The 54,904-nt window shown below is 64.6% G+C and carries 60 protein-coding genes and 1 tRNA gene (1 of these 61 only partly in view); 35 read left to right on the forward strand and 26 right to left on the reverse strand.

Annotated elements, in window-relative coordinates; all coding sequences use genetic code 11:
* Positions 1-206: 206 nt before the first annotated feature.
* Both NMB41_RS00790 and NMB41_RS00795 read right to left on the reverse strand, forming a co-directional pair.
* Positions 207-3,764: an indolepyruvate ferredoxin oxidoreductase family protein gene (locus tag NMB41_RS00790; RefSeq protein WP_494380600.1), complete on the reverse strand. Its 3,558-nt coding sequence runs from the start codon at positions 3,762-3,764 to the stop codon at positions 207-209.
* A gap of 199 nt (positions 3,765-3,963) precedes the next feature.
* Positions 3,964-4,896, reverse strand: a complete 933-nt coding sequence (locus NMB41_RS00795; protein WP_494380601.1) for a LysR substrate-binding domain-containing protein — start codon at positions 4,894-4,896, stop codon at positions 3,964-3,966.
* 123 nt (positions 4,897-5,019) lie between these two features.
* On the opposite strand from NMB41_RS00795, the gene NMB41_RS00800 reads away from it, so the two are divergent.
* Positions 5,020-6,240, forward strand: coding sequence for an HD-GYP domain-containing protein (locus NMB41_RS00800; protein WP_494380602.1), 1,221 nt, complete (start codon positions 5,020-5,022; stop codon positions 6,238-6,240).
* Here NMB41_RS00800 and NMB41_RS00805 read toward each other — a convergent pair.
* On the reverse strand, positions 6,237-7,277 hold the full coding sequence (locus NMB41_RS00805; RefSeq protein WP_494380603.1) for a GGDEF domain-containing protein: 1,041 nt from the start codon (positions 7,275-7,277) through the stop codon (positions 6,237-6,239). The two genes, NMB41_RS00800 and NMB41_RS00805, sit on opposite strands and share 4 nt — an antisense overlap.
* A gap of 348 nt (positions 7,278-7,625) precedes the next feature.
* Between NMB41_RS00805 and NMB41_RS00810 the strand changes: the two genes are divergently transcribed.
* The 13 genes from NMB41_RS00810 (at position 7,626) to NMB41_RS00870 (ending at position 19,000) form a co-directional block, all read left to right on the forward strand.
* Positions 7,626-7,811: a Flp family type IVb pilin gene (locus NMB41_RS00810; protein WP_494380604.1), complete on the forward strand. Its 186-nt coding sequence runs from the start codon at positions 7,626-7,628 to the stop codon at positions 7,809-7,811.
* Between the two features lie 65 nt (positions 7,812-7,876).
* Positions 7,877-8,062: a Flp family type IVb pilin gene (locus NMB41_RS00815; RefSeq protein WP_494380605.1), complete on the forward strand. Its 186-nt coding sequence runs from the start codon at positions 7,877-7,879 to the stop codon at positions 8,060-8,062.
* Between the two features lie 54 nt (positions 8,063-8,116).
* Positions 8,117-8,650: an A24 family peptidase gene (locus NMB41_RS00820; protein WP_494380606.1), complete on the forward strand. Its 534-nt coding sequence runs from the start codon at positions 8,117-8,119 to the stop codon at positions 8,648-8,650.
* A 102-nt stretch (positions 8,651-8,752) separates the two neighbouring features.
* Positions 8,753-10,192: an ATP-binding protein gene (locus NMB41_RS00825; RefSeq protein WP_494380607.1), complete on the forward strand. Its 1,440-nt coding sequence runs from the start codon at positions 8,753-8,755 to the stop codon at positions 10,190-10,192.
* Positions 10,189-11,049, forward strand: coding sequence for a Flp pilus assembly protein CpaB (gene cpaB, locus NMB41_RS00830; protein ID WP_494380608.1), 861 nt, complete (start codon positions 10,189-10,191; stop codon positions 11,047-11,049). The genes NMB41_RS00825 and cpaB overlap by 4 nt, the downstream gene beginning before the upstream one ends.
* 25 nt (positions 11,050-11,074) lie before the next feature.
* Complete coding sequence (locus NMB41_RS00835) at positions 11,075-12,616, forward strand: type II and III secretion system protein family protein (protein WP_494380609.1); 1,542 nt, start codon at positions 11,075-11,077, stop codon at positions 12,614-12,616.
* A gap of 9 nt (positions 12,617-12,625) precedes the next feature.
* The gene (locus NMB41_RS00840; protein WP_494380610.1) at positions 12,626-12,898 is read left to right on the forward strand and encodes a hypothetical protein; all 273 of its coding nucleotides are present in this window, start codon (positions 12,626-12,628) and stop codon (positions 12,896-12,898) included.
* 64 nt (positions 12,899-12,962) lie between these two features.
* Positions 12,963-14,138 carry a CpaE/TadZ family protein gene (locus NMB41_RS00845; protein ID WP_494380611.1) on the forward strand — a complete coding sequence of 392 codons (1,176 nt, stop codon included), beginning with the start codon at positions 12,963-12,965 and terminating at the stop codon, positions 14,136-14,138.
* A gap of 17 nt (positions 14,139-14,155) precedes the next feature.
* Positions 14,156-15,502 carry a TadA family conjugal transfer-associated ATPase gene (locus NMB41_RS00850; protein ID WP_494380612.1) on the forward strand — a complete coding sequence of 449 codons (1,347 nt, stop codon included), beginning with the start codon at positions 14,156-14,158 and terminating at the stop codon, positions 15,500-15,502.
* 33 nt (positions 15,503-15,535) lie between these two features.
* Complete coding sequence (locus NMB41_RS00855) at positions 15,536-16,513, forward strand: type II secretion system F family protein (protein ID WP_494380613.1); 978 nt, start codon at positions 15,536-15,538, stop codon at positions 16,511-16,513.
* A 9-nt stretch (positions 16,514-16,522) separates the two neighbouring features.
* Entirely contained in the window at positions 16,523-17,458 is a 936-nt protein-coding gene (locus NMB41_RS00860) for a type II secretion system F family protein (protein WP_494380614.1), read from the forward strand.
* A 16-nt stretch (positions 17,459-17,474) separates the two neighbouring features.
* Entirely contained in the window at positions 17,475-18,593 is a 1,119-nt protein-coding gene (locus NMB41_RS00865; protein WP_494380615.1) for a LytR C-terminal domain-containing protein, read from the forward strand.
* Between the two features lie 95 nt (positions 18,594-18,688).
* The gene (locus tag NMB41_RS00870; protein WP_494380616.1) at positions 18,689-19,000 is read left to right on the forward strand and encodes a BON domain-containing protein; all 312 of its coding nucleotides are present in this window, start codon (positions 18,689-18,691) and stop codon (positions 18,998-19,000) included.
* A gap of 7 nt (positions 19,001-19,007) precedes the next feature.
* Here the strand turns inward: NMB41_RS00870 and NMB41_RS00875 are convergent, their stop codons facing one another.
* The 15 genes from NMB41_RS00875 to petA form a co-directional block, all read right to left on the reverse strand.
* Positions 19,008-19,775: a GIN domain-containing protein gene (locus NMB41_RS00875; RefSeq protein ID WP_494380617.1), complete on the reverse strand. Its 768-nt coding sequence runs from the start codon at positions 19,773-19,775 to the stop codon at positions 19,008-19,010.
* A gap of 147 nt (positions 19,776-19,922) precedes the next feature.
* Positions 19,923-20,129 (reverse strand): hypothetical protein, encoded by a 207-nt coding sequence (locus NMB41_RS00880; protein WP_494380618.1) that lies wholly within the window; start codon positions 20,127-20,129, stop codon positions 19,923-19,925.
* Positions 20,130-20,142: 13 nt separating this feature from the next.
* The gene (gene ureG, locus NMB41_RS00885; protein ID WP_494380619.1) at positions 20,143-20,775 is read right to left on the reverse strand and encodes an urease accessory protein UreG; all 633 of its coding nucleotides are present in this window, start codon (positions 20,773-20,775) and stop codon (positions 20,143-20,145) included.
* A 10-nt stretch (positions 20,776-20,785) separates the two neighbouring features.
* Positions 20,786-21,475 (reverse strand): urease accessory protein UreF, encoded by a 690-nt coding sequence (locus NMB41_RS00890; RefSeq protein WP_494382910.1) that lies wholly within the window; start codon positions 21,473-21,475, stop codon positions 20,786-20,788.
* A complete protein-coding gene (gene ureE / locus NMB41_RS00895; RefSeq protein ID WP_494380620.1) occupies positions 21,475-21,972 on the reverse strand; it encodes an urease accessory protein UreE in 498 nt (165 codons plus the stop codon). The genes NMB41_RS00890 and ureE overlap by 1 nt, the downstream gene beginning before the upstream one ends.
* 9 nt (positions 21,973-21,981) lie before the next feature.
* Positions 21,982-23,682, reverse strand: a complete 1,701-nt coding sequence (ureC, locus tag NMB41_RS00900) for an urease subunit alpha (RefSeq protein WP_494380621.1) — start codon at positions 23,680-23,682, stop codon at positions 21,982-21,984.
* Positions 23,679-23,996 carry an urease subunit beta gene (locus NMB41_RS00905; protein WP_494380622.1) on the reverse strand — a complete coding sequence of 106 codons (318 nt, stop codon included), beginning with the start codon at positions 23,994-23,996 and terminating at the stop codon, positions 23,679-23,681. The genes ureC and NMB41_RS00905 overlap by 4 nt, the downstream gene beginning before the upstream one ends.
* A gap of 9 nt (positions 23,997-24,005) precedes the next feature.
* Positions 24,006-24,308: an urease subunit gamma gene (locus tag NMB41_RS00910; RefSeq protein ID WP_494380623.1), complete on the reverse strand. Its 303-nt coding sequence runs from the start codon at positions 24,306-24,308 to the stop codon at positions 24,006-24,008.
* Positions 24,309-24,317: 9 nt separating this feature from the next.
* Positions 24,318-25,181 (reverse strand): urease accessory protein UreD, encoded by an 864-nt coding sequence (locus tag NMB41_RS00915; protein WP_494380624.1) that lies wholly within the window; start codon positions 25,179-25,181, stop codon positions 24,318-24,320.
* Positions 25,182-25,369: 188 nt separating this feature from the next.
* Positions 25,370-25,445: transfer RNA gene (locus tag NMB41_RS00920), tRNA-Thr, on the reverse strand.
* Between the two features lie 27 nt (positions 25,446-25,472).
* Entirely contained in the window at positions 25,473-25,958 is a 486-nt protein-coding gene (locus NMB41_RS00925; RefSeq protein WP_494380625.1) for a ClpXP protease specificity-enhancing factor, read from the reverse strand.
* A gap of 227 nt (positions 25,959-26,185) precedes the next feature.
* Positions 26,186-26,797 (reverse strand): glutathione S-transferase N-terminal domain-containing protein, encoded by a 612-nt coding sequence (locus NMB41_RS00930; RefSeq protein WP_056342583.1) that lies wholly within the window; start codon positions 26,795-26,797, stop codon positions 26,186-26,188.
* A 99-nt stretch (positions 26,798-26,896) separates the two neighbouring features.
* Complete coding sequence (locus tag NMB41_RS00935; protein ID WP_494380626.1) at positions 26,897-27,658, reverse strand: cytochrome c1; 762 nt, start codon at positions 27,656-27,658, stop codon at positions 26,897-26,899.
* 27 nt (positions 27,659-27,685) lie between these two features.
* Positions 27,686-29,104 (reverse strand): cytochrome b, encoded by a 1,419-nt coding sequence (locus tag NMB41_RS00940; protein WP_494380627.1) that lies wholly within the window; start codon positions 29,102-29,104, stop codon positions 27,686-27,688.
* 1 nt (position 29,105) lies between these two features.
* Positions 29,106-29,720, reverse strand: a complete 615-nt coding sequence (petA, locus tag NMB41_RS00945) for a ubiquinol-cytochrome c reductase iron-sulfur subunit (protein WP_494380628.1) — start codon at positions 29,718-29,720, stop codon at positions 29,106-29,108.
* Positions 29,721-29,964: 244 nt separating this feature from the next.
* On the opposite strand from petA, the gene mscL reads away from it, so the two are divergent.
* From mscL to NMB41_RS00965, 4 genes are read left to right on the forward strand one after another with little or no spacing between them, the layout of a single operon-like run.
* Entirely contained in the window at positions 29,965-30,399 is a 435-nt protein-coding gene (gene mscL / locus NMB41_RS00950) for a large conductance mechanosensitive channel protein MscL (protein ID WP_494380629.1), read from the forward strand.
* Positions 30,400-30,434: 35 nt separating this feature from the next.
* Positions 30,435-31,583, forward strand: a complete 1,149-nt coding sequence (locus NMB41_RS00955; RefSeq protein WP_494382911.1) for a Do family serine endopeptidase — start codon at positions 30,435-30,437, stop codon at positions 31,581-31,583.
* Positions 31,584-31,604: 21 nt separating this feature from the next.
* Positions 31,605-32,297 (forward strand): DUF2461 domain-containing protein, encoded by a 693-nt coding sequence (locus tag NMB41_RS00960; protein WP_494380630.1) that lies wholly within the window; start codon positions 31,605-31,607, stop codon positions 32,295-32,297.
* A gap of 9 nt (positions 32,298-32,306) precedes the next feature.
* Entirely contained in the window at positions 32,307-32,675 is a 369-nt protein-coding gene (locus NMB41_RS00965; RefSeq protein ID WP_494380631.1) for a cupin domain-containing protein, read from the forward strand.
* Positions 32,676-32,721: 46 nt separating this feature from the next.
* On the opposite strand, the gene NMB41_RS00970 is transcribed toward NMB41_RS00965, so the two are convergent.
* The 5 genes from NMB41_RS00970 to NMB41_RS00990 form a co-directional block, all read right to left on the reverse strand.
* Complete coding sequence (locus NMB41_RS00970) at positions 32,722-33,735, reverse strand: NAD(P)H-dependent glycerol-3-phosphate dehydrogenase (RefSeq protein WP_494380632.1); 1,014 nt, start codon at positions 33,733-33,735, stop codon at positions 32,722-32,724.
* A gap of 26 nt (positions 33,736-33,761) precedes the next feature.
* The gene (locus NMB41_RS00975) at positions 33,762-34,205 is read right to left on the reverse strand and encodes an SH3 domain-containing protein (RefSeq protein ID WP_494380633.1); all 444 of its coding nucleotides are present in this window, start codon (positions 34,203-34,205) and stop codon (positions 33,762-33,764) included.
* A 152-nt stretch (positions 34,206-34,357) separates the two neighbouring features.
* Entirely contained in the window at positions 34,358-34,819 is a 462-nt protein-coding gene (secB, locus tag NMB41_RS00980; protein ID WP_494380634.1) for a protein-export chaperone SecB, read from the reverse strand.
* A gap of 232 nt (positions 34,820-35,051) precedes the next feature.
* A complete protein-coding gene (gene grxC / locus NMB41_RS00985) occupies positions 35,052-35,315 on the reverse strand; it encodes a glutaredoxin 3 (RefSeq protein WP_494380635.1) in 264 nt (87 codons plus the stop codon).
* 21 nt (positions 35,316-35,336) lie between these two features.
* On the reverse strand, positions 35,337-35,738 hold the full coding sequence (locus NMB41_RS00990) for a rhodanese-like domain-containing protein (protein ID WP_494380636.1): 402 nt from the start codon (positions 35,736-35,738) through the stop codon (positions 35,337-35,339).
* 177 nt (positions 35,739-35,915) lie between these two features.
* Here NMB41_RS00990 and gpmA point away from each other — a divergent pair, with 177 nt between their 5' ends.
* The 16 genes from gpmA (at position 35,916) to NMB41_RS01070 (ending at position 51,751) form a co-directional block, all read left to right on the forward strand.
* The gene (gene gpmA / locus NMB41_RS00995) at positions 35,916-36,662 is read left to right on the forward strand and encodes a 2,3-diphosphoglycerate-dependent phosphoglycerate mutase (protein WP_494380637.1); all 747 of its coding nucleotides are present in this window, start codon (positions 35,916-35,918) and stop codon (positions 36,660-36,662) included.
* 3 nt (positions 36,663-36,665) lie between these two features.
* Positions 36,666-38,093 carry a murein hydrolase activator EnvC family protein gene (locus tag NMB41_RS01000; protein ID WP_494380638.1) on the forward strand — a complete coding sequence of 476 codons (1,428 nt, stop codon included), beginning with the start codon at positions 36,666-36,668 and terminating at the stop codon, positions 38,091-38,093.
* Between the two features lie 8 nt (positions 38,094-38,101).
* The gene (locus tag NMB41_RS01005; protein ID WP_494380639.1) at positions 38,102-39,580 is read left to right on the forward strand and encodes a S41 family peptidase; all 1,479 of its coding nucleotides are present in this window, start codon (positions 38,102-38,104) and stop codon (positions 39,578-39,580) included.
* Between the two features lie 10 nt (positions 39,581-39,590).
* The gene (locus tag NMB41_RS01010; RefSeq protein ID WP_494380640.1) at positions 39,591-40,352 is read left to right on the forward strand and encodes a HesA/MoeB/ThiF family protein; all 762 of its coding nucleotides are present in this window, start codon (positions 39,591-39,593) and stop codon (positions 40,350-40,352) included.
* Positions 40,353-40,465: 113 nt separating this feature from the next.
* Positions 40,466-40,918: a type II secretion system major pseudopilin GspG gene (gspG, locus tag NMB41_RS01015; protein WP_494380641.1), complete on the forward strand. Its 453-nt coding sequence runs from the start codon at positions 40,466-40,468 to the stop codon at positions 40,916-40,918.
* An 8-nt stretch (positions 40,919-40,926) separates the two neighbouring features.
* Positions 40,927-41,436, forward strand: coding sequence for a GspH/FimT family pseudopilin (locus tag NMB41_RS01020; protein WP_494380642.1), 510 nt, complete (start codon positions 40,927-40,929; stop codon positions 41,434-41,436).
* Complete coding sequence (gene gspI, locus NMB41_RS01025) at positions 41,433-41,813, forward strand: type II secretion system minor pseudopilin GspI (RefSeq protein ID WP_494380643.1); 381 nt, start codon at positions 41,433-41,435, stop codon at positions 41,811-41,813. The genes NMB41_RS01020 and gspI overlap by 4 nt, the downstream gene beginning before the upstream one ends.
* Entirely contained in the window at positions 41,810-42,415 is a 606-nt protein-coding gene (locus NMB41_RS01030; RefSeq protein WP_494380644.1) for a PulJ/GspJ family protein, read from the forward strand. Before gspI ends, NMB41_RS01030 begins: the two co-directional genes overlap by 4 nt.
* On the forward strand, positions 42,415-43,578 hold the full coding sequence (gene gspK, locus NMB41_RS01035) for a type II secretion system minor pseudopilin GspK (protein WP_494380645.1): 1,164 nt from the start codon (positions 42,415-42,417) through the stop codon (positions 43,576-43,578). Before NMB41_RS01030 ends, gspK begins: the two co-directional genes overlap by 1 nt.
* 17 nt (positions 43,579-43,595) lie before the next feature.
* Positions 43,596-44,804, forward strand: coding sequence for a type II secretion system protein GspL (gspL, locus tag NMB41_RS01040; protein ID WP_494380646.1), 1,209 nt, complete (start codon positions 43,596-43,598; stop codon positions 44,802-44,804).
* Positions 44,801-45,322 (forward strand): type II secretion system protein M, encoded by a 522-nt coding sequence (locus NMB41_RS01045; RefSeq protein ID WP_494380647.1) that lies wholly within the window; start codon positions 44,801-44,803, stop codon positions 45,320-45,322. The genes gspL and NMB41_RS01045 overlap by 4 nt, the downstream gene beginning before the upstream one ends.
* Entirely contained in the window at positions 45,319-46,092 is a 774-nt protein-coding gene (gene gspN, locus NMB41_RS01050; protein ID WP_494380648.1) for a type II secretion system protein N, read from the forward strand. The genes NMB41_RS01045 and gspN overlap by 4 nt, the downstream gene beginning before the upstream one ends.
* Positions 46,092-48,404, forward strand: coding sequence for a type II secretion system secretin GspD (gene gspD / locus NMB41_RS01055; RefSeq protein WP_494380649.1), 2,313 nt, complete (start codon positions 46,092-46,094; stop codon positions 48,402-48,404). The genes gspN and gspD overlap by 1 nt, the downstream gene beginning before the upstream one ends.
* Positions 48,405-48,411: 7 nt before the next feature.
* A complete protein-coding gene (gene gspE, locus NMB41_RS01060; protein ID WP_494380650.1) occupies positions 48,412-49,833 on the forward strand; it encodes a type II secretion system ATPase GspE in 1,422 nt (473 codons plus the stop codon).
* 2 nt (positions 49,834-49,835) lie between these two features.
* Positions 49,836-51,056 carry a type II secretion system inner membrane protein GspF gene (gene gspF / locus NMB41_RS01065; protein WP_494380651.1) on the forward strand — a complete coding sequence of 407 codons (1,221 nt, stop codon included), beginning with the start codon at positions 49,836-49,838 and terminating at the stop codon, positions 51,054-51,056.
* A gap of 11 nt (positions 51,057-51,067) precedes the next feature.
* Entirely contained in the window at positions 51,068-51,751 is a 684-nt protein-coding gene (locus NMB41_RS01070; protein WP_494380652.1) for a type II secretion system protein N, read from the forward strand.
* Positions 51,752-51,790: 39 nt separating this feature from the next.
* Here the strand turns inward: NMB41_RS01070 and NMB41_RS01075 are convergent, their stop codons facing one another.
* Positions 51,791-52,522, reverse strand: coding sequence for a helix-turn-helix domain-containing protein (locus tag NMB41_RS01075; RefSeq protein WP_494380653.1), 732 nt, complete (start codon positions 52,520-52,522; stop codon positions 51,791-51,793).
* Between the two features lie 228 nt (positions 52,523-52,750).
* Between NMB41_RS01075 and NMB41_RS01080 the strand changes: the two genes are divergently transcribed.
* On the forward strand, positions 52,751-54,391 hold the full coding sequence (locus NMB41_RS01080) for a hypothetical protein (protein WP_494380654.1): 1,641 nt from the start codon (positions 52,751-52,753) through the stop codon (positions 54,389-54,391).
* 70 nt (positions 54,392-54,461) lie between these two features.
* On the opposite strand, the gene NMB41_RS01085 is transcribed toward NMB41_RS01080, so the two are convergent.
* Both NMB41_RS01085 and hslU read right to left on the reverse strand, forming a co-directional pair.
* Complete coding sequence (locus NMB41_RS01085) at positions 54,462-54,662, reverse strand: hypothetical protein (protein ID WP_494380655.1); 201 nt, start codon at positions 54,660-54,662, stop codon at positions 54,462-54,464.
* A gap of 15 nt (positions 54,663-54,677) precedes the next feature.
* Positions 54,678-54,904, reverse strand: the final stretch of a protein-coding gene (gene hslU / locus NMB41_RS01090) for an ATP-dependent protease ATPase subunit HslU (RefSeq protein ID WP_494380656.1). 1,111 nt of this gene lie beyond the right edge of the window; the window shows 227 of its 1,338 coding nt (coding positions 1,112-1,338); its start codon lies off the right edge, out of view; it ends in the stop codon at positions 54,678-54,680.

The following is a 54,904-nucleotide window of genomic DNA, read 5'->3' on the forward strand; positions in this document are numbered from 1 at the left end:
GATTTGTACGGTATATGACGTTAACGTTAACGTCAAGTTCAGGATGTAAGGTAACGCGGTGTTCGGGCTTGACCCGTAGGGTGGGCAGGTTTCCCGCCCACGCGTTCAACGGGCGTTTGATCTTTCGCGAAGTATCTGCGCCCGGTTGAACGCGTGGGCGGGAGACCCGCCCACCCTACGTCCCTACGTATTACGTCACGTGGCGATCAGGCTGCGCGCTTGATGACGTTGCCCGAAAGCAGCTCCGCCTTGCGCACACGGAAGGCTTCGACCGCCTTTTCCTTCACGTGGCCGAAGCCGCGGATCTGTTCGGGCAGGTTCGCCAGCTCGACGGCAGTGGCATACGACGCAGCGTTCAGCGAGGGCAGCAGCGCCTCGATCATCGCACGGTATTCGACGATCAGCGCGCGCTCCATCTTGCGCTCGGCGGTATGGCCGAACACGTCGAAGGCGCCGCCGCGCAGGCCCTTGAATTTCGCCAGCACGCTGAAAGCCTTCAGCATCCACGGACCGAATTCGGCTTTCACCAGCTGGCCCTTGGCATCCTTCTTCGCGAACAGCGGCGGCGCCAGGTTCAGCTTGAACTTGAAGTCGCCTTCGAACTGGGATTTCACCTGCTCGAGGAAGCGGCCGTCGGTGTACAGGCGCGCCACTTCGTATTCGTCCTTGTAGGCCATCAGCTTGAAGTAGTACTTGGCGACCGCCAGCGACAGCTTGTTGCCCAGGCCTGCAGCCGTTTCGGCCGCACGCACGCGCTCGACCAGCTCGGCGTAGACGCCGGCGTAGGCCGCGTCCTGATAGGCGGTCAAGGTGTCGACGCGCTTCTTGATGACGGTCTCCAGGCTTTGCGGCATCTGCACCAGCACGGCCTGGGTTGGCGTGGCGACCTTCTCGACGCGTTTAACGTCGAGCGCGGCGCGGCGGCCCCAGAGGAAGCTCTTCTTGTTCGAGGCAACCGCGACGCCATTGAGTTCGATCGCGCGCATCAGCGAGGCCTCAAGCAGCGGGATGCGGCCCTTCTGCCAGGCGTAACCCATCAGGAACAGATTCGTTGCGATCGAGTCGCCCATCAAGGCAGTGGCCAGCTTGGTCGCATCGACGAAGTCGGCGCCGTCAACGCCGCCGACCGCTTCCACGATCAGGCCGCGCACGTCGTCGGCCGGGAACTGCCAGTCGGCGTTCTGGGCGAAGGTGCCGGTCGGCTGCTCGTGCAGGTTGACGATGGCCAGCGTACGGCCCGGACGCATTTTGGAAATCGCATCGGCCGCGCCGGTGGTCAGCATGTCGCAGCCCAATACAAGATCCGCTTCGCCGGTGGCGATGCGCTGGGCGCGCAGGCGCTCGGGCGTGGCCGCGATTTTCACGTGCGAGGTGACGGAACCGTTCTTCTGGCTCATGCCGGTCATGTCCAGCACCGAGGCGCCCTTGGCTTCCAGGTGCGCGGCCATGCCCATCAGCGCGCCGACGGTGATGACGCCGGTGCCGCCGATACCGTTGATCAGGATGTTGTACGGGTGCTCGATCGACGGCAGCACTGGCTCGGGCAGCGCGCCCCAGCCGTCATCGCTATCGCCTTTCGTGACGCCGGCCTTGCTCTTTTTCAGCGTGCCGCCTTCGACGGTGACGAAGCTCGGGCAGAAGCCCTTGGCGCAGGAGTAATCCTTGTTGCAGGACGACTGGTCGATGGTGCGCTTGCGGCCGAAGTCCGTCTCTTTCGGCAGGATCGAGACGCAGTTCGACTGGATGCCGCAATCGCCGCAGCCTTCGCAGACGGCTTCGTTGATGACCATGCGCTTTGGCAGGTCGGGGAACTCGCCTTTTTTACGGCGGCGGCGCTTTTCGGCGGCGCAGGTCTGGTCGTAGATGATGACGGTCACGCCCGGCAGGTCTCGCAGTTCACGCTGGATGTCGTCCATCTCCTTGCGGTCGTGCAGGGTGACGAGGGCAGGCAGGGACGAACGGTCTGCGTAGCGGGATAAATCTTCGGTCACCAGCGCGATGCGTTTCACGCCTTCGGCCGCCATCTGCTGGGCGATCATCGGCACCGAGGTCTGGCCGTCGACCGGCTGGCCGCCGGTCATCGCGACCGCGTCGTTGTACAGGATTTTATAGGTGATGTTGACCTTGGCCGAGACGGCGGCGCGCACGGCCAGGTAGCCCGAGTGGAAATAGGTGCCGTCGCCCAGGTTCTGGAACACGTGCGGCACTTTCGAGAAGGCGGCCTGGCCGATCCAGGGCGCGCCTTCGCCGCCCATGTGGGTGGTCAGCTTGTTCATCTCCGGGTAGATCGAGGTCGCCATCACGTGGCAGCCGATACCGGCCAGCGCGAAGGAGCCTTCCGGCACCTTGGTCGAGGTATTGTGCGGGCAGCCGGAGCAGTAAAACGCCGGGCGGAAGGGCGTGGTGATCGCCTTTTGCAGCACGGCGTCTTTGGCGTCGAGGAAGGCCAGGCGCGCCTTGATCAAGTCACGCGTCGCTTCGTCGGTGATCAGGCGCGCGATGCGGCCGGCGATCACGCGGGCGACCTGGGCCACCGAGAAATCGGCTTTTGGCGGCAGCAGCCAGTCGCCGCGCGGGGCGACCCACTCGCCCTTGTCGTCGAACTTGCCGATGATGTGCGGGCGCACGTCGTCGCGCCAGTTGTAGAGCTGCTCCTTCAATTGGTATTCGACGACTTGCCGCTTTTCTTCGACTACCAGGATTTCGTCCAGGCCCTGCGCGAATTCGCGCACGCCTTCCGGTTCCAGCGGCCAGATCATCGCGACCTTGAACAGGCGCAGGCCGACCTTCGCGGCCATGGTTTCGTCGATGCCCAGTTCTTCCAGCGCTTCCAGCACGTCGAGATAGGATTTACCCGAGGCGATGATGCCGAGCTTCGCGTTCGGGCTGTCGATGGTGGTGTGATTGAGTTTGTTTTCGCGGGCGTAGGCGAGGGCTGCGTAGATTTTATAGTCCTGCATCAGCGCTTCCTGATTGCGCGCCTGCTGGCCCAGCGGGACCGACGATAAACGCGTATTCAGGCCGCCTTCGGGCATGGCGAAATCCTGCGGCAGCTTCACTTGCACGCGCTGCGGGTTGGCGTCGACCGAGGCGCTCGATTCGACCGTGTCGGCCAGCGCTTTGAAGGCGACGGCGCAGCCGGAGAAACGCGACATGGCCCAGCCGTGCACGCCGAGGTCGAGGTATTCCTGCACGTTGCACGGGTAGAGCACCGGGATCATGCAGGCCGAGAAGATGTGGTCGGACTGGTGCGGCAGGGTCGAGGAATAGGCGCCGTGGTCGTCGCCGGCCACCAGCAGCACGCCGCCGTGTTGCGCGGTGCCGGCATGGTTCATGTGTTTGAAGACGTCGCCGCAGCGGTCGACGCCCGGGCCCTTGCCGTACCACATGGCGAACACGCCGTCGTATTTGGTCGGGCCGATCAGGTCGACCGTTTGCGTGCCCCAGACGGCGGTGGCGGCCAGGTCTTCGTTCACGCCCGGTACGAACTGGACATGGCTCGCTTCCAGATGGGTTTTCGCTTTCCACAGGGTCTCGTCGAGTCCGCCCAGGGGCGAGCCGCGGTAGCCGGACACGAAGCCGGCGGTGTTCAGGCCGGCGGCGGCGTCGCGCTCGCGCTGCATCATCGGCAGGCGCACCAGGGCCTGGATACCCGACAGGAAGATGTTGCCCGATTTCGCGGTGTATTTATCGTCGAGGGTGACGGTGGTGAGGCGGGACGAAATAACATCCTGCGCAGCTTGCGGCGCGACGGTATCGGGCATGACGGACTCCATGGGTATTCGAGAGATCCCGCCGCGTCGAACACACCGGGTAGGCGCGTTATCGACGGCGGGGTGGTATCGCGGTGGGCGATCGCCTGTCCGAACCGGGTCGGTTCAACAGGCGCGTGGAGTGTATGACCTTCCCGCTAGCAGGGGAAATAGGGAATGCGGATAGGGGTATAAGAAAAAATGATAGCAGTTATTCACGAAGTCGCGCACCGGGCCAGCCGCCATTCGCGCACAGCGTTTCGGTAACCTGTCGTACCAGGCGGCTGATGGCCGCGGCCGCATTCGTCAGCGGGATATTGCGCGAGGCGCAGAGGGTGACGCTGCGCCGGATCGGCGGGTGCTCGACCGGGGTCGCGGTCAATAAGCCGCTTTCGATCTCGGCCCGCAGCGGCGCCAGCGGCAGGAGGGTGGCGCCCATGTCGGCCAGCAGGGCCGACTTCAGGATCGCGATCGAGTTGATTTCAATCAGGTTAGTCAGGGCCAGGCCGGCGCTGGACGCCGCCTGCTCGATCAGCGGGCGCACGCCGTGCTGCTGGGCCGGCAGGATCAGGGTCGTGGCGAGCGCCGCACCGAGTGCGATTGCCGGCCCCACCGGCCTGGCCGTGGAATCGGCGCGGCAGATGTACATCAGGTCTTCCTGCACCAGGGGCGTGGTCTCGAAGGCCCCGAGCTGGCCATCGTCGAACAGGACCGCCAGGTTCAGGCGGCCGGATTTCAACTGGTCGGTCAGGCTGCCCGAGATCTCTTCGGTCAGCTGCAGCGTGATTTCGGGATAGGTTGCCCGGGCGGCGGTGAGCAGGGGCAGGGCCAGCGCTCCGGAAATGCTGTGCGGCAGGCCGAGCGAGACGCTGCCCGAGGGACGGGTAGTGGACTGGGTGACCGCCGAGCGGGCGTCGGCCACCTGTTTCAGGATGGCCTGGGCGTGTTCGTAAAAGACTTTGCCCGCATCGGTGCTGAGCACGCCATGCGCGGAACGGTGCAGCAGCTGGGCGCCGAGTTCTTCTTCCAGCTGGCGCAGCTGCTGGGTGAGCGCCGGTTGCGCCACGTGCAGCACGAGGGCAGCGCGCGAGAGCGACCCGTGATCGACGATGGCAACAAAATAACGAAGTTGTCGTAATTCCATGAAGAATCAACTTGTGCCTAGTTGCAACACTTAAATGACGAAAAGTTTATTCTCGGAAACATACTTGCTATACTAGGTAGTCCGTCGCGGTGGCGGAGATTAACATATCGTTGGATTGTAGCAATGCTCAAGAAAATCGATTCCTCCCAGTTGCGCGTGGGCATGGCCATCCACGACCTCGACTGCGGCTGGATGGAACACCCCTTCGTGCGCGCCAAGTTCGTCCTCAGTACCGACGATGAAATCCGCAAGATTACCCGTGCCGGCATCCGCAACGTCGTCATCGACTGCGCCAAGGGCATCGATGTCGAGGCCGCGCCGACGCTTGCAGAAGCCCAGGCCAAGACCGAAGCCGAGGTAACGGCGATTGCTAGCAAACCCGTCAACCTGGTGCGCACTTCGCTGGGCGACGAGATGCAGCGCGCCGTCGGCATCCGGCGCCAGGCAGTGCACCTGGTGCGCACGGTGATGCAGGATGCGCGTCTTGGTAAAGCGGTCGAGATGGAAAATGTCTCGCCGGTCGTGCAGAGCATCACCGAATCGATCCTGCGCAATAACGGCGCCTTGCTCAGCCTGATGCGCATCAAGACCAAGGACGACTATACCTTCCTTCATTCGGTCAGTGTGTGCACCTTGCTGGTGGCCTTCTGCCGCTCGCGCGGCCTGGACGAGGAAACGATTTACCAGGCTGGCGTCGGCGGCTTGCTGCATGACACCGGCAAGGCGCTGGTGCCCGATTCCATCCTGAACAAGCCCGGGCGCCTGACCGACGAGGAATTCGCGATCATCAAGAAGCACCCGCGCGACGGTTACGACATCCTGCGCCAGACGCCGGAAATCGGCGCCATTCCCCTCGACATCACCCTGCACCACCACGAGCGGCGCGATGGCAGCGGGTATCCGGAAATGCAGAACGAGGGCGAGATTTCGGAACTGGCGCAGATGGCGGCGATCGTCGACGTCTACGACGCCATTACCTCGGACCGCAGCTACCACAAGGGCATGTCGGCGGCCGAGGCACTGCGCAAGATTTACGAGTGGAGCAAGTTCCACTTCAATCCGGCGATGGCCCAGGAATTCATGCGCTGCGTCGGCATTTATCCGGTCGGCACGATGGTGATGCTCGAATCGGGGCGCCTGGGGGTGGTGGTGGAGCCGCACGAGAGCAACCTGCTCACGCCGAAGGTGAATGTGTTCTTCAATACCAAGAAGCAGATGTACATTCGCCCGGAGCTGCTCGACCTGTCGCGCGCACTTGGTTTTGGCGGCGGCGACAAGATCGTGAGTCACGAGTCGCCGGATAAATGGCGCGTCGATCCGAACAAGTTCCTGCTGGTGTCTTAAAAGAACTCGGCGGTGTCGTTCGACGTCACCGTCTGCAGCAGCCCGCGCTCGACCAGCTCGTTGTAATGGCAGGCCTGGTTGCGGCCGTGGGTCTTGGCGTAGTACAGGGCCTGGTCGGCATGGCCGAGCGTGACCACGGGAGAATCGTAGGGGTTGATGCTGACAAAGCCGATACTCACCGTGACCTGTCCCACCTGCGGGAACTGGTAGGTTTCGACATTGCCGCGGAAGCGGTCGATGATGCGGCGCGCGTTTTCCAGCGTCGTCGAGCGCAGCAGGACCACGAATTCTTCTCCGCCGAAGCGAAACACCCGGTCCTGGGCGCGAAACGATGCTTGCAGCTGGTTCGCGATCAGGATCAGCACTTCATCCCCATACAAGTGGCCGAAGGTGTCGTTCACCATCTTGAAATGGTCGACATCGACAACGGCCAGCCATCCCTTTTCTTCTTCCTGATTGCAGCGCCGTTCAAGCTGGCCCGGTAGCGGCGGCTCCAGTTCGGCCGGGCATTGCAGCACCCGCGCCAGCTGGTCTTCGAAGGTCTTGCGGTTGAGCAGGCCAGTGAGCGAATCGCGTTCGCTGTAGTCGAGCAGATTCTGGAAATTGCGGTAGACGCCGACGATGCCGGCAATCATGTGGATGGTGTCGGCGGGGAAGGGCGCGTCGCGCACGATTTCGAGGCAGGTGTCGGCCTTGTCGCCGAACCAGATCGGTAGCCACAGGGTGCGCGTACAACCGGGACCGCAGGTTTCGACGCTGGTGTCGTGGCGCGCCAGGCAGGCCGCCAGGTCCGGATAGGCGTCCAGCGGCTGGCCAGGCGCGCCGCTGTCGTGCAGATCCTCGATGCGTGCGGCGCCGCCGCTGCCGATGCTGGCACGCACCCGCACATATTGGCAGGCGCCGACGGTGGTGATGGACAACACCCGCGTGTGCGCGGCGGCGGCCAGCTCCTGCACTGCCGCCACCACGGAGATGTCGAGCATCGCATGGTCGCGGTGGCCGGTCATGTCCACCATGTGTTTCAGAAGGGAATCCATGTCATTCTCAGAAATGTAATCAACACGGCACGGCTCTCCCAGGCCGGCGCGGCCACCGAAATTTCCTAAGAGCAAGCGAAACAGGATAATCCCTTTTTGTTATCCGAGCAATATTTGCGCGCGTCTTTTTGGCGTTTCAGGCGACACATCGCGCCACATGCGCCCCGCATCAATGTTTTATATAGGAAATTAATTCTACTGAGAAAGCTTGCCTTAAATCAACTTGCCGTACGGCATCATATTTTATAGTGAACTCACTGCAACGGAAACGGCGAAGCGCAGTTGGCGACGTCAAGGGAAGTGCTACCGCTGCAGGGTTGTTCTTATAAACCACCATATGGAGTTTTCATGAAAACGATCTCTACCGCTGTGCAAGCTTTCTTCGCTGACGAAGATGGTGTCACTGCCATCGAGTATGCCCTGATCGCTGCGCTGGTTGGTGTCGGTGTGGCGGTTGCCGCAAAAGCCTTGGGTACTGGTATTAGCTCGGCGTTCAATAACATCGTGAACCGTCTGGCTACTGCTGTTGCGTAATTAGGCCCGTTCGCCCTCCGGATTGCGGTCCGGAGGGCTTTTTTTTTTGACCACATGGAGTTTTTATGAAAACGATCTCTACCGCTGTGCAAGCGTTCTTCGCTGACGAAGATGGTGTCACCGCCATCGAGTATGCCCTGATTGCTGCGCTGGTTGGCGTCGGTGTGGCGGTTGCCGCGCAAGCGCTGGGTACCGGTATCAGCTCGGCGTTCAATAACATCGTGAACCGACTGGCTGCTGCTGTCGCGTAATTAGGCCCGTTCGCCCTCGGATTCGGTCCTGAGGGCTTTTTTGGGAGCTTGATCATGCCGATTTCGACCTGGCTCGACTTGCTGTTAATCATTCTCGTTGTCGGTGCGGCTGTAACCGACTTGTCCATCCGCAAAATCCCGAATCTTTTCCTGCTGCTCGCATGGTGCGGCGTGTTCGGCCTGCACCTGTGCGACACCGCTCCCCTCGATGGCCTGGCGCGTGCACTGGGCGGTGCGGCCATCGGTTTCATCCTGTTCCTGCCGCTGTACGTGGTGCGCGGCATGGCAGCCGGCGACGTCAAGCTGATGGCAACCGTCGGCCTCTTCCTTGGGCCTGAAGAAACGGCACTTGCCTGCGTCCTGACCTGGTGCCTGGGTGGGGTGATGGCGGTGGTGATGATCTTGATGACGCGGCGCTGGGGAGATGCCTGCGTCAACTTGCGCACGCTGCTGTTGTCCCAACTGCTACGCCTCGGGCCGCCGACCCCGGACAGCGCGCTGGCCCGCCCGAGCGTGGGCTCGATGCCATATGGACTTGCCATCGCCTTGAGTACGCTCTGGCTGTTAGCACAAAGTCATCTTCCGTAACGGTAACGGCTTGCTGCGGCTCAATGGCTTGGAAGACCTGGTGGCTAGAATGAATTCGATGTCTCGAGGGAATGTGCCCTCGTAAATGCAAGGAGAACTACGATGAGCGAAGCGCTGTCTTTCGCGGCGTCTGCGGCCGTTACCGGTATGGCGCCGGGTGTGCCCGCCCTGCCACCAGGGGAGGTCGAAATCGCCGCGATTTTGCCGCGCCAGCCAAGGACAGTCGCCGATACGGGGCTCGACCTGCGCTTGTTGTCCGGCCTTGTGCTCAAGACCTTGCATGTGACCGGGCGCGCGCCCTTGCCGCTCCTGGCCGGGAAACTGCGCCTGTCGATCAGTGTGTTGCGTGAAGTGCTGGGCGCCATCACGGTCGAGCAGCAAGCCGAAGTCGCCTGGTCGGGCGACTCGGATATCGATGTCCAGTACCAGTTGACGCCGATCGGTCAACGCGCCGCGCTCGATTGCCTGGCCCACTCGCCGTATATCGGCGCCGTTCCGGTAACGCTCGACGCCTATCGCGCGATGGTCGAGCGCCAGTCGCTGCGCCGGCCAGTCCTGCGCCACGCGCAACGGCAAGGCGGCCGGCCCGCGTCTCCTTCATACGCAACGGCACCGGGCGCACTCGCGGCCATGCTGGCCGACGACGGGCTCGATCCGGCCTTGTGCGAGGTGCTGGGGGCGGCGCTGCATGCGCAGCGGCCGCTGTTGCTGCATGGCCCGACCGGTTCCGGCAAGACCACATTGGCGCGCAAGCTGGCGCGCCTGCTGCCAGGGGCGGTCGCCGTGCCGTATGCGATCCTGGTCGGAGAACGGATCGTGCCGTTCCACGATCCGCTGCGTCATCCGGCGCCGCTGCCGCTGGGACGCCAGCAGCAGGAAGAACGGCGCAGCTGCGACGCGCGCTGGGCCATCTGCCAGCGTCCGCTGGTGCATGCCGGCGCTGAACTCGATGCGGCCATGCTCACGCTGCACCCCGATCCCGACAGCGGCATCCATCACGCCCCGCTGCAACTGCAGGCCAACAATGGCATCCTCGTTCTCGACGATATCGGGCGTGGCCGTACGCCGCTGGCCGAACTGCTCGCCACCTGGCTCGGCATGCTCGACGGCGCTCCGGCGCGTCTGGTGGCGGGCGGACATGGGGAGAGCATGCCATTCGACGCGATGCTCGTGCTCGTTACCAACCAGGCACCGGCCAGCGTCTTCGATCCGGCTTTCCTGCGCCGTATCGCTTACCGCATCGGCATGGGGCCGCTGGCCGAGCCAGGCTACCGCGCATTGATGCGCCGTGCCAGCCGCTTGCATGGCCTCGATTGCGACGAGGCCATGCTCGATCACCTGGTCAGGCACCTGCACCGCGCCAACGGCACGCCGCTGCTGGCTTGCTATCCGCACGAGCTGCTCGGCCGCGTGCTCGATTTCGCCGGTTTTGCCGGCACCGAACCCCGCCTGACGATTGCTGCCCTGGAGCAGGCGTGGAACAGTATCTGTACCAGCGGCAGCGCCCCGGCCTCGTGCCCCGTCGCAGGAATCGAACCATGAAAAACAAGCGTGCCCTTGTCGTGATGGCCATTGCCATTCTGTTCGGCCTGACCGCCGTGATCCTCGCTTCACGCTGGCTGCTGCTGCAGCCGACCTCCAGCGCCGGGCACATCGCGGTGGCGGCGACCGATATCAACCTCGGCCAGCGTTTGACGCCGGAGATGGTCAAGCTCGCCGAATGGCCCGCCGACAGCGTGCCCAAGGGTGCATTCACCGATCCGGCGAAGCTGACCGGCCGGGTGCTCAAGAGCAGCTTGCTGGCGGGCGAGCCGGTGAGCGAAGCCAAACTGGCGCCGGCCGGCACGCTCGGTGGACTGTCGGCCTTGATCACCGAAGGCAAGCGCGCGATCACGGTGCGCGTCAACGACGTCATCGGCGTGGCTGGCTTTACGCTGCCGGGAAATTATGTCGACATCATCGTCAGCACCCAGAAGGACCCGAGCCCCGAGACCAACGCACGCGAAGAAAGTATTTCGAAGATCGTCCTCGAACGCATCCTGGTGCTGGCGGTGGCACAGGAAGTCAACCGCGACGAAACCAAGCCGCGTGTGGTGAATGCCGTCACGCTCGAGGTCACGCCGGAACAGGCCGAGAAACTCGACCTGGCGCGCAGTGTGGGCACGCTGTCGCTGGCGCTGCGCAACCAGGTCGATCCGCTATCGGCGCAGACCGAAGGCGCGACCAAGCTGACCTTGCTGCCGGTGGCCGCGCCTATCGTCAAGCCAGTGCCACCGAAGCCGGCCGCTATGCCGCGCCGTCCCGAGAAGCCCACGGTACTGCGGGTCGCCACGCCACCCGTGCGACGCAATTGCGTCTCCGTCATCAACGGCCTGCATTCCTCGCAAGAGTGCCTCTGATCCCTTTACCGTGTCAGGTGAAATCATGAACTCCAGTTCAAAACCGTCCGCCTACTCCATCCGTCCGCGCGTCGGCTTGGGTTTGCTGCTGCGCCAATGTGCGCTTGGCAGCGCAGCGCTGGCGCTGGCCGGGGCCGCGCACGCTGCCCGCGTCACGCCCCAGGCCGATGCTGCACCGGCCGCTGGCGAACGCAACGGTACCGGGCCGCGCTGCAGCGGCGAAGCGGCGCGTCCTGCGCAGGTGGCGCTGCAGATGGGTAAATCGACCCTGATGCGCCTGCCCGAAGCGGTCCAGAACCGCAGCGTCGGCAACCCGGAAGTGGTGCAGGCGATGCTGGTGTCGGCGGACACGATGTACATCGCCGGCATCGATGTCGGCACCACCAATATGATCATCCAGGGCCGTAGCGGCTTGTGCAGCGTGCTCGATATCACGGTGTCGATGGATCCCAGCGCGCTGCAAGCAACGCTGGCCGCGGTCATGCCCGAGGAAAAAGACATCCGCGTCGTGGCGGCGGCCGATTCGCTGGTGCTGACCGGGACCGTCTCGGACTCCGCGGCACTGGCCCACGCCGCCGAACTGGCCAGCGCCTACGTGCGCCGTCCACTACGTCCGCTGGGCGCGGTGCCGAAGGAACTGGCGCCGAACGCGGCGGGCGCGGCGGGCGGCGGCGGTCCCAACCTGCGCCTGGTCAACCTGCTCGGTGTGGCGGCTCCCCAGCAGGTGCAGCTCGAAGTGAAGGTGGCCGAAGTGTCGAAAAACCTGCTCGAAAAGCTCGAGACAGGCGTGAACTGGAAATTTTTCGGTTCGGGCAGTTGGGCAACCGCGCTGGCGACGAACTTCCTGAGTGGCACCTTGAAAACCGGCCTGGTTTCCGGGCGCACGGACGGCAATGGGTATGGCGTCGCCGCCCAGAGGCAGGACAGCCTGGTGCGGGTGCTGGCCGAGCCGAACGTCATGGCCATCAGCGGCCAGGAAGGCAGTTTTCTCGCCGGCGGCAAGTTTTATATTCCGGTCGCACAGGACAACAACAAAATCACGTTGGAAGAAAAGGAATACGGCGTGGGGCTGCGATTTACCCCGACGGTGCTCAGTGGCGGCCGGATCAACCTGCGCGTCGCGCCCGAAGTCTCGGAGCTGTCGCGTGAAGGGATCGGTATCAATGCGTCGGGCATGTCCGCGGGCGCGATCTTGCCGGTCGTGACCACGCGCCGGGCCAGCACCACGGTCCAGCTTTACGACGGGCAAAGCTTCGCCATCGGCGGCCTGATCAAGAATAACCTGGTCACCAGCCTGAAAGGGCTCCCGGGACTGGGCGAGGTTCCGGTGCTTGGCGCGCTGTTTCGCAGCACTGATTTTCAGCAAGACCGTACCGAACTCGTCTTCGTGATCACGGCGCGCCTGGTCAAGCCGCTGACGGCCACCGGCTATGCCTTGCCGACCGACGGCGTCGATGCCCCGTCGCGCGCCGCCCTGATGCTGGGCGGGCGCCTGGAAAGCAAGGCAGAAATGCCCGCGCCAGTCGCGCGTACCGGCCAGAGCGTCGACGGTTTCGAACTCAAATAGGAGGCGGCAATGATCACCAGGACCATCGCAGGAATCGCGGCGCTGATGCTGCTGCAAGGCTGCGCGAGCGCGCCGCGTTTCGACCAGAACTTCGGCACGGCGGTGCGTACCAATCTCGCCGCGCAGACGGTCGATCCGCGCGCCGCGGCCAATACCAACCCCGCCAAGGGTATCGACGGGCCCGCTGCGCTGGCTGCCCAGGAGCGCTACCAGCGTTCCTTTATCCAGCCCGACAGCGCCGCGAGCACGCCGATGCTCAATACCGTCGGCAGCGGGCGCTAAGGCCGCGTCAACCATCGGTCTTGCTCGTTGCCGTCCCGAAAGCCAGTGCCTCACGAGGATTGTCATGAAAGCCCTACTGATCAGCCGCGACAGCCTGCTGTTTGCCGAGCTCGCCTCCCAGGGCGCGGCACGGGTGCCGCCGCTGAACGTGGCCAACAGCCGTGTCTCCATGCGCGAGGCGCTCGATCGGCCGCTGGGCGAGGCGCCGGGCGTGGTGATCGTCGATGCCGGCGACGGCGCGCCCGACGATGCCGACCTGCTCGAACGGATGGCGCGCCAGTATCCGGAAGCGCAATTCATGCTGCTCACCAGCGAGCATCAGCCGGAATTCCTGATTCGGGCAATGCGTGCCGGCGTGCGCGAGGTGCTGCAGCTGCCGCTCGTGCACCGGGCCTTCCATGAGGCGATGGACCGCATCGCCACCGCCGCCGGCGTCGCCCAGCTTCGCGACGGCAAGGTGCTGGCTTTCATCGCCTGCAAGGGCGGCAGTGGCGCGACCTTCATTTCGACCAACTTCGGCTATGCGCTTGCCACGCTGGCCGAAAAGAAGGTGCTGTTGATCGACCTGCACGGCCAGTTCGGGGATGCGGCGCTGTATGTCTCGGACCAGAAGCCGGCCATGACGCTGTCCGATGTATGCAAGCAGATCGCACGCATCGACGGGCCTTTCCTCGATTCCTGCCTGGTGCACGTCACGCGCGGCTTCGGCGTGCTGGCCGCGGCTGACGACCCATCGCAAGCGAAGGAAGCCAAGCCGGAACACATCGACGCCATCCTGCGCGTGGCGCGCCAGCACTACGACTACATCGTGCTCGATGTCGGGCGCCAGATCGACGCCGTCTCGCTGCGCGCGCTCGACAGCACCGATACCATTTATCCGGTGCTGCAGCTGGCGCTGCCCGACATTCGCGACGCACGCCGCCTGCTCGATATCTTCCGGTCGCTCGGCTACCCGCTCGAGACCATCCGCCTGATCGTCAACCGTTACGAAAAAGGGGGACGCCTGCGCCTGCCCGACCTGCACGCGGCACTCGGCTGCGAGGTCGTGCATACCGTGCCAAACGATTACGTCGCCGTTACCGATTCGGTCAACCAGGGTGTCCCGGTCCTCGAATTGTCGCGCGCCAGCGCGGCGGCGCGCAGCCTGGCCGACCTGGTGGAACTGGTCACCGCACGGCGCGCGCCGGAAACCCGTGGCTTGCTCGACCGCCTGTTCGGACGCGGTGAAGCCGAGTATTGATTTGCAAGGAGAATCCCATGTCGCTGCGCGAACGCCTTTCCATTTCGGACGATGACCGCAAGGCCGGCATGCTGCCCGCCGAAGCCGGCAACGGGGCCTACCAGGAACTGAAAAAGATGATGCACCAGATGATCCTCGACCGGATCGACCTGGAACGCCTGAAGCGCCTGACCGCCGAGCAGTTCAAGCACGAACTGGCACTGCTCATCCAGCGCATCATCGAGGAGGAGCGCATCGTCCTCAATCAGCATGAGCGGCACAATCTCGTGCTCGACATCCAGCATGAAATGCTCGGCTTCGGCCCGCTCGAGCCACTGCTGAACGACCCGACCGTCTCCGATATCCTCGTCAACACGTCCAGCCGCGTCTACGTCGAGCGTCGCGGCAAACTGGAAATGACCGACATCACCTTCCACGACAATGCTCACCTGATGAAGATCATCGAGAAGATCGTCTCGCGCGTGGGCCGCCGCGTCGACGAGTCGAGCCCGATGGTCGACGCCCGCCTGCCCGACGGCTCGCGCGTGAATGCCATCATCCCGCCGCTGGCCATCGACGGCCCCATCCTGTCGATCCGGCGCTTCAGCGCCTCGCCCCTCACGGTAGAGAACCTGCTCGACTACAAAAGCATGACGCCGCCGATGGTGAAGGTGCTGCAAGGCCTCGGCATCGCCAAGATCAACATCCTGATTTCGGGCGGTACCGGCAGCGGCAAGACCACGCTGCTCAATCTGCTGTCAGGCTTCATTCCCGCCAACGAGCGCATCGTCACCATCGAAGACGCGGCCGAGCTGCAGCTGCGTCAGCCGCACGTGGTGCGGCTCGAAACGCGGCCGGCGAACATCGAAGGCAAGGGCGAAGTCACGCAGCGCGCGCTGGTCAAGAATGCACTGCGCATGCGCCCGGACCGCATCATCCTCGGCGAGGTGCGCGGCCCCGAGGCGCTCGACATGCTGCAGGCGATGAATACCGGCCACGAAGGCTCGCTTGCGACGATCCACTCGAACACCCCGCGCGACGCCTTGTCTCGCCTGGAGAACATGGTCGGCATGGCCGGTGTGAACCTGACGCCGCGTGCGATCCGCCAGCAGATCTGTTCGGCGGTGACGGTGGTGGTGCAGGCCTCGCGCCTGATCGACGGCGGCCGCAAACTGGTCAGCATCCAGGAAATCACGGGTATGGAAGGCGACATCATCTCGATGCAGGAGATCTTCCATTTCGAGCAGACCGGCGTCGACCGCGACGGCAAGGTGCTCGGACAGTTCTCCGCAACCGGCGTGCGTCCGCGCTTTGCCGACCGCCTGAAGATGTACGGCGTCGAAATCCCCGACGACACCTTCGACCCCGACCGCATCTTCCAATAAACCCGCAGGCAGTACCTGCAGTGGAGCCGCACAATGGACCTGCTTTTCTACAGCTTCACCGTCTTCCTGTTCGCCGCCGTCATCCTGATGATCGAGGGTTTGTATATATGGTGGTCGAGTAACCACGGCAAGGCTGCCAGGCGCGTCGCGCGCCGGCTGCAGGTCATGTCCGGGGAAGCGGGCCGCTCCGGCGAACGCATCTCGATTCTCAAGCAGCGCCGGTTCAGTGCCCACGAAGGCTTCGATCGCCTGCTGCATCGTATCGAGCCCTTGCAACGGCTCGATACCTTGTTGCTGCAAGCCGGCAGCGCGCTGACGGTGGCCCGTTTCCTCGGCTGTTCCGCGGCTGCCTTCCTGCTGGCCATTCTGGTGAGTACGCACTGGCCATTCCCGTTCGCCCTGCGCTTGCTGGCGGTGCTGCCGGCGCTCGGCATCCCTTATTTTATGGTGCGGCGCGCACGTGCGCGGCGCCTGCGCCGCATCGAGCACCAGTTGCCCGATGCGGCCGACTTCATCGCACGTGCCTTGCGTGCCGGGCACTCGTTTACGAATGTGCTGCAGATCGTCGGCAACGAGCTGCCAGAACCGCTGAGCACCGAGTTCCGTATCGCGCGCGAGGAGATCAATTACGGCGTGCCGATGGGCGAAGCCCTGCATAACATGGCGGCCCGCATCCCGCTGACCGACCTGCGCTACATGATCATCGCGGTGCTGATCCAGCGCGAATCGGGCGGCAACCTGGCCGAAATCCTCGGCAACATCAGCACCATCATCCGCAGCCGCCTGAAGCTGCTGGCCCAGGTGCGCGTGCTGTCGGCCGAGGGCCGCATGTCGGCCTGGATTCTCGGCCTGCTGCCCTTCGGCGTCATGCTGACGCTAACCCTGCTCAATCCGGACTACGTCAGCTTGCTGTGGACCGACCCGACCGGGATCCGCCTGCTGTGGTACGCGGGCGGCATGATCCTGCTCGGCGTCCTCTGGCTGCGCAAGCTGATCCGGATCCGTATTTGAGGAGCTGCCATGAATGCCGCACAATTATCGTTCCTGCTGATCGTTTTCGGCATCGTCTGCGCGCTCGCCTGGCTGGCGATGATCCTGTTCGCGCCGGTGGCGCTGCGCACCCGGTTGCGCCGTTTCATCGGCAAGTCCGATACCACCCAGCTCGAATCCGGCGGCTGGGTGGAGCGGGTGGCCAAGATGACGCAGCCGCTGACCAAGCTGTCGATTCCGGAAGAGGGCTGGGAAAAATCGCCGCTGCGCACCCGCTTCATGAACGCAGGCTGGCGCAACCCATTTGCGCCGACCCTGTTTTTTGCCGCGAAAACGGCACTGGCATTGCTGGGACCCGCCATCATCGGGGTGCTGGTCGCGGCCGCCGTCATCCCGTTGGCGGGCGTCGAGCTGCTGTTCCTGCTGCTGCTGGCGGCAGCGGTCGGCTACTACATGCCCAACCTCAGCCTGAACCACATCGCGCGGCGGCGCCAGCGCGAGATCTTCGAGACCCTGCCCGACGCCCTCGACCTGCTCACCGTGTGTGTCGAGGCTGGCCTCAGCCTGGAACGCGCCTTTGTCAAAGTGGCGGGCGAAATCCATATCAAAAGCGTGACGCTGGCGCAGGAACTGCAGCTGGTTCTGATGGAAATGCGCGCCGGCTTCAGCAAGGACAGAGCCTTGCGCAATTTCGCCCTGCGCAGCGGCGTCGACGACGTCGATACCCTGGTGGCCATGCTGATCCAGTCCGAGCGCTTCGGTACCAGCGTCGGCGACTCGCTGCGCGTGTATTCGGAAAACCTGCGCAACAAACGGCGCATGCAGGCCGAGGAATGCGCCGCCAAGATCGGCCTGAAACTGCTCTTTCCGCTCATCTTCTGCATTTTCCCGACGCTGCTGATGGTCCTGATGGGGCCCGCAGGAATCCAATTGACCCGCACACTGGGCAGCATCAACGGCTCTTGAATCAAGGAAAAATCCCATGCAATCCCGCCGCATCCTCCAACAAATCTCGGTGCTGTGCGCCAGTGCGCTGCTGCTCGCCTGCGCCGACGTCGCACGCCAACCTGCCGCGGCGCCTGCCGCCGATGCCGACCGCGCCTACGACCAGGGGCGCCAGCATCACCTGGCTGGCCGCTATGCCGACGCCATTACGGCCTACCGCAGCGTGCTTGCCGCGTCGCCCCGGCACGTGCGCGCGCGCAATGCGCTGGCGGCGGCATTTGCACGCCAGGGGGATTTCACGCAGGCCATTCCCATCTGGCGCGCGCTGACCGAGGAATTGACAGCGGGGAATGGCCCGGATGGCGCCTACCTGTTTGCCAACCTCGGCTATGCCTATCTGCTGGGTGGCGACCTTCAAAAGGCCGTCGCCGCGCTGGAAAAAGCCTGCGTCCTCGATCCGCTCGACCACCGCGCCTGGAACAACCTCGGCGAAAGCCTGCGCCGGCTCGGCCAGGAGGATCGCGCAGCCTTGATGTTTCGTCAGGCCAATACGCTGCGCAACCACGATTTCCGTGGCGATGTCGCAGCGGCGGGCGGCACGGCGGTGGCGGCGATCAAAGCGGCGGTCGCCAGCCCGGCGCGGCCCGACAACGGCTGGACGGCGACCGAAGTGCGCACGGCCGCCGACGGCACCCTCGAGCTGCTGCGTTCGCCGGCGCAAGGCATGCTGGCGCGCGAGGCGCCGCTACCGCAGCCGCTTCCACCTGCGCCGCGCACGCGACTGGATGTCGTGCTGCTTGAAATTCGCAATGGCAATGGCGTCACCGGCATGGCGCGCTCGCTGTCGCGCCAGATGGTCGGCAATGGCCTGCAGGTAACACGGTTGAGCAACGAAAAGGGCTTCCAGGTGCGCCGCACCCGCATCGAGCACCATGCCGATTTTCGCGCCGCGGCCGAGCTGCTCGCGCAACGGCTGGGCGAGCGCGAAACGGGGCGCTTCGATCCCGTCCAGATTGTGCAGGTCGACACGTGCAAGCCGAACGACATGCTCCTGATCCTGGGCCAGGATCTGGCACGCGGGCAACTGGTGCTACGCCCGGCTGTGCCAAGGGATCGCCTGCTGGCAACAGAGGCGTTGCCAAACAAGGCGCCATAAGGCGCGCTGGCCCGGTACTTTTGTTCCGTATCAAACGCTGTCGATACGCGCACCCGAAAATGAAGCGATATTCTTCATCTCACGGGAGCGTCGCCATGAACATTGCACAGCGTTTCGCATCGATGTTCGCCGCCTTCATGGTCGTCCTGCTGGTCGGTTGCGCGCCGACCAGCACGAGCGAAGGCACGGGTGAATACATCGACGACAGCCTCATCACCAGCAAGGTCAAGGCCGCCTTTGCGTCCGATCCCACCGTGAAGGCCACCGAAGTGAATGTGGAAACCTTCAAGGGCACGGTACAGCTGAGCGGCTTTGTCGAATCGCGCGAGAGCGCCCAGAAGGCGGTACAACTCGCGCGTGAGGTCAAGGGTGTGAAGGAGGTACGCAACAACACCGTCATCAAGTAGCCAACCCTCAGCGCCAGCTCACCTTGCCCATGCCGCCGGTCGTGGCATTGCGCTGCGCCGGCTTGCCATAGACGGTGGCCGAGCCCATGCCGCTCAGGTTCAGGCTCGCCGCCGCGCTGGCGTACACGGTTGCGCCGCCGAGACCGCTCAAGTCGAGGTCCACGGTTTCGGCGCGCAGCTTTTCAGCGTCCAGGTTGCCGATGCCTGCCAGGGTTGCGCGCAGTGTGCGGGTCTGGCCGGTCACGGCGAGCTGCCCGGCGCCGCGCAGCGCAAGGTCCATGCGCTCAGCTTTTGCTGCATCGATCGTCAGGCTGCCGACCCCGCCCAGGCGCGCATCGACATTGCGGTAACTGCCATTGAGCGTGACGGCGCCCGCGCCATCGAGGGCGAGCACGATCTTCTCGCCGCCGAAGCCGCTGACCGTGCTGGCGCCCACACCTTCCGACACGAACTCGGCCAGGTTCGGCACCACCAATTCCGCGCGCAGCTTGGGATTGCGGCCGAGGCTGTAGTTGTTGCGGCGTTCGGTGCCGATCTCCAGTGTTTCTCCGTGCTGGTCCGTCGTCACGCGCGCAACATCCGCCCGTTCACCCGAAATGACGAGCGAGGGCGTCACGCCCTGGCGCACGACGAGATCCACCACGCCGTCGAGTTTGACACGGGTGACGCGGGCATCGACCTTGCGCGTTTCACGCACGAGGTCGGCCGCCAGTGCCGCGCCGGCGCTCAGGGTCAGGGCCGAAGCCATCAGGGTAGTGCCGAGCAGTTTGTTCATGGTTGTCTCCGTTGTCGAGTGGATGAGGCCACTATAGGTGCGGAGACTTGCGATGGTGCGGGCTGTGCGACGGGCTGCATAAACAGCGGAATGAAGCGCCGAAACCGCGTCGATGCCGGCGCCAATTGGCCGCGGCTGCGCGATCGCTTACCGGCGCAGCGCCCGCCTGACCAGCAACCCCGCACCCACCAGCGACAGCACCACTACCGCGAGCGCCAGCCAGCCTTCGTATTCGTGGATCAGGTGCGGCATGCCGGTCTCGTGGGCCTGGGCAGGGGCGGCGGTGAATGTGGCGGCAAGGATCGCCAGCAGGAGTGCGGCAATGGGCGCCACGCGGCGCAGGAACGGGGACATGGCAACTCCTTGATCAGATGGAAGCGGGGACGGCATCGAGCAAGCCTTGACGCCGGATGAATGCAACGATCTCGTCGACACCCGCGCCATGGCGCAGGCTGGTAAACACGAAGGGACGGGATCCGCGCATGCGCGCCGCATCGGCACGCATCACCTCCAGATTGGCGCCGACGTGGGGGGCCAGGTCGGTCTTGTTAATGACGAGCAGATCCGAACGCGTGATGCCCGGCCCGCCCTTGCGTGGAATTTTTTCGCCGCCGGCGACGTCGATCACATAAATCGTCAGGTCGCATAATTCGGGACTGAAGGTCGCCGCCAGGTTGTCGCCGCCCGATTCGAGCAGGATCAGGTCGAGCTGCGGAAAGTCCGCACTCATGCGCGCAATCGCTTCCAGGTTGATCGATGCATCCTCGCGAATCGCCGTATGCGGACAGCCGCCGGTCTCCACGCCCATCAGGCGCTCGGCCGGCAATGCTTCGGCGCGCAGCAGGATCTCCATGTCTTCGCGCGTATAGATGTCGTTCGTGATCACCGCCATCTCGTAGTGCGCGCGCATCGCCTTGCACAGCATTTCGCAGAGCGCCGTCTTGCCCGAGCCGACCGGCCCGCCAATCCCGACGCGCAGCGGCGTTTTGATTGCTTCCATCTCCATCTCCTTATGAGCGGTACAGCCGGCTGTATTGCACTTCATGCCGCATCGACAGCAGCGACAAACCCAGGGCCCAGTTCGACAGCGCGCCGTCCGGCAGCGCCTGCGCGTAGCGGGCGGTCTCTTCGACGGCGGGAGCCAGCGCCAGCAGCATCTTTTGTCCGGCCACCTGGCCCAAGGGGACGGTCTTGACGCAGACCAGCACCTGATTTTCGACCCACGAGAACAGCGCGCCGAGCAGGGCGGCGGCCGGCACCACGCCCAGCGCCGCGGCCGCGCAGGCATAGGCCGCCGGCAGCGACAGGGCGGCGGCGTCGAGCAGTGCCAGCATGCGCGCGTCCGCTTCCGGCACATCATCGAGCAGGGCGCCCAGCAGCTGGCGCAGCGAATAACCCATCTGGATGGTTTCGGCGCGCAGCTCGGCGGTGTCGCGGGCAGCGAGCCAGCGCTCGCTCCAGTCGCAGATGGCAACCCCGTCGCGTTCGGCGAAGGCAAGCAGCAACCGCCACTGCACCGGCGCGTCGAAACGGGCCACTACCTCGTTCAAGGCCGCATGGATCCAGGCACGCGCGCTTGCCGCGTCATGCACCATGCCGGCGTCGATCGCGCTTTCCAGGCCTTGCGAATAGCTGTAGGCGCCGATCGGCAGCGAAGGGCTGGCCAGTTGCAGCAGGCGCAGCAGGGCGGTGTCGTTGATCATGGAAGATCCGACGGCCGGTGAATCTTCTGGCGCACCGGTACCGGCGCCAGCGGATGCTCGCCATGATGGTGGCCGCCGCCATATGCGCCTGCTTCCGGCTCGAACGGCGCCAGCTCGGACCTCACCTGTGCACCCAGCCCGGCCAGCATCTCTTTGAGCACCGGGTCGGCGCGGATGCGCAGCCAGCCATTGCCCACCTGCGCCTGCGTGTGCCGGTTCCCGAGATAAAAGGCACAGCGCACCAGCGCGGCCGCATCTGCGTGCGTCACCGTGTACAGGCTTTCCGCTTCGGCGACGATGCGCACGACGCGGTCATCGTCTCCGCGCAGCAGGTCTCCCCCGCGCAGGACCGTGCCGCGCGGGCGCAGCACCGCCACTTCCTCGCCGTTGACGAGCGCTGCGCGCAGGCGGCTTTTTTCGCGCAAATGAAAGGGCAGCACCAGTTCGTCGTCCACCGGCGCCGGGCCCTCGATCAGGGTATGCAGGATCAGCATGCGTGGCCCCTAAAATAAAAAATAGCGCTGCGCCAGCGGCAACTCGGCCGCGGGCTCGCAGTGCAGCAGCACGCCGTCGGCGCGCACTTCATAGGTTTCGGGATCGACCTGCATGTGCGGCGTGGCGTCGTTGTGAATCATGTCGGCTTTGCCCAGGCGGCGCGTGTCGCGCACCGCCAGCAGCGGTTTAATGAGTCCAAGCTGCGCGCCAATGCCGGCGTCCAGCGCCGCCTGCGACACGAAGGTATGGGACTTGGTCAGGGCGCGCCCGAAGGCGCCGAACATCGGCCGCGCATGAACCGGCTGCGGCGTCGGAATCGAAGCGTTCGGATCGCCCATTTGCGCCGCCGCGATCATGCCGCCCTTGATCACCATCGACGGTTTGACGCCGAAGAAGGCCGGCTTCCACAGCACCAGGTCGGCAATTTTTCCCGGTTCGACCGAACCGACTGCATGCGCGATACCGTGCGTGATGGCCGGATTGATCGTGTATTTCGCCACATAGCGCTTTACGCGCGCGTTGTCGTGGCGTGCGGGGTCGCCCGGCAGGGCGCCGCGCTGCAGCTTCATCTTGTGCGCCGTCTGCCAGGTGCGCAGGATGGTTTCGCCGACGCGCCCCATCGCCTGCGAGTCGGACGACATCATCGAAATCGCGCCCAGGTCGTGCAGGATGTCCTCGGCCGCGATCGTTTCTCTCCGGATGCGCGACTCGGCGAAGGCGATGTCCTCGGCGATCGCCGCGTCGAGGTGGTGGCAGACCATCAGCATGTCGAGGTGCTCGTCGAGCGTGTTGACGGTGTAGGGGCGGGTTGGATTGGTCGACGAGGGCAGCACGTTCGATTCGCCGACGGCGGCGATGATGTCCGGCGCATGGCCACCGCCGGCGCCTTCCGTATGAAAGGTGTGGATCGTGCGGCCTTTGAAGGCGGCCAGCGTATGCTCGAGAAAGCCCGCTTCGTTGAGCGTGTCGCTGTGGATCGCGACCTGGATGTCCATGGCATCGGCCACGCCCAGGCAGGTGTCGATCGCGTTGGGTGTCGTGCCCCAGTCTTCATGCAGCTTGAGGCCGATGACGCCGGCCTGCACCTGTTCAACCAGTGGCCCCGGCTGGCTCGCATTGCCCTTGCCGAAAAAGCCCAGGTTCATCGGAAAGGCCTCGGCCGCCATCAGCATCGAGTGGATGTGCCAGGGCCCCGGCGTGCAGGTGGTGGCGGCCGTGCCGACGGCGGGCCCGGTGCCGCCCCCGAGCGTGGTCGTGATCCCGCTAAACAGGGCTTCCTCGATCTGCTGCGGGCAAATGAAGTGAATGTGGCTGTCGACGCCGCCCGCGGTGACGATCATGCCCTCTCCCGCGATGATCTCGGTCGCGGCGCCGATCACGATCGTCACGCCCGGCTGGATATCCGGATTGCCGGCCTTGCCGATGGCCGCGATCATGCCGTCTTTTAATCCGATATCGGCCTTGACGATGCCCCAGTGATCGACGATGACGGCGTTCGTGATCACCGTGTCCGCCACCTGCGCGTGGACCCGCTGCGACTGGCCCATGCCGTCGCGGATCACCTTGCCGCCGCCGAATTTCACCTCTTCGCCATAGACCGCGTAATCGCGCTCGATTTCGATGAACAGGGCGGTATCGGCCAGGCGCAGGCGGTCGCCCACGGTCGGACCATACATCTCGGCGTACGCCTGGCGCCCGATGCGGCTCATGGCGCCTCCTTCAACGGACCGTTCACCACACCGTTGAAACCGAAGACGATCCGGTCGCCGCCGAGCGCGACGAGGGTAACGGTGCGCACCTGTCCCGGCTCGAAGCGCACCGCGGTGCCGGCGGCGATATCGAGGCGCATGCCGTAGGCCAGGCCGCGCTCGAAGCGCAGCGCCGGATTGGTCTCATAAAAGTGGTAGTGCGAGCCGACCTGGATCGGGCGGTCGCCCCCATTGGCCACCTCGAGCGCGATGGCCGGCCTGCCGCTATTGAGTTCCAGCTCGCCCGCCTCGATCAGCATTTCTCCTGGTATCACAGGCGTCTCCTAGATGATCGGATGGTGAATGGTGACGAGCTTGCTGCCGTCGGGGAAAGTGGCCTCGACCTGCACGTCGGGAATCATCTCCGGCACGCCTTCCATGACTTCGCCGCGCGACAGGATGCTTGTTCCCTCGCTCATCAATTGCGCCACGCTCTTGCCGTCGCGCGCGCCTTCCATGATCGCGGCCGAGATATACGCAACCGCCTCCGGATAATTCAGTTTCAGGCCGCGCCCCTTGCGCCGTTCGGCCAGCAGGGCGGCGGTGAAGATCAGGAGCTTGTCTTTTTCACGGGGTGTGAGTTCCATGCTGTCCTCTCAGGTTGACCACAGGCGCGGGATGGCGGCCTCGCGCCCCAGCAGGGCCGGGCGCAGGCGGCGCCAGGCCGCCAGCAGCACCGCGCGCGCTGCTTCGCTCGAGTGGCCCAGATGGCGTACGACGACCATCTTCGGCAGCTGGGTGGCGCCGCTGCGGCCACCGGCGCGATCGAGCTCCTGGCGCAACTGCTGGAGCTGGCTGGCGTCGAGGCTCAGGCCGCAGGCGATGAGGGTCGCGCACACGCTGTTGCCGCCCAGGCCAAACGGGCTGTGCATGCCGGCGCCGGCGCCATCGATCTCGCCTTCTTCATGCCATACCAGTTGTCCATCGCGCCGGATCGTGCTGGTCTGGCGTACTGCGCCTTCGGCAAAGACTTCCCCCGATGCAGTACGGCCGAAGCAGAGGATCTCGCTGCCGAGATAGCGGGCATCCGCGGCAAGCGCGACCTCGTGGGTGAGTGCGACCTGCGCCTCGCGATACAACAGGGTTTCCTGCGGCAGCCATTCGAGCGCCGCGCCGGCGCCGACCGCGATGCGCACATCCTGGCGCGAGACGCGCCCATTGGCCCGGTACCACTTGCCGGCGCCGGGCGTCGTCAGCAGCGCGTGTGAGCCGGCCCCGGCCGAGATATCGATGGCAAGTGCGTCGCCGCCGACCACACCACCGGGCGGATGAATGATGACGGCGTGGCAGACGTCCGGACCTTCGGGATACAGCGCTTTCTGTACGCGCAACGGACCTGCATGCGACCGTTCAGCCAGCCGCGTACCCTGCGCACCGTGGTCGAAGCCGAGGCGCAGCTGCGCCTTCCAGGCGCCGCCGGGCAGGGGTGTATTCGACAGTGAGGGTGGGCAGGCAGTCATTGCTCATAGTTCAGCAAGAACCATGCCGCGCCAAAACGCCAGCGTTTTCCCGGAAGGAGGGCCTGGCTGCACCCGAACGGGGCATTTCGCCAATCACGCGCCAGCATGGCGCAGGCGCGGGCAAAGAAGGGGAGGGCGTCCGCAAAAACAAAAAGCCCAACCGGTGAGGGCTGGGCTTTCGCAGGAAGTGGTGCCGGCTGCCGGTTTCGAACTGGCCACCTGATGATTACAAATCAACTGCTCTACCAAATGAGCTAAGCCGGCGTAATCTGTACGGCAAGAATTATAACGCTATTTAATCCTGGTCAGCGTTGGGCGGCCGCCTTTTTTAGGCGGCTCATCGTCGTCGTCGGGCGAATGCGACACCGGGGCCGTGGACGCTTCGCCGGCGCTGTCGGGAACGGCCGACAGGGTTGGCGCGCTTGTCGGAGGCTCGTCCATGCTTGCCGCGCTTTCGGCGGCGGTGGCGCTGACGTCGAAGGCCATGCCCTGGCCGTTTTCGTTGGCGTAGATCGCCAGCACGTTTTGCACCGGTACATAGATTTCACGCGAGACGCCGGCGAAGCGCGCGCGGAACTGGATCGCGTCGTTGTCCATTTTCAGGCCGGAGGTCGCGCCAAAGGCGATGTTGAGGATGATCTCGCCCTTCTTGACGTATTCCATCGGCACCGTCGTGGCCGCGTCGACCTTGACTGCAAGATAAGGCGTGAAACCGCTGTCGGTGCACCACTCGTAGAGGGCGCGCAGCAGATAAGGCTTGGTGGAGATGTCAGGCATGTGCAGATGAGATAAACAGTGATCCGGCAATGGGGCGGCGAACAGATGCGCCAGCGCAGCTACCAAACGCACCGGTTCAGGGCCGGCGGCGCGTGTGGAAGGTACAAAAAAACGCGAACCGCCAGCTTACTGCGATTTATGAAACGGCGTCGCAAACACGGGCAGGACGGGAATGCGGACCATGGCGCCGGCTGCGGGGCAGGCGGCGCCATGGATCAGGTGCGCGTTTAACGGCGCATGACCTTTTCCGACGGCGTCAGCGCTTCGATGTAGGCAGGGCGCGAGAAGATGCGCTCGGCGTACTTCATCAGCGGTGCGGCGGTCTTCGACAGTTCGATGCCGTAGTGGTCCAGGCGCCACAGCAGCGGCGCGATCGCCACGTCGAGCATCGAGAATTCGTCGCCCAGCATGTATTTGTTCTTCAAGAACAGCGGCGCCAGCGTCGTCAGGCGGTCGCGGATTTCGGCGCGCGCCTTGTCGTGGGCTTTTTCGTTCGTCTTGTTGCGGTCGCTTTCCAGAACGTGCACGTGGACAAACAGTTCCTTTTCGAAATTGAACAGCATCAGGCGGGCACGGGCGCGCATCAGCGGGTCGGCCGGCATCAGCTGCGGATGCGGGAAGCGCTCGTCGATGTACTCGTTGATGATGTTCGATTCGTACAGAATCAGTTCACGCTCGACCAGGATCGGGACCTGGCCGTACGGGTTCATCGTCGAGATATCTTCCGGCTTGTTGAACAGGTCGACGTCGCGCACTTCGAAATCCATGCCTTTTTCGAACAGGACGAGGCGGCAACGTTGCGAGAACGGGCACGTGGTGCCAGAGTAGAGAACCATCATGGTTGGTCGTTCCTTAAGAAACAAAGGGGTGAAGCGCCGAGCGACTCACCCCGAATAAATAATTGCCCGTATTATAGCCAAGCGGGCAATGAAAACGAATTACTTCAGATCTTTCCAGTAGGACGCGTTCAACCGCCAAGCCAGGAAAGCAAATACTGACAGGAAAATCAGCACGATAGCACCAAGTTTCTTGCGTGTTCCTTGCGCTGGCTCAGCCATCCAGCTGAGATAGCCAACCAGGTCGGCCGTCGCGGTGTCGAAGTCAGCCGACGACATCGTTCCCGGCGCCACTTGCTCCCATCCGGCGAAGGTGTGGATCTTCTTGCTGGCATCGTGCGGATCGGTCTGTTCCACCATTTTTGGGGTGCGTACGCCCTGCATCTGCCACATCACGTGCGGCATCGCCACGTTCGGCACCACCATATTGTTCCAGCCGGTCGGACGGGTATCGTCCTTGTAGAAGGAACGCATGTAGGTGTACAGATAGTCGGCGCCACTGCCCGCCGGCGACGATTTTGCACGGGCGATTACCGTCAGGTCCGGCGGTACGGCGCCGAACCATGCCTTCGCATCTTCCGGGCGCATCGCCGTTTTCATCAGCTCGCCCACTTTGTCGGCGGAGAACAACAGGTTGGTCTTGATCTGCTCGTCGGACAGGCCGAGATCGCGCAAACGGTTGTAGCGCATGGCCGAGGCCGAGTGGCAATTCAGGCAATGGTTGACGAACAGCTTGGCGCCGTTTTGCAGCGAGGCCATGTCGCTGCGTTCCGGCGCGCGGTCCAGCGGGAAGCCGCCTTCGCTGGCAAATACCAGTCCCGGCACCAGCGCCAGGACCGCAATCAGTTTCTTCGTGAAGTTCATGTGGTGTCCTTAAGCTTGAGCCTGCAATCAATGCGGATGGAAGGTCACGCGCGTCGGCACCGGCTTGAACCGGCCGGCGGCGCTCCACCACGGCATCAGGAGGAAGAAGCTGAAGTACAACAGCGTGCACACCTGCGAAATGATCGTGTAGGCCGGCGTCGGCAGCTGGGTGCCGAGGTAGCCCAGGGCCACGAACGACAGGCCGAACAGCCAATACACCCACTTGTGCCAGTCCGGGCGATAGCGGATCGAGCGCACCGGCGAATGATCGAGCCATGGCAGCGCGCCGATGATCACGACCGACGAACCGAACAGCACCACACCCCAGAATTTCGCTTCCAGTACCTGCGGCAGCATGCCGATGATCATGATCAGGGCGATCACGGCGATGGCGGCCTTGGCCTTGAAGGACAGGCGCGACTTCATCCAGATGAACACGACGTACAGGGCAATGGCTGCCATCAGCACGTACATGAAATCGGCCGTGGTGGCACGCAGCACCGAATAGAAGGGCGTGAAATACCAGGTCGGGGCGATGTGCGCCGGCGTCTTCATCGAGTCGGCCGGAATGAAGTTGTTGTACTCGAGGAAGTAGCCACCCATTTCCGGAGCGTAGAAGACGACTGCCGAGAAAATCAGCAGGAACATCGAGACGCCGAACAAGTCTTTCGTCGAGTAGTAAGGATGCGACGGAATCGCGTCGAGCGGGTGGCCGTCAGGGCCGATGTGGTCCTTGATCTCGATGCCGTCCGGGTTGTTCGAGCCGACTTCGTGCAGCGCGATCAGGTGCGCCGCAACCAGGCCCAGCAGCACCAGCGGCAGGGCGATGACGTGGAAGGCGAAGAAGCGGTTCAGGGTGGCGTCGGAGACGACGTAGTCGCCGCGGATCCAGAGCGACAGGTCCGGGCCGATCACGGGAATCGCACCGAACAGGTTGACGATCACCTGGGCGCCCCAGTACGACATCTGGCCCCATGGCAGCAGGTAGCCGAAGAAGGCTTCGGCCATCAGGCACAGGAAGATCGCGAAGCCGAAGATCCAGATCAATTCGCGCGGCTTGCGGTAGGAACCGTAGAGCAGGCCACGGGTCATGTGCAGGTAGACGACGATGAAGAAGGCCGAGGCGCCGGTCGAGTGCATGTAGCGCACCAGCCAGCCCCAGGGAACGTCGCGCATGATCGTCAGCTCGACCGAATTGAAGGCCAGGTTGGCGTCCGGCTTGTAGTGCATCGTCAGGAAGATGCCGGTGACGATCTGCAGCACCAGGATCAGCATCGCAAGCGAGCCGAACAGGTACCAGATATTGAAGTTTTTCGGGGCGTAGTACTTGCCCCATTGGTCGTTCCAGAGTTTCGACAGCGGGAAGCGGTCGTCGACCCAGGCCAGGGCCTTGTGGCCGGCCGGCGCGTCGGCCGGCAGTTTCGTTTCCTTGAATGCGGCGCCCATGTTATGCCTCGCCTTTCTCGTCTTTGCCGATCACGATCTTGTTATCGGAGAGGTACATGTAGGGCGGGATGTCCATGTTCGTCGGGGCCGGCTTGTTCTTGAAGACGCGTGCCGACAAATCAAAAGTCGAACCATGGCAAGGGCACAGGAAGCCGCCATGCCAGTCGTCCGGCAGGCTAGGCTGCGCGCCTTCGGCAAAACGCGACGAAGGCGAGCAGCCCAGGTGCGAGCAAATGCCGACCGTTACCAGCACCTCCTTGTGCTCGGGACGCGCGCGGAATTCGTTCTTCGCGTATTCCGGCATGTCGAGCTGGTAAATCTTGTCGGAGTTCGGGTCGGCAACGAGGCTATTGTTCTTGGGAATACTCGCGAGCATTTCCGGCGTCCGGCGCAGGATCCACACCGGCTTGCCGCGCCACTCGACAACCTTCATTTCTCCCGGCTTGACGTCCGAGATATCCACTTCGACCGGAGCGCCGGCAGCCTTGGCCCGCTCGGACGGTTGGAAGGTACTGACCAGTGCACCTGCCGTGGCCACACCGACGACGCCGCCCGCCGCGCATGTCGCAACGAGCAAACCGCGCCGGCCTGAATCGACCTGCTTTTCATTACTCATACCCAACCCCACTCCGTGAAATTACGAATCTTGAGAATCATTTAAGAGCTTGCAGCAACACAAAATTATATGTGAATGGCAATCTTTATTGGAGAAAAAATATTCAGTGTGTGCCGACAGTGGAATAAGCGTCCTATTGTGCGCTGCACCAAGGGTCGGCGGTAGCCGCAAACCGCCGGTGCGCGCGCATCAAAAGCGCTTGCGGTATGATCGCTTGGTCAATTCGATAACCACGGAGAACACGATGTCGATGATGAATGAGTTCAGGCAATTCGCAATGCGCGGCAATGTCGTCGACCTGGCGGTGGGCGTGATCATCGGCGGCGCCTTCGGGCGGATTGTCGATTCGCTGGTCCAGGACGTCATCATGCCACCTATCGGCAAGATTTTCGGCGGCCTCGATTTCGCGAATTACTATATACCCCTGAACAATCAGGCGACAGGCCTGGCATTGGCGGAAGCGAAAAAAGCCGGCGCCGTTATCGCTTATGGCAATTTCCTGACGATCCTGCTGAATTTCATCATCCTCGCCTTCATCATCTTCCAGATGGTGCGCCTGATGAACCGCATGCGCGAACGCATGGTCCCAAGCGAGGCCGCCGCCGCGCCGGCCACGCCCGAAGACGTCCTGCTGCTGCGTGAAATCCGCGACTCCCTGCGCCACAGACCGGAACTGTGAAAGACGATATCCACACGATTCGCCCGGTATCGCCGCTGCGCCGGCTGTGGCTGCTGTTTGCCCAGGTGGTGACGGTCGCGCTCGCCTTGTATTTCGTGGTCGCCACGATGCGCCCCGAGTGGCTGAGCCGCGCCCCGGTCCAGGTGCCGGTCGGCCCTGGTGCGCGCCAGGTGCCGGTGCTGCAAGCCCCGTCCGGTCCGGTGGGCGAGAGCTACCGCGCCGCCGCCGGGCGCGCGATGCCGGCGGTGGTGAACATCTTTACCAGCAAGGCCTCGCGCGAAGCCCATCCGATCCTGAAAGACCCGTTCTTCCGCCGTTTCTTCGGTGACCGCATGCCGCCGCAGGAGCAGCTCTCGAGCCTGGGCTCGGGCGTGATCGTCAGCGCCGAAGGCTATATCATCACCAACTTCCACGTCGTCGACGGGGCCGACCAGATCGAGGTGGGCCTGGCCGACGGCCGCAAGGTAGCCGCGCGCGTGGTCGGCACCGATCCGGAAACCGACCTGGCCGTGATCCGCATCAGCGAGCGTAATTTACCCGTAATGGTGCTGGGCCAGCCCGACGACGCCCACGTCGGCGACGTGGTGCTGGCGATCGGCAATCCCTTCGGCGTCGGCCAGACGGTCACCATGGGCATCATTTCTGCCCTCGGCCGCAATAACCTGCACATCAACCATTTCGAGAATTTCATCCAGACCGATGCCGCGATCAATTTCGGCAACTCGGGTGGCGCGCTGGTCGACACCAACGGCACCTTGCTCGGCATCAATTCCGCGATCTATTCCCAAACTGGCGGCTCGATCGGCATCGGGTTCGCAATTCCCGTCTCGACCGCGCGCAACGTGCTCGAGTCGATCATCAAGCACGGGCAGGTGGTGCGCGGCTGGATCGGCATCGAATCGCAAGACATCACGCCTGAACTTGCCGACAGCTTCGGCCTCGGACGCGAGAGCGGCGCCATCATTGCCGGCGTCGTGCGCAACGGCCCGGCCGACCGCGCCGGCGTGCGCCCGGGCGACATCCTGCTCGCCGTCGAAGGGCAAAGCGTCAAGAATACCGGCGACATGCTGAACCTGATCGCCCAACTGGCGCCCGGCGCCAAGGCGCGTTTGACACTCATGCGCCAGAAGCGCGAGTCGACGGTGGACGTCACCGTCGGCAAGCGTCCCCGTCCTTCCCCATAATTTCTATTTTTTGGATTGTCCATGCACCTGCGTGACTTGACGCAATTTCTTAGCGAGCTAAGCGAAAACAACACCCGCCCCTGGTTCATCATGAACAAACCGCGCTACGACATCCTGCGCGAAGAGTTTCTGGCCGTGGTCACCGAACTGATCCGCGAAGTGACCAAATTCGACCGCCAGGTCGCCGCGGTCGACCCGAAGAAGGCGATGTTCCGCATCAACCGCGACATCCGCTTTTCGAACGACAAGACCCCGTATAAAACGCGCTTTTCGGCCGGCATCACGCCGAACAACAAGCGTCGTCCGAGCGAAGGCGGCGGCTCGACCTATTACTTCCAGATCGATGGCAACGGCACGCTGGGGATCGGCGCCGGCGAATACCTGCCGCCAGCGGCGCGCCTGAAAGCGATCCGCGAGCACGTGGTCAACGATGCGACAGGTTTTGCGAAAATGTTAAAGAATAAACACCTGCGCGCGACCTATGGCGACCTGCTGGACGAAGACAAGCTGCAGCGTCCCCCCAAAGGGTTTGACCCGGCGCACCCGCATATCGAGCACATCAAGCTGAAAAGCTTTTTCGTGTGGACGGAACTGCCACTCAAGGTGAACGATCCGGACGAGCTGGTGCCGCGGCTGGCGCGCGGATTCGAGGATGCCTTTGCGCTGGTGACCTGGCTGCGCGGGGTACCGCATATCCAAGAAGAAACGGAATAAGGAGGCGACATGGCCTTGCAACACGCAGCATCGGGCGAACGGATCGCCTTGCAACGCGGCGAAGACGACATCGCCAATTTCACGTCGATCGCGCTGGCGAAGACCGAGCACATGGAATTGATCCGGCTGATCGTGCCGAAGGACAAGCCGATGCCGGAACACCGGGTCGAGGGCGAAGTAACGCTGCTGTGCCTGGAAGGCGAGGTCGTGGTCGATGCGCACGGCAAAAGTGTCGTGCTGCAGCCAAACGAGATGCTGTACCTGGCCGGCGGCGAGCCGCACGGGATACGCGCCAACGCCGATGGCGTGGTCTTGATGACGATTCTGTTGGGAGCGTTGCGTGGCGGTGGACCGACGCATACGGGACAAGGTAAATAAACGGCAGGAGCGCAACCGCCCGGGCTGAGCCGGGCGGGCATACGACTCAGGTCATTTCATTCCGAGGATCGCGCGCCAGCAACTGCTTCGCCATTTCCGCCGCGTCATACCCGTCAAACAGCACCGCCGCGACCGCATTCGTGATCGGCATGTCCACGCCCAGCTTGGCCGCCAGGTCGCGCACCGCTTTCGAACACGGCACCCCTTCGGCCACGTGACCGAGTTCGGCCACGATGGTGTCGAGCGGTTTACCCTGCGCCAGCGCCAGGCCCACGCGCCGGTTGCGCGACAAGTCGCCGGTGCAGGTCAGGATCAAGTCGCCCATCCCCGTCAGACCCATGAAGGTGCTGGCCTGGCCGCCCAGCGCGGTACCCAGGCGCGTGATTTCGGCCAGCCCGCGCGTGATCAGTGCCGCGCGCGCGTTCAGGCCCAGGCCCAGGCCGTCGGCCGTACCGGTGGCGATCGCCAGCACATTTTTCACGGCGCCGCCGACCTCCACGCCGACCACGTCGTCGCAGGCATACACGCGCAGGTTGCCGCCGTGGACAGTCGTGACGACGCTGTCGCGCAGGGCTTTCGAGGTCGAGGCCACCGCCAGCGCGCAAGGCAGGCCGCGCGCGACTTCCTGCGCGAACGAGGGGCCGGACAGGGCCGCCCCCGGTACCGCGTCGCCCAGCACCTCGCGCACCACCTGGTGCGGCAGCAAACCGGTGCCGTACTCAAAGCCTTTACAGAGCCAGACGACGTTCGGGATCGCCCGCCCTTTCAGTTGTTCCAGCAGGGGACGCAAACCCGCCACCGGGCAGGCTGCAATGAGGAGCGGCGCTTCGTCTGGGCCGGCATTGAGCACGTGCGCGAGGGCCTGCTCGAAATCGGCGGTGACACGCAGGCTGTCGGGCAGCGGCTGGCCCGGCAGATAGGTCGTGTTCTCGCGCGCGGCCTCGGTCGCGGCCATCTGCTCGGCATTGCGGCCCCAGAGCAGCACGTCGTGGCGGGCAGCGACGGCGATGGCAACGGCCGTGCCCCAGGCGCCGGCGCCGAGCACAGTGATCTTGTTCATGGTATTGAGTTCTTGCATGGTTGGATTCAGATGCCCCAGACCTCGGTGGCGCGCACGAAGCCGGCAATCCCGTCCTCGTGCCGCACGCGGACCCAGCCGCTTGCCTGCGGGTCGCTCAGTTCGAGCAGCACGCCCTTGTCGGCCGTCATCAGGACGGCGCCGTTCTCGTCGGGCGTGGCGCGCACCTTGGCCGATAGCGCCTTGACGACGACATTGCGCCGCGCGGACAACCCTTTCGATTCGGTCCAGGCCAGTTCGCCATCGGCGTCGCGCACCTTGACCCAGTCGCCGTAGCGCGCAACGATCTCGACCGGCATGCCGCGTGGGGCGAGATAGCGCTTGGCGCCTTTCAGCGAGGGCGCGTCATACAGCACCACGGAGGGCGCGCCGACGGAACGGAAGTCGGCGCAAGAAGCCTGCGCGCATGCCAGCGTCAGGAGCGCGCCGGCAAATAGTCGGGAAAACATCATGGCAGGGCCCGGGCTCCGTAAAACCAGACGCCAATATGGCAGGAAGGGCATCCGCACCGCGTTTTACTGACAAGTAAAAAGCGCGGCAAGAATGCCCATCACGATTCCGGCCAACCCGGCGCACGCCGGGCCAGCCGCAGGATTACATCAACTTAGTTTGCCGGCGCAGCTGCAGCGGCTTCAGCCATCGCCTGGCGGCGCTGCTGGTAGAACACTTCGAAGTTGATCTCGGCCAGGTGCACTGGCGGGAAGCCGGCACGGGTGATCACGTCGGCGATGTTCGCGCGCAGGTAAGGGTAGACGATGTTCGGGCAACCGATGCCCAGCAGTGGATCCATCTGGTCGGCAGGGATGTTGCGTGCCTCGAAGATGCCGCCTTGCTTGCCTTCGACCAGGAAAGCGACCTTGTCCTTGACCTTGGCGGTCACGGTGATCGTCACGGTCGACTCGTAGATGCCATCGGCGATTGCTTCAGCGCCAACGTCCAGCGCGACCTCGATGGTCGGGGCTTCCTGCTCGAGGAAGATTGCTGGGGAATTTGGTTGTTCCAGCGACATGTCTTTCAGGTAGACGCGTTGGATTTGGAAGACTGGTTGCAGGTTTTCGTCAGACATGGAACGCTTTCGTTGTGAAGTAAAAAGGGACGGCAAAGCGCCGCCCCCGATGGGCTTTGGAGTCAAACGCAACGGCAATTGTATCAAAATCAATTTGGATACAATACTCCCGCGGGGCGCCTTTTTGGGCCCCGCCCCAATTTGTAGCCTGGGCACCTGTGCGTAGCCTGGGCACCTGTGCCCAGGGTGCTGCGCCAGATCAACCCGCACCTACGGCCTTAACCCCCCCGCTTTACTCTCCCTTGAGCATCGGATCGAGGCGTCCCGCCTGGTCGAGTGCGTACAAATCGTCGAAACCGCCGACATGGGTCTCGCCCACATAGATCTGCGGCACCGTGCGGCGGCCGGTCTTTTGCATCATGATCTGGCGCTGTTCCGGGTCGAGGTCGACACGGATGCGTTCGATTTCGGTCACGCCCTTCGCTTCGAGCAGGCGCTCGGCGCGAACGCAATACGGGCAGCTGGCAGTGTGATAAAGGACAACGTGGGCGCTCATATTCTTCCTTCCAATCTTGATTTATTTGGTAACCGGCAAACCGGCAGCCGACCAGGCGGTCATGCCGCCTTCCAGGCTGAGGGCGTCCTCGAAGCCAGCCGTTTTCAGCTGGCGCACAGCCTTGTCGGAGCGCGCGCCGCTCTGGCAGACGACGACGAGAGTGCGGCCTTTCGACTTTTCCAGTTCGCCGATGCGATTGCTCAAGTCTGCCAGCGGAATGTTTTTCGCGTCGCGCACATGACCAGCGGCAAATTCATCGGCGCTGCGGACGTCGAGAATCGTGGTCTTGCCACGGTTGATCAGCTGGGTCACTTGCAGTGCGCTGGCGCGGCGGCCCTTCGGTGCCAGGGCTGGCCAAAGCAGCGCGCCACCGGAAACGACGGCGATCGCGACGATGAAGATATTATCGAGGATGAATTTCACAAGGCTTCCAATGGTTGAACACAATCCGCGCATTATAAAATAGAAGCCGGACAGGAATCTTTTGGTGATGTCGAGACCTTGCAGCGCCCAGCACCGGCACCCGCGCCGCCCCGGGCGCGGCACCCGTCTCGCCGTCCCTTTCGCAGACTTTTAATTTAATTAAAGTAAAGAAGAGCTATGTACAAAATCGTATTCATGCGCCACGGCGAATCCACCTGGAACCTGGCCAACCGCTTTACGGGCTGGGTCGACGTCGACCTGACCGAGAAGGGCGTCAATGAGGCGAAGAACGCCGGCCGCGCCTTGCGCGAAGCCGGTTTCGCATTCGACCTGGCCTATACCTCGGTCCTGAAACGCGCCATCCGCACCCTGTGGCTGGCGCTCGACGAGATGGATCAGATGTACCTGCCGATCATCAACGACTGGCGCCTGAACGAGCGTCACTACGGCGCCCTGCAGGGCCTGGACAAGGCCGAGACCGCCGCCAAGTATGGCGACGAGCAAGTGCTGGTCTGGCGCCGCAGCTACGACACGCCGCCGCCGCCGCTCGAAGAAAACGATCCGCGCGTCTCCTTCAATGATCCGCGCTACGCCGGCCTGCCGAAGGCAAGCATCCCGCTGACCGAATGCTTGAAGGACACCGTGGCGCGCGTGATGCCGGTGTGGGAAGAAGAGATCGCCCCGGCCATCCGCTCGGGCAAGCAGATCCTGATTTCGGCCCACGGCAACAGCCTGCGCGCCCTGATCAAGATGCTCGACAACATCAGCGACGCCGACATCGTCAGCCTGAACATCCCGAACGGCCAGCCGCTGGTCTACGAGCTCGACGAAAACCTGAAACCGATCCGCCACTACTACCTGGGCGACCAGGATGCGATCGCCGCAGCAGTCGCGGCCGTGGCGAACCAAGGGAAGGCAAAGTAAGTCTTGCGCCTTCCTATCAAGAAGTCAGCCGCCGGCGCCTTGCTGTGCGGCTTGCTGGCCCTGTCCGCGGCAAGCACTGCCGCGGCCGCCAAGCCCACCGAGCGCAGCCGCCAGAAAGCGGCGGCGGAGGTCCAGCGCGCCGGTATCCAGCAAAAACTCACGGCGCTGAAAAAAGAAATCAGCCGCACCGAGAGCGAAAAAGACGATGTCGCCGATACCCTGGCCGAGTCGGAAGAAGCAATCTCGGATGCGAACCGCGCCTTGCGCGACCTGAACCAGGAGACGCTCGAGACCAATGTCCGCCTGCAAGACCTGGGGACCGAACAGGCACGCCTGGCACAAACAATTGTTTCGCAAAAGAAACAATTGTCTGCCCTGTTGCGCGAGCACTATGTGGCGGGCAATGAAGACCGCATCAAACTGCTGCTCTCGGGCGACAACCCGAACCGCATCAACCGCGATTTGCAGATGATGGCCTATGTGTCGCAGGCGCAGGCGAAGCTGCTGGCCTCGCTGAACGCGAACCTGGCGCAGGTCGAGCAAAACCGCGAAAAGGTCGAGAACGCAAAAATCGAACTCGAAGAAATCGCTGACGAACAGCGCGACCAGAAGGCCGTGCTGGAAAAGGAAAAGGCGCGCCGCGCCGCCTTGCTCGGCGAGTTGTCGAGCAAGCTGGTGGTGCAGCGCAAGCAGGCCGACAGCCTGCAGCGCGACGAACAGCGCATGAGCGGCCTGGTCGACAAACTGACGCGCCTGATCCAGGAGCAGGCCGAAGCCGAACGCAAACGCCAGGAAGCGCTGGCCGCCGCCCGCGCCAAGGCCAAGGCCGAGGCAGAAGCGGCCGAGAAAGCCCGTGCGCTGGCGCGCGCCGCCGCGAAAGCCGAGCGCGAGCGCCTGGCGCGCGAAGCGGCGAAAGCCGGCAAGCCGGCACCGAAACCGCTGCCGCCTGAGCCGGAACAGCCAAAGGTGGCCGAGCAGCCCAAGCCGGAAGAGAAAACGCCCGACATTTCGCTCGCGCCGGCCGCTCCGGCGGGCGCCTTTGCCGCCATGCGCGGGCGCCTGAATGCGCCCGTCAGCGGCACGATTGCCGCGCGCTTCGGCGCCAAGCGCGGCGGCGATGGCCCAAGCTGGAAAGGCATGTTCATCAAGGCCGAAGAGGGCACCGAAGTGCGCGCCGTCGCAGTGGGCCGCGTGGTGCACTCGGGCTGGATGCGCGGCTTCGGCAATTTGATCATCATCGACCACGGCGGCAGCTATTTGTCGATCTATGCCAACAACCAGACCTTGTTAAAACGCCTGGGCGACGCGGTGCGTGCGGGCGAGCCGATTGCGAGCGCGGGGAACACCGGCGGTAACGAAGAATCGGGGCTATACTTTGAGCTCAGGCATCTGGGTAAAGCCTTCGATCCTGCAAGCTGGGTCAAATTCTAGGGGCAGCGATGGGCAACAAAGCAAAAAGCATGGGGCTGGTCGGCCTCGGCGTGGTGGCCGGCGTGGCGCTGACGGTGCAGGTGTCGGCCTGGGCGCAGAAGGGCGAAGCGAGCCCGCTGCCGCTGGACGAACTGCGCCAGCTGGCCGATGTCTTTGGCCTCATCAAAAGCGATTACGTGGTGCCGGTCGAGGACAAGAAATTGTTATCCGACGCCATCGGCGGCATGGTCGCCGCGCTCGACCCGCATTCGGTCTACCTCGACCAGAAGTCCTACCGCGAAATGCGCGAAAGCGTGCAGGGCAAGTTCGTCGGGGTCGGCATCGAAGTGGCGGCCGAAGACGGCTACGTAAAAATCGTCTCGCCGATCGAGGATTCCCCTGCCTACCGGGCCGGCATCAAGGCGGGAGATTTGATCACCCGCATCGACAATGTCCCCGTCAAGGGGCTGTCGATCGATGAAGCCATCAAGAAAATGCGCGGCAAGCCAGGCAGCAAGGTCACGCTGACGATCGCGCGCCGCGGCGAGGACCGTCCCTGGGTGGTGCCGGTCACGCGCGAGGAAATCCGCGTGCTGAGCGTCAAGGCCAAGATGGTCGAGCCCGATTACGCCTGGGTGCGCATCAGCCAGTTCCAGGAAGCCACGCTCGACGAGCTGGCAAGCAAGACCGCGGCGTTGTACGCCGCCAATCCGAACATCAAGGGCCTGGTGCTCGACCTGCGCAACGACCCGGGCGGCCTGCTGCCAGGCGCGATCGGCGTGTCGACCGCCTTCCTGCCGAAGGAAGAGCTGATCGTCTCGACCAAGGGACAATTGTCCGACTCGAACCAGAGTTATTACGGCCGCCGCGAATTCTATGCGCCGCGCGGCGCCGATCCGCTCGCTAAACTGCCGGCGGCCCTCAAAACCGTGCCGATGGTGGTGCTGGTCAATGGCGGCTCGGCGTCGGCGTCGGAAATCGTGGCCGGCGCCTTGCAGGATTACAAGCGCGCGATCGTGATGGGCAGCCAGACCTTCGGCAAGGGCTCGGTGCAGACGCTGCGCCCCTTGTCCGCCGACACCGCCATCAAGCTGACCACGGCGCGCTATTACACGCCGAAAGGCCGGCCGATCCAGGCCAGCGGCATCGTACCCGACCTGCGGGTGGACGAAACGGCGGAGGGCGACGGCCTGAACGCGCTGCGCGTGCGTGAAGTCGATTTGCAGCGCCACCTGGCGGGCGAAAACGAAAAGCCGGGTGCGGCGGCTGCGAACGGGGCCCGTGACGGCGCCGAGCAGAAGCAGCGCGCGCTGGCCCTGCTGAAAAACCGCAAGCCGCTCGAGCTGGGCGGCAAGGACGATTTTCAACTGGCGCAAGCCTTGAATCATTTCAAGGGCTTGCCAGTCATAGTCGCCCAGGCCGAAGCGGTCGAGGTGACCCCGCCTGCGCCAAAGGAATTGCCGGGGACCGAGGTCAAGCCGCCGGAATTGAAGGGTTCGAAAAAATAAACCCGTAGCAGTGAACGACACCCAGCTCCTGCGCTATTCGCGCCACATCCTGCTCGACGAGATCGGCATCGAAGGCCAGGCTCGCCTGATGCAGGCGCACGTGCTCGTCATCGGCGCCGGCGGTCTCGGCTCGCCCGCGGCAATGTATCTGGCGGCAAGCGGCGTCGGCCACCTGACCCTGGTCGACGACGACGCAGTCGATTTGACCAACCTGCAGCGCCAGGTGATGCATACGACCGAGCGTATCGGCATGCCAAAAGTCGAGTCCGGCCGAGAGGCTTTGCGCGGGATCAACCCGGAAGTGATCGTCAACGCCCTGTGCGAGCGCGTGGCCGGCGAACGCCTGCGCGAACTGGTAAAAACTGCCTCGGTTGTGCTCGATTGCAGCGACAATTTCGCGACGCGCCACGCCGTCAACCGGGCCTGCGTCGCGGCCGGGGTGCCGCTGGTGGCGGGCGCGGCGATCCGCTTCGACGGGCAATTGTCGGTATTCGACATGCGCTGCGCCGATTGCCCCTGCTATGCCTGCGTCTTTCCTGAAAACAGTGGTTTCGAAGACGACGCGTGCAGTACGATGGGGGTGTTCGCGCCGCTGGTCGGGATTGTCGGCGCGGTGCAGGCGGCCGAGGCGCTCAAGCTCATCCTGCATATCGGCACCTCGCTGGCCGGGCGTTTGCTGATGCTCGACGCCCGCGCCATGGAGTGGACCGAGATCCGGGCGGCGCGCAATCCGGCCTGTTCTGTCTGCGTGGAAAGACCTGCGCACGACTGAGCGTGCAGGGGGCTTTGCTCTGCAATACAATGGCGCACCGCCGCGGGTGGCCGCTGCCCTGATTCGGCCTTATACTAAGCCGATTGTTCCGATCCACCTTTCCAAGATTGATTATGCAGATCGTTTCGCACCGTGCAGTTGGCCGGCGTTTCGCACGCGGCTTCACCCTCGTTGAAATCATGGTTGTCGTGGTCATCATCGGCATTCTCGGCGCGCTGGTCGTGCCGAAGCTGCTGGGCCGTACCGGCGAGTCGCGCGTGGTCGCGGCCAAGACCGACATCGCCACCCTGATGCAGGCCTTGAAACTCTACAAGCTGGACAACCAGCGCTACCCGACCACCGAGCAGGGCCTGCAAGCCCTGACCACGAAACCGACCTCCGGCCCGTCCGCGAATGGCTGGAAAGAGGGCGGCTACGTCGAAAAACTGCCGAAGGACCCCTGGGGTAATTCGTACCAGTACCTGTCGCCCGGCCTGCATGGCGAAGTCGACATCTTCTCGTTCGGCGCCGATGGCCAGGCCAGCGGCGAGGGCGAAGACGCCGACGTCGGCTCCTGGCAGCAGTAAGGCCTGTCATGGCTGGCGTCGCGCCATCGCGCGGAGCGCGCAGGGCCGCCGGGTTTACCTTGGTGGAAATCCTGGTCGTGATGGTCATCATCGGCATCACGCTCGGGATGGCCTCGCTTAACGCCATTCCCAGCCCGCGCCAGGACCTCGAGAACGAGGCCAAGCGCCTGACCTTGCTGCTGCAGCTGGCGCGCGATGAAGCCATCGTGCGCAACCGGCAAGTCGCCTTCGAAGCCACGCCCGAGCGCTACCGTTTCCTGGTGCGCACCGATACCGGCTGGACGCCCGTGACCGAGGACGATTTGTTGCGCGAACGGCCCTTCAAGAATGCGCCCGTGCGCCTGCTGCTCGATCCGCCTGCCGCCGGTTTCACCGGAGAAGCCATGCGCGTGACCTTCGGGCGCGAGCCGGTCGACAAACCTTTTGTCCTGACCCTTGCCAGCGGCAACAACAGCGTGGGCATCCGCGCCGATGGCGTCGGCCATTTCACGGTCATCGAACCGGGAGAGCAGCAGTGAGCCCTGGCCGACCGCATGCCGGTTTTACCTTGCTGGAAGTGCTGGTGGCGCTCGTCATCGTCGGCACCGCGCTCGCCGCCGGCCTGCGCGCCGTCGGCAGCCTGGCCTCGAACGGCGCCGGCCTGCGCGCTTCCATGATGGCCACCTGGTCGGCCGAGAACCGGCTGGTGCAGATCCGCCTGAACCGCGAATTTCCCGAAGTCGGCAAGCGCAGCTATGCCTGCGGCCAGGGCGACCTCAAGTTGATGTGCACGGACGAAGTGCTGGTCAGCCCGAATCCGCAATTGCGGCGCGTCGAAGTGTCCGTGTACGACCTGGACAATCCGAACCGGCGCATCCTGAAACTCGTGCAACTCGTCCTGAGGCCGAGCCCATGAAGACGGCGCGCGGCTTCACGCTGGTCGAACTGCTGGTGGCGATCGGTATCCTGGCCATGGTGGCCGTGCTCGGCTGGCGCGGCCTGGACGGCATCGTGCGTGCGCGGGTGGCCCTGACCGACCAGATGGAAATGACGCGCGGCATGCAGCTGGCATTTGCGCAAATGCAAAGCGATTGCGAGCACGTGGTCGACGCCGCCATGCTCGGGCGCCGTCCCTTCCTGCTGCAGGCCGACAACCGCATCACCATGGTACGCACCGTCTTCAACGAAAACGAACCGGCACGCCTGCAAGTGATCGCCTACCGCCTGGTCGACGGCCAGCTTCAGCGGCGCGAGTCGAACACGACGCGCGACCTGGTCGAGCTCGATGCGCTGTGGCAGGCCTCGGTCAGCGATACCGATCCGACGCCGCCGGTGACGCTGCAGGGCGGCGTGCAGTCGATGGCGGTGCTCGTCTGGCAAAACCAGGCCTGGCAAAAGCAGCCGAACCTGACGCCCGGCGGGCTGCCCAGCACGCCCATCCTCGGTGTGCAAGTCGAGCTGGCCGCACGCGGCTATCCGCAGCCGCTGACCAAATCCTTCCTGCTGGGGAGCATCTGATGCGCCGCCTAGCAACCCGTTTTCGCACCCCCCGGCGCCAGCGCGGCGTGGCCGTCATCACGGCCTTGCTGCTGACCACGCTGGCCATTTCCATCGTCGCCAGCCTGTTCTGGCAGCAGCAGGTGCAGGTGCGTTCGATGGAAAACCAGCGCCTGCACCTGCAGACGCGCTGGATCCTGCGCGGCGCGCTCGACTGGTCGACTCTGGTGCTGCGCCAGGACGCCTATGACAACCCGCGCTACACCGCATTGACCCATGTCTGGGCCACGCCGCTGGCGGAAACCCGGCTCGACCAGTACATTGAACGTGAGCGGGTCGAAGGAGAAGTATTCGACGCCAGTCTTTCCGGCAACATCATCGACGCCACCTCGCGTTACAATCTGCGCAACCTGACGCGCAAGACGCCCAATGGCGGAGCGATCGAAGCGGCCCAGCTGGAGATTTTCCAGCGCCTGTGCGCAAACCTGCAAATCAATCCGGCGCTGGCCAAGAGCGCGGCGAACCTGATCGCAGGCAGCGAACCGGTCCTCAAGCCGGCCGGCGCGGTCGACCCCGCCACGGGCCAGGAAGTGGGCGGCCAGGAGCAGGATCCGGGCACGGTGCAGGATGACCAGGCGGCAGCAGATGCCGCGTCCGCGGCGGGAGATGCCGCCGCCGCCGCCGCGGCTCCCCCGGGAAGCGGGAGCCCGGACGACGGCGTCGACGCCAACCTGGAGGGCACGCTTCCGGTGTCGCGTGCGGGCCTCGGTACGCCGATCAAATTCCTCGAAGTCGAGGATTTGCTGGCGGTGCGCGGCCTGACGCCGGAAATGCTGGAAAGGCTGCGCCCGTATGTCATCGTGCTGCCGGAACCGACGCCGATCAATGTGAACACGGCGCCAGCGGAAGTGCTGGCAGCGGTGATCCCGAATTTTTCGCTGTCGGAGGCGAACGCCTTGCTGGCGCGCCGCCGCAACGTGCCCTGGGATGACATCGCCAAGTTTTACACCGATATCCCGGGGCGCACGCCGGTCCCCGGTTCGGTGGACGTGAAAAGCAGTTGGTTCCTCGTGAACAGCCGGATTCGCCTCGACCGCGCGACATTGAATGCGCAGTCGCTGATCCAGCGCAGCGCCAACCCGATCGGGGGCGGCGTCAAGGTGGTTTGGGTTCGTCAAGACTAACAAGAAAGCGAGACGGTTTGACTACACTTTATATCCGGCATCCGGCGCGCGCAGAAGGCGAAGGCGCGCCATGCCGTTTTGCCGTTGTCGGCGACGGCGGCGTCATCGAGCAGCAGGGCGAAGGCGCCCTGCGCAGCCTTACCGATGTGGTTGCCGCCAGCCGTCGCGTCGTGCTGCTGCTGGCCGGCACCGACGTCAACCTGCTGACGCTGAAGATGCCGCCGCTGACCGGTGCGCGCCTGCGCGCCGCACTGCCGGGCCTGGTGGAAGAACACATCCTGGGCGATCCCAACGACTGCGTGCTGGTGGCTGGCCAGCCCCTGGGCGAAGGCAAACGGCCAGTGGCCGTGGTGGCCCGCGACTGGCTCGAGCTGCTGGTGCGCACGCTGCTGGCCCAGGGCGTGCGAACGCTCACCGTCCTGCCGGGGCAGCTGTGCCTGCCTCTGCAGCCGGGCAGCGTCAGCGCGGCCCTGAACGGCAGCGAATTACTGCTGCGCGAAAGTCAATTCAGCGGCCTCGGTCTCGCGCTCGACGCCAATCCGGCCAGCGCCTTGCAGACCGCACGCGCGCTGGCGGGCGAGGCCCCGCTGACCCTGTACGTGCCGCGCGATCAGCTGGGTGAATACGGGGTGCTGCTGGCCGAAGCCGGCCCCGGCACGACCCTGGAAGCCGACGACTGGGCGCACTGGATCGCGGGCGCCAAAAGCACCGCCTTCGACCTGATGCCGGGCCTGGGTGCAGCCGGCGCGCGCCAGACCGACTGGCGCCGCTGGCGGGTGCCGATCGCGCTGGCCTTCCTCGCCATTGTCGTCAATTTGGCCGGCATCAACATCGAGTGGCTGCGCCTGCGCGGCGAAGCCGATGCCGTGCGCACGCAAATGACGCAGACCTTCAAATCGGTGTATCCAAACCTGCCCGTGGTCGAGCCGATCGCGCAGATGCGCCAGCAGATCGCACGCGCCCAGTCCGGCAGCGGCCAGATCGGCGCCGATGAATTCATCTATCTCGCCGGGGCACTCGGCGACGCAAGCCGGGAATTGCCGCGTCCGCCTGGAATTGCCTCAATCGAATACAAGGAACGCGCGCTGCGGGTAAGGGTCAAACCGGAAACGGTTGACCCCGCTGCAGTGCGCCAGCTGCAAACGGCGCTGGCCGCGCGCAGACTGACACTGGAAGCGGCCGCGCCCGGCAACTGGGTGGTACGCAGCACGGGAGCCACACCATGAGCCTGCTCACTACCTACGGCCGGGCACGCGAACGCGCCACCGGATACTGGATCGCACGCAGCGAAAAGGAGCGCCGCTACCTGGCCGCCGGTTTCGGTGTCGTCCTGCTGGCGCTGGTCTACACAGGCCTGATCGAGCCGGCGGTCGAGGGCCGCGCACGGCTGCAGCGTTCGCTGCCCGAGCTGCGCCAGCAGGCCGCCGAGCTGACCGGCCTGGCCAACCAGGCGCGCGCGCTGGCGGGCCAGGCGCCGGTGCCGGTGTCGCCCATGACGCGCGAGAGCCTGCTCGCCAGCCTCACGGCGCGCGGCATCACGCCGGGCTCGCTCACGCTGACCGGTGAATTCGCGCGCTTGCAGGTGACCGGCGTGTCGTTCGCCAACCTCGTGTCCTGGCTCGACGCCCAGCGCCGCGAGAACCGTATCGCCGTGCAGGAAGGCAGCTTTACCGCCCAGGACCCGCTCGGGCAGGTCGACGCCAATCTGACGCTGCGCCAGGACAACGGAAGCAGCGCCCGATGAGGCGCGGCCTCGGCTGGCTGGTCGTGGTCGCCCTGGCGATTGCGCTGACGGTGTTCGCCTTCCTGCCGGCCAGCTGGCTCGGCACGATGGTGGAACGCCAGACCGGCGGTCGTTTGACTCTCGGGGATGCGCAAGGTACGCTCTGGAGCGGCTCAGCCTTCGTGGGTGGGTCGCCGGGAGTAGGCGGATCGGTGACGCCGCTCTTGCCGGGGCGCTTCAGCTGGCGCCTGTCGCCGCTGGTCTTGGTCGGGCGCGTGAACATGGCGCTCGAGAATCCGCAGGCACTGGCGCAGCCGGTGCAGGTGACCGGCAGCTGGTCGCAGTGGCAGGTGAGCGAAGGACAATTGCTGTTGCCGGCCGAGGGGCTGGCCGGACTGGGTGCACCCTTGAATACCCTGGTGCCGTCGGGCGTGATCCGGCTCTCCTGGAACCGGCTCGACCTGGCGCGCCTGCCGAACAGCGTGGCGGTGACGGGGCGCACGACCCTGTCGATGAGCGACATGGGCTCGCGTATGGCGCCGGTCAAACCGCTGGGCAGTTACGAGATGATGATGGACTGGCGCGGCCAGCAAGCCGATCTGGTGCTGCGCACGGTGCGCGGCGCTTTGTTGTTGTCGGGAAATGGAACGTTGCAGAATGGACGCCTGCGTTTTTCAGGGCAGGCCTCGGCCGCCGATGGCTACGAAGAAACTTTGGGCAATATGCTCAATCTTCTTGGCCAGCGCCGCATGGTGAACGGTAAAAACACAATCGCATTAGAGTTCAGATAATGAAAACAACTTCCCGTAGCACCTCCGAATTCCCGACCCTGCGCCGCCTGGCGGCTGGGGCCATGCTGTGCTGCGCGGTGGCCACGGCCTTGCCGCCGGCGCCGGCTATTGCACAGGAAAATTCTGCCGCCCTCTCTTTCGTGAATGCCGACATCGAATCGGTGATCAAGGCCGTCGGCCACTACACCGGGATGACGTTCATTATCGACCCGCGTGTCAAGGGCACGCTGACCCTGGTGTCGGAAAAGTCCCTGACCAAGAGCCAGGCCTTCGGCCTGCTCACCTCGGCCTTGCGCCTGCAGGGCTTTGCGGTCGTCACCACCGGCGAAGGCTATGCCAAGGTGGTGCCGGAAGCTGAAGCCAAGCTGCAATCCTCGCCGACGAACGTGGGCAAGCGCGGCACGCGCGTGCAGGGCGACCAGATCGCGACCCAGATTTTCCACCTGTCGTATGAATCGGCGGCCAACCTGACGGCCGTGCTGCGCCCGCTCATTTCGCCGAACAATTCGATCATGGCCAATCCGGGCAACAACAGCCTGGTCATCACCGATTACGCCGACAACCTGCGCCGCCTGTCGCGCATCATCGCCGCGCTCGACGCGCCGGTGGCGGCCGACCTCGACGTGGTGCCGATCCGTAACGGCATCGCCAGCGACGTCGCCGTGCTGGTACAGCGCCTGATGGAGCCGGCTGCCGGCGGCGACTCCGGCCGCGTCACGGTGCTGGCCGATTCGCGTACCAACTCGGTGATCGTGCGTGCGCCCTCGCAGGCCAGAGCCAACCTCGCCAAGTCGCTCATCGCCAAGCTCGACCAGGCAACGACCGAACGCGGCAACATCCACGTGGTCTACCTGAAGAATGCCGACGCCAGCCGCGTCGCCCAGACCCTGCGCGCAGTGGTCTCGCAGGACGCCGGGGCCGTGCCGCAGCAGCAGCAGGGTACCTCGGGCGGCTCGATCCAGGCCGGCGCGCAGGGCGCGGGCGGCGCGGGCGGCACCGGCGGTATCGGCGGCCAGCAGGGCGGCACCGGCCTGGGCGGCACCAGCAATACCTTTGGCGCGCAGGGCCAGGGCCAGGGCATCGGCGCCGGCGGCGGCGCCGGTTCCGGCTTCATCCAGGCCGACGCCTCGACCAACAGCCTGATCATCACGGCGCCGGATGCGGTCTACCGCAACCTGCGCGGCGTCATCGACCAGCTCGACGTGCGCCGCGCCCAGGTGTATATCGAGGCGCTGGTGGTCGAGATGAATTCGCAGAAAGCGTCGGAATTCGGCGTGCAATGGCTGGGCCTGTCGGGCAGCGACACCAGCAAGTACCGGGTCGGCGGCGTGCAGGCCTTCAGCAGCACGAACGGCAGCATCATCGACCTCGCCGCCGCCGCGCGCGCGGGCCTGGGCGGCGGCACCACCACGCCGCCGCGGCTGTCCGGCCTCACGCTCGGCATCTTCAAGATGATCAATGGCGACCTGGGCCTGGGCGCAGTGGCCAGCGCACTTGAAAACGACGGCGCCGCCAACATCTTGTCGACACCGAACATGATCACCCTCGACAACGAACTGGCCACCATCAAGGTCGGCCAGAACATCCCGATCATCACGGGTTCGTTCACAACCGGCACGAGCGGCGCGAACAACCCGTTCCAGACCGTCGACCGCAAGGACATCGGCCTGTTGATGAAGGTGCGTCCGCAGATTTCCGAAGGTGGCGTGATCAAGCTGTCGATTTACCACGAGAATTCGGGCATCGACAATTCCGTGATCCGGGACGAGGGCATCGTGACCACCGTGCGTGCGATCGAAAGCAACATCCTGGCCGACGACGGCCAGATCATCGTGCTGGGCGGCCTGATCCAGGACAACGAAGACCACGGCGAGGAAAAAGTGCGCGGCCTGGGCGACCTCCCGCTCGTCGGCAACCTGTTCAAATACCGCACCCGCACCCGCAGCAAGACCAACCTGATGGTCTTCCTGCGCCCGGTGGTGGTGCGCAGCAAGGAACAGAACAACAGCATTTCGCTCGACCGCTACGAATACATGCGTGCCCTCGGCGTCGTCACCCGCCCGGCGGACGACAGCATCCTGGTGCGCGACCTCGGCGCCCCGGAACTGCCACCATTGACCAATGGCCAGCCGCCCGCGGGCGGCACCATGGCCACGATGCCGCCGCCGGCGCCGGTCACTGCGCGCCCTGGCGCCGCCACCGGCCCGGTAACGGCGCCCGGCACCACCAATGGACGCAGCCCGGCCCCAATGTCGCCGGCGCCTGCCCAGGTGCCCGAATTCCGGCCGGTCACGCCACCGAACCAGAAGTGATTGAACCATGACTAATTTGTTGCCTTATGCCTTCGCCCGCGACCATGGGGTGCTGGCGCGCAGCGGCGACGATCCCGGCCAGAGCGTCGAGGTGATGATCTCGAGCGCCACCCCGGCGGCGGCCATTGCCGAGGTGTCGCGCCGCTTCGGCCGCGTCCTGCTGCGCCGCCTCGACCGTGGCGAGCTCGACGACGCCATCGCCGCCGCTTACGCCTCGGCCGGCGGCGATGCCAACCAGGTCGCCGACGAATTCGATGCCGACCTCGACCTGACGCGCCTGCTGCAGGACGTGCCGGCGATCGAAGACCTGCTCGAATCGTCCGACGACGCGCCCGTGATCCGCATGATCAATGCCTTGCTCACGCAATCGCTGCGCGAAGGCGCGTCCGATATTCATATCGAACCTTTCGAGCAAACCTCGGTCGTACGTTTTCGCATCGATGGCACCTTGCGCGACATCGTGCGTCCCCGCAAAGGCATCCACGCCTCGCTCATTTCGCGTATCAAGATCATGTCGCAGCTCGACATCGCCGAAAAACGCCTTCCCCAGGATGGCCGCATCACCCTGCGCATCGGCGGCAAACCGGTCGACGTGCGGGTCTCGACCTTGCCGACCGGGCATGGCGAGCGCGCCGTGCTGCGTCTGCTCGACAAGGAAGCGGGCCGGCTCGACCTGTCGCACCTGGGCATGAGCCCGGACCTGCTGCCCCAGTTCGACAAACTGATCAACCAGCCGCACGGCATCGTGCTGGTCACCGGTCCGACCGGTTCCGGCAAGACCACGACCTTGTACGCCGCGCTATCGCGCCTGAACGCCTCGACCACCAACATCATGACGGTGGAAGACCCGATCGAATACGACCTGAACGGCGTCGGCCAGACCCAGGTGAATGCCCGCATCGACATGACGTTCGCGAAAGCCTTGCGCGCGATCCTGCGCCAGGACCCGGACGTGATCATGATCGGCGAGATCCGCGACCTGGAAACGGCGCAGATCGCCGTGCAGGCCTCGCTGACCGGCCACCTGGTGCTGGCAACCCTGCACACCAACGACGCCGCCGCGGCCGTCACCCGCCTGCTCGACATGGGGATCGAACCGTTCCTGCTGTCCTCGTCGCTGCTGGGTGTGATGGCCCAGCGCCTGGTGCGCAAGCTCTGCCCGCAATGCAAAAAAAGCGATGGCGTGCACTGGCATGCGGTCGGCTGCGAGCGCTGCGGCCATACCGGCTACCAGGGCCGGGTCGGCGTCTACGAGCTGCTGGAAACGAACGAAGGCATTCGCGCGCAGATCCACAACCAGGCCTCGGAAGCGGACATCCGCGTCGCTGCCCAGCACAGCGGAATGCGCACGATGCGCGAAGACGGTGAGCGCTGGCTGCGCGAAGGCATCACGACGCAAGCCGAGTTGCTGCGCGTAACCAAGGATTAACGATGCCGGCATTTCGTTACGAAGCCGTCGATGCGGGCGGCGCCATGCGCAAGGGCGTGGTCAATGCCGACAGCCCGCGCGCGGCGCGCGCCGACCTGCGCGTGCAAGGCCTCACGCCCCTGAACGTCGAAGCCATCACCGCCCAGGTCGACGCTGCCGGGGTGACGCGCTCGCGCGGCTTCGGCGAGCGCCTGTCGCAAGTCGAACTGGCCCTGTTTACACGCCAGCTGGCCAGCCTGCTGGAAGCAGGACTGCCGCTCGAACAGGCGTTCACGGCGCTGCTGGAACAGGCCGAAAAGCCGTATCTGCGCGACCTGATCGCATCGATCCGCTCGGAAGTCATCGGCGGCATCGCGTTTTCCGATGCGCTGTCGCACCATCCGCGCGACTTCGATCCGATTTTCCGCGGGCTGGTGTCCTCAGGCGAACAGATCGGCCAGCTGGCGCGCGTGCTGTCGCGCCTGGCGGACTATATCGAGCGCCGCAACGCGCTGGTGCAAAAGGTGCGCCTGGCGTTTACCTATCCGGCCATCGTCACCGTCGTCGCCTTTGCCATCGTCATCTTCCTGCTCACCTATGTGGTGCCGCAGATCGTGTCCGTGTTTGCCAACACCAAGCAAAAGCTGCCCCTGCTGACGGTGATGATGCTGGGCGTATCGAATTTCATGCGCGACTGGGGCATCCTGATGGGCATCGCCTTGATCGGCGCCTGGTTCGCCTGGCGCCGGGCGCTATTGAACCCGGCGCTGAAACTGCGCTGGCATACCTGGCTCCTGACCGCGCCCGTCTACGGCAAATTCGAGCGCAGCCTGAACACGGCGCGTTTCGCCAGTACGCTCGCCATTACCACCGGCTCGGGCGTGCCGATCCTGCGCGCGCTCGACACCAGCCGCGACACCCTGTCGAATGTCGCCATGCGCGACCTGGTGGAGCAAGCCACCGCCAGCGTGCGCGAAGGCATCAGCCTGGCGCGGGCACTGTCCGTGCAAAAACACTTTCCACCGATGCTGGTGCACATGATCCGTGCCGGAGAAATCACCGGCGAACTGCCCGCGATGCTGGAGCGGGCGGCCAATTCGCAGCAGGCCGATCTCGAGCGCCGCACGCTGACCATTGCCGGCCTGCTTGAACCGGTGCTGATCCTGGCCATGGGCCTGGTGGTGCTCCTGATCGTGCTGGCGGTCCTGATGCCGATCATTGAAATCAACCAGCTGGTGCGCTAACAAGGATAACGATGAAGCGTCTGCCTCTCCTTTTCACCCTGCTTGCCCTGATCTTCCTGGCGGTGTCCGCCACGTATTGGGGCATGCAGCTGTACAAGCCGCAGCAACGGCCGATCGTTGCGGCAGCGCCCGCCAGCCTGCCGGAGCCCTCGCCCGATGCCGCCGCCACGCTCTTCGGCGGCCAGCCGGTGGCGAACGTCGCCACCAACTACCAGCTGACGGGCATCGTTTCCGCCGGACGCGACAGTGTTGCGATCATCGTCGCCGACGGCCAGCCGCCGAAAGCCTTGAAAATCGGGCGCGAACTGGCGCCTGGCGTGAGTATCAGCGAAGTCCATGCCCGCTATGTGATGCTGTCGGAAGGCGGCGTCATGAAACGCATCGACCTCGCGGCCGACACCAAGCCAGCCATTCCGCTGTCCGGCGCCGCCGCGCCGCCGATGGCCATGCCGCCGCAGCCAACCATCGCCCCGGCCGGCGCCATGCCGCAGGGAGAGCCGCAGACCGCGCCGGGCGCCGTGCAGAGCGCGCCGCCGCCGGGCGAAGTCAACCCGGTCGTGCCGCAGGGACAGGAGCCTCCCCAGGAAGGCCCGCCGGCCGACATCGTCCCGCCGCCACCGCCGAATCAACCGCAAATGCCGGCGCCGACCCGTTCGACGGGCAGCCCGGTCAGCAGCGACGCGCCGGTGCGTTGATCCCTGGCGCCGCGCAGGTCCCTGTGCAGCGCATTCTTGTTACCGCCGCAGCTTCGTAAACGCCGCAAATTCCCACGACCTGAATCCCACCAGCAAGGTCATCCCTTCGCGCTCGTTTGCCGGCAGCCGCCGGTCATTGCGGTGCAGCCGCGTCAAGTCCCCCGCCAGCTGATGGATCTTCTGCGCCAGCTCGGCCGCGCTGGCCTTTGAGAGCCGCGCAGGCAGGCACATCAGGGTCTCGCCGGCGCCATCGAAACGGCCCGCAAAATAATCCGGCACGATCTGCTCGCGGAAATAATGCTGCACCGGCCCGTCGGGCAGCCAGTGGAAGGCATTCGAGACGCGCACCGTGTAGCGGTTCAGCGGACGCAGTTCGATGATGCCCAGGCGGTCGAGCTCAGCCAGGCAACCGATGCATTCGGCCTCGGTCAGGCGGTAGGTTTCGACGATCTGCTCCATGCTCCAGTAACCGAGGCAGCAGATCGCCACCAGCAGCAGGCGCGGCTTGGCGACCAGGGCCGTTTCCTGGGGCAGGGTCAGGGCGTCGGGCTGGGCCCGGGCGTCGGCTGCGCCGCGCAGCACGTCTTCGAAGGCTATTCCCGCCACCTGGCAAATCTGCGCCAGGCGCGACAAGGGCATGTCTTTCTGGCCGAACATGCGCTTGACGCTCGACTCGCTCATGTCGATGCGTTCGGCCAGCGTTTTATAAGTGAGATTTGCCGCGCGCAACTCGGCGCGCAACACGTCGACGATCAGCTCGGGTGAGCTCATGGGAATCCTGTACTCGGCAATAGGCGCCGATCAATGTACAGGTCAATTGCAGGGCGGGCAAGCCGCCGCGCGCGCCAGTTCGCCTCCCGCCTCGACTTGACTAAAACGAGCTCAGCTTTAAAACACTTCCATTAGATTCATGAGGTTCGGTCGTGGCGAGCTGGCTCGGCTTGTCGCTGCGCGGAACTGGGTCACCCACAGGCATACAGCGTGCACAAGGAGATGGTCATGTCGAATAATCAGATTCAATCACCTGGAGTCATCATCACGGCCGGCGCCAGGCTGGAAGGGGAGGCGGCGGTCTCGGTCGCGGTTGCGCAGGTGCGGCAAGCAGCGGTGCGGCCGCTGTTCGGGGCGGCCACGCCGCAGCCCGAGCTCAGCGGATCCGGATTTACCTATCGCCACGACTGGGGCGCGCTGCACGGCCAGTGGGTGCTGCAGCTGGCCTGGGGCGACATCAACCCGCGCTCGCAAGTGTTCGTCTCGATCGGCGAGGGGGCCGCGGGCGGACCGGACGCCGGCAAGTTCGTCGGCTCGGCCCGCTACACCGTGCACAACGTGGCTCCGCGCGCCGGCGGCGTCGATGTCTGGATCAACATCGAGTGGGAAACGGATATTCCGTTGTACGCCGATTACCTGGTCGTCAACACCGGCGACGCGGCGCCGAGGACGGTGCAGGTCACCGTGCAGCGCCACAGCACCGTGGCCCTGAGCGACGCCGATGCGGACCGGATCCTGGGCGACATGGGGACCATCCTCCAGGGCGACGACTCGCCTGCGGACGTCGCGACCCCGGTCAGCTTTGTCCGGAATGGGCCGGTGCAGCTCTTGCCAGCCGCCATCCCCGGGACCATCCAGACCGAGGCCGATCTGGTGGCGCTGCTCAATGCCGGCTCGGGCGTCAAGATCGTCGAGGCCATCCGCTGGTGCGGCGGCCCCGGCGGCTCGATCATCGGCTGCGCCCCGGTCGGCAGCCCCTCGGTGAATGTGACGGCCGTGCGCTTCACGGAAAACCAGGAAGGGCTGATCTGGGTGCATGAGTACGGCCACAACGCGGGCCTCGGCCACCGCACGGATGACCTCAGGGCCGTCATGTATCCGAGCGTCGGCGCGGACCACAATGTCGTCAACGCCGCCGAGTCGGAGAGTTTCCTGGCCGGCCCCCTCGCCAAGTCTGGCGAAGTGATGCCCGCGAGCTGCTCCCTGGGCGTGGCGATCCAGCCACCGAAGGACGTGCGCGACTTCGTTTCCCAGCACTGGATCCAGGGCATTCCCTACCAGGCGGCAGCGCAGTACACCGAGGCGGACGCCAGGCTGCTACTGGAATGGCTGGTGAATGAGCCCGAAAAACACGAGGAGTTCTTGCCCGAGATCGTGACCACGCTCTGCTTCATCGGCAGCGACATCGCGGCCCAGCCGCTCATCGACTTCGTGCACAGCGCACCGGCCCGGCGCGCTGTGTTCCATGCGAAGAACGCGGTCCTGATCCATCTGGGCGACCTGGTCAACAAGTCGGGAAGCCAGGCGGCCTTCGACTTCCTCGCCGGCGTCGCGGCCGACGCGCAGAAGGCGAAATCCCTGGCCATTCCACGCTCGGCCATCGCGGCGGCCGAGGCTGCGGTCGCCGGGGTGGTGGCGCCGACCCTCGAGGCCCTGGCGGGCGAGCTGGCCGTCTCCGCCACCTTTGGCCTGGCGCTGGCGGGTACGCCGCAAGCGGAGCAGGCGATCACGGGATTGATGGATGACGCCAATGTTTTGCCCGCCGTCAAGCGGGCGGCAGCGGAAGCGGTGGTCCTGGCGCGGACGGTGCGCGCCAAGGGCCAGGCCGGGTATTACAAAATGAAATGCGAAGGCGGGCAGCAGACGTAACCAGCCGATCGGTCAGAGCGACGGGAAGGGGAGCCGGGGCATGTCTTCTGACGAGGACATGTCCCGGTTTTCAATCGTCCTCGGGAACCAGCGGCGCCTTTTTCAGCTGGCGCTTGGCCGCCTGGCGTTCGCTCGCGAGCGGCTTGGCATGCGCACCTGCCGAGCGCCCCTTGGCCAGGGCCGCGACCGGATTGCGTGGTTTACTCAGCTGCTGGACCGGTGCGACGCGCAGCATCATCTTTTGCCGCGTCGCCAGTGCCTTGTTCGCCATATTCCCTCCACTTCCTTACAGCACGTAGCGCGACAGGTCTTCGTTGGCCGACAGCACGTCGAGCCGCTCGTTGACATAGGCCGCGTCGATCGTGATTGCCTTGTCCGGCGTATCGCTGGCGTGGAAGGAGATTTCCTCGAGCAGCTTTTCCATCACCGTGTACAGGCGCCGCGCGCCGATATTCTCGGTGCGCTCGTTGACGGCAAAGGCGATCTCGGCCAGGCGGTGGATGCCGTCTTCGG

It is taken from the genome of Massilia sp. FBCC-B171, from assembly GCF_059134155.1.

What these genes read in the sequence shown, in the direction of transcription:
- NMB41_RS00790 (WP_494380600.1), bottom strand. Translation starts at nt 3,764, where the DNA reads ATGCCCGATACCGTCGCGCCGCAAGCTGCGCAGGATGTTATTTCGTCC.
- NMB41_RS00795 (WP_494380601.1), bottom strand. Translation starts at nt 4,896, where the DNA reads ATGGAATTACGACAACTTCGTTATTTTGTTGCCATCGTCGATCACGGG.
- NMB41_RS00800 (WP_494380602.1), top strand. Translation starts at nt 5,020, where the DNA reads ATGCTCAAGAAAATCGATTCCTCCCAGTTGCGCGTGGGCATGGCCATC.
- NMB41_RS00805 (WP_494380603.1), bottom strand. Translation starts at nt 7,277, where the DNA reads ATGGATTCCCTTCTGAAACACATGGTGGACATGACCGGCCACCGCGAC.
- NMB41_RS00810 (WP_494380604.1), top strand. Translation starts at nt 7,626, where the DNA reads ATGAAAACGATCTCTACCGCTGTGCAAGCTTTCTTCGCTGACGAAGAT.
- NMB41_RS00815 (WP_494380605.1), top strand. Translation starts at nt 7,877, where the DNA reads ATGAAAACGATCTCTACCGCTGTGCAAGCGTTCTTCGCTGACGAAGAT.
- NMB41_RS00820 (WP_494380606.1), top strand. Translation starts at nt 8,117, where the DNA reads ATGCCGATTTCGACCTGGCTCGACTTGCTGTTAATCATTCTCGTTGTC.
- NMB41_RS00825 (WP_494380607.1), top strand. Translation starts at nt 8,753, where the DNA reads ATGAGCGAAGCGCTGTCTTTCGCGGCGTCTGCGGCCGTTACCGGTATG.
- cpaB (WP_494380608.1), top strand. Translation starts at nt 10,189, where the DNA reads ATGAAAAACAAGCGTGCCCTTGTCGTGATGGCCATTGCCATTCTGTTC.
- NMB41_RS00835 (WP_494380609.1), top strand. Translation starts at nt 11,075, where the DNA reads ATGAACTCCAGTTCAAAACCGTCCGCCTACTCCATCCGTCCGCGCGTC.
- NMB41_RS00840 (WP_494380610.1), top strand. Translation starts at nt 12,626, where the DNA reads ATGATCACCAGGACCATCGCAGGAATCGCGGCGCTGATGCTGCTGCAA.
- NMB41_RS00845 (WP_494380611.1), top strand. Translation starts at nt 12,963, where the DNA reads ATGAAAGCCCTACTGATCAGCCGCGACAGCCTGCTGTTTGCCGAGCTC.
- NMB41_RS00850 (WP_494380612.1), top strand. Translation starts at nt 14,156, where the DNA reads ATGTCGCTGCGCGAACGCCTTTCCATTTCGGACGATGACCGCAAGGCC.
- NMB41_RS00855 (WP_494380613.1), top strand. Translation starts at nt 15,536, where the DNA reads ATGGACCTGCTTTTCTACAGCTTCACCGTCTTCCTGTTCGCCGCCGTC.
- NMB41_RS00860 (WP_494380614.1), top strand. Translation starts at nt 16,523, where the DNA reads ATGAATGCCGCACAATTATCGTTCCTGCTGATCGTTTTCGGCATCGTC.
- NMB41_RS00865 (WP_494380615.1), top strand. Translation starts at nt 17,475, where the DNA reads ATGCAATCCCGCCGCATCCTCCAACAAATCTCGGTGCTGTGCGCCAGT.
- NMB41_RS00870 (WP_494380616.1), top strand. Translation starts at nt 18,689, where the DNA reads ATGAACATTGCACAGCGTTTCGCATCGATGTTCGCCGCCTTCATGGTC.
- NMB41_RS00875 (WP_494380617.1), bottom strand. Translation starts at nt 19,775, where the DNA reads ATGAACAAACTGCTCGGCACTACCCTGATGGCTTCGGCCCTGACCCTG.
- NMB41_RS00880 (WP_494380618.1), bottom strand. Translation starts at nt 20,129, where the DNA reads ATGTCCCCGTTCCTGCGCCGCGTGGCGCCCATTGCCGCACTCCTGCTG.
- ureG (WP_494380619.1), bottom strand. Translation starts at nt 20,775, where the DNA reads ATGGAAGCAATCAAAACGCCGCTGCGCGTCGGGATTGGCGGGCCGGTC.
- ureE (WP_494380620.1), bottom strand. Translation starts at nt 21,972, where the DNA reads ATGCTGATCCTGCATACCCTGATCGAGGGCCCGGCGCCGGTGGACGAC.
- ureC (WP_494380621.1), bottom strand. Translation starts at nt 23,682, where the DNA reads ATGAGCCGCATCGGGCGCCAGGCGTACGCCGAGATGTATGGTCCGACC.
- NMB41_RS00910 (WP_494380623.1), bottom strand. Translation starts at nt 24,308, where the DNA reads ATGGAACTCACACCCCGTGAAAAAGACAAGCTCCTGATCTTCACCGCC.
- NMB41_RS00915 (WP_494380624.1), bottom strand. Translation starts at nt 25,181, where the DNA reads ATGACTGCCTGCCCACCCTCACTGTCGAATACACCCCTGCCCGGCGGC.
- NMB41_RS00925 (WP_494380625.1), bottom strand. Translation starts at nt 25,958, where the DNA reads ATGCCTGACATCTCCACCAAGCCTTATCTGCTGCGCGCCCTCTACGAG.
- NMB41_RS00930 (WP_056342583.1), bottom strand. Translation starts at nt 26,797, where the DNA reads ATGATGGTTCTCTACTCTGGCACCACGTGCCCGTTCTCGCAACGTTGC.
- NMB41_RS00935 (WP_494380626.1), bottom strand. Translation starts at nt 27,658, where the DNA reads ATGAACTTCACGAAGAAACTGATTGCGGTCCTGGCGCTGGTGCCGGGA.
- NMB41_RS00940 (WP_494380627.1), bottom strand. Translation starts at nt 29,104, where the DNA reads ATGGGCGCCGCATTCAAGGAAACGAAACTGCCGGCCGACGCGCCGGCC.
- petA (WP_494380628.1), bottom strand. Translation starts at nt 29,720, where the DNA reads ATGAGTAATGAAAAGCAGGTCGATTCAGGCCGGCGCGGTTTGCTCGTT.
- mscL (WP_494380629.1), top strand. Translation starts at nt 29,965, where the DNA reads ATGTCGATGATGAATGAGTTCAGGCAATTCGCAATGCGCGGCAATGTC.
- NMB41_RS00960 (WP_494380630.1), top strand. Translation starts at nt 31,605, where the DNA reads ATGCACCTGCGTGACTTGACGCAATTTCTTAGCGAGCTAAGCGAAAAC.
- NMB41_RS00965 (WP_494380631.1), top strand. Translation starts at nt 32,307, where the DNA reads ATGGCCTTGCAACACGCAGCATCGGGCGAACGGATCGCCTTGCAACGC.
- NMB41_RS00970 (WP_494380632.1), bottom strand. Translation starts at nt 33,735, where the DNA reads ATGAACAAGATCACTGTGCTCGGCGCCGGCGCCTGGGGCACGGCCGTT.
- NMB41_RS00975 (WP_494380633.1), bottom strand. Translation starts at nt 34,205, where the DNA reads ATGATGTTTTCCCGACTATTTGCCGGCGCGCTCCTGACGCTGGCATGC.
- secB (WP_494380634.1), bottom strand. Translation starts at nt 34,819, where the DNA reads ATGTCTGACGAAAACCTGCAACCAGTCTTCCAAATCCAACGCGTCTAC.
- grxC (WP_494380635.1), bottom strand. Translation starts at nt 35,315, where the DNA reads ATGAGCGCCCACGTTGTCCTTTATCACACTGCCAGCTGCCCGTATTGC.
- gpmA (WP_494380637.1), top strand. Translation starts at nt 35,916, where the DNA reads ATGTACAAAATCGTATTCATGCGCCACGGCGAATCCACCTGGAACCTG.
- NMB41_RS01005 (WP_494380639.1), top strand. Translation starts at nt 38,102, where the DNA reads ATGGGCAACAAAGCAAAAAGCATGGGGCTGGTCGGCCTCGGCGTGGTG.
- gspG (WP_494380641.1), top strand. Translation starts at nt 40,466, where the DNA reads ATGCAGATCGTTTCGCACCGTGCAGTTGGCCGGCGTTTCGCACGCGGC.
- NMB41_RS01020 (WP_494380642.1), top strand. Translation starts at nt 40,927, where the DNA reads ATGGCTGGCGTCGCGCCATCGCGCGGAGCGCGCAGGGCCGCCGGGTTT.
- NMB41_RS01030 (WP_494380644.1), top strand. Translation starts at nt 41,810, where the DNA reads ATGAAGACGGCGCGCGGCTTCACGCTGGTCGAACTGCTGGTGGCGATC.
- gspK (WP_494380645.1), top strand. Translation starts at nt 42,415, where the DNA reads ATGCGCCGCCTAGCAACCCGTTTTCGCACCCCCCGGCGCCAGCGCGGC.
- NMB41_RS01045 (WP_494380647.1), top strand. Translation starts at nt 44,801, where the DNA reads ATGAGCCTGCTCACTACCTACGGCCGGGCACGCGAACGCGCCACCGGA.
- gspN (WP_494380648.1), top strand. Translation starts at nt 45,319, where the DNA reads ATGAGGCGCGGCCTCGGCTGGCTGGTCGTGGTCGCCCTGGCGATTGCG.
- gspD (WP_494380649.1), top strand. Translation starts at nt 46,092, where the DNA reads ATGAAAACAACTTCCCGTAGCACCTCCGAATTCCCGACCCTGCGCCGC.
- gspE (WP_494380650.1), top strand. Translation starts at nt 48,412, where the DNA reads ATGACTAATTTGTTGCCTTATGCCTTCGCCCGCGACCATGGGGTGCTG.
- gspF (WP_494380651.1), top strand. Translation starts at nt 49,836, where the DNA reads ATGCCGGCATTTCGTTACGAAGCCGTCGATGCGGGCGGCGCCATGCGC.
- NMB41_RS01070 (WP_494380652.1), top strand. Translation starts at nt 51,068, where the DNA reads ATGAAGCGTCTGCCTCTCCTTTTCACCCTGCTTGCCCTGATCTTCCTG.
- NMB41_RS01075 (WP_494380653.1), bottom strand. Translation starts at nt 52,522, where the DNA reads ATGAGCTCACCCGAGCTGATCGTCGACGTGTTGCGCGCCGAGTTGCGC.
- NMB41_RS01080 (WP_494380654.1), top strand. Translation starts at nt 52,751, where the DNA reads ATGTCGAATAATCAGATTCAATCACCTGGAGTCATCATCACGGCCGGC.
- NMB41_RS01085 (WP_494380655.1), bottom strand. Translation starts at nt 54,662, where the DNA reads ATGGCGAACAAGGCACTGGCGACGCGGCAAAAGATGATGCTGCGCGTC.